Source organism: Mycolicibacterium doricum, from assembly GCF_010728155.1.
GTDB classification, from domain to species: Bacteria; Actinomycetota; Actinomycetes; order Mycobacteriales; family Mycobacteriaceae; genus Mycobacterium; species Mycobacterium doricum.
This window is the reverse complement of the sequence record NZ_AP022605.1, coordinates 3,254,076-3,310,466: the sequence shown is the minus strand read 5'-3', so window position 1 is coordinate 3,310,466 and position 56,391 is coordinate 3,254,076. Positions and strand designations below refer to the sequence as shown.

52 protein-coding genes, 1 tRNA gene and 8 pseudogenes (2 of these 61 running past the window's edge) are annotated in these 56,391 nt (G+C 68.6%); 33 read left to right on the top strand and 28 right to left on the bottom strand.

The features are described from left to right. Positions 1–355, top strand: the end of a protein-coding gene (locus G6N07_RS16175) for a hypothetical protein (RefSeq protein WP_085188396.1). 416 nt of this gene lie to the left of the window's left edge; the window shows 355 of its 771 coding nt (coding positions 417–771); its start codon lies beyond the left edge, outside the window; its stop codon occupies positions 353–355. A 4-nt stretch (positions 356–359) separates the two neighbouring features. On the opposite strand, the gene disA is transcribed toward G6N07_RS16175, so the two are convergent. The 3 genes from disA to G6N07_RS16160 form a co-directional block, all read right to left on the bottom strand. Beyond that, positions 360–1,475, bottom strand: coding sequence for a DNA integrity scanning diadenylate cyclase DisA (gene disA, locus G6N07_RS16170; protein WP_085188398.1), 1,116 nt, complete (start codon positions 1,473–1,475; stop codon positions 360–362). Further along, a complete protein-coding gene (gene radA, locus G6N07_RS16165; protein WP_085188400.1) occupies positions 1,447–2,898 on the bottom strand; it encodes a DNA repair protein RadA in 1,452 nt (483 codons plus the stop codon). Before radA ends, disA begins: the two co-directional genes overlap by 29 nt. 73 nt (positions 2,899–2,971) lie before the next feature. Beyond that, a complete protein-coding gene (locus G6N07_RS16160; protein WP_085188402.1) occupies positions 2,972–3,547 on the bottom strand; it encodes a copper chaperone PCu(A)C domain-containing protein in 576 nt (191 codons plus the stop codon). Positions 3,548–3,855: 308 nt separating this feature from the next. Between G6N07_RS16160 and carD the strand changes: the two genes are divergently transcribed. From carD to rlmB, 5 genes are read left to right on the top strand one after another with little or no spacing between them, the layout of a single operon-like run. Beyond that, complete coding sequence (carD, locus tag G6N07_RS16155; protein WP_059093232.1) at positions 3,856–4,344, top strand: RNA polymerase-binding transcription factor CarD; 489 nt, start codon at positions 3,856–3,858, stop codon at positions 4,342–4,344. 7 nt (positions 4,345–4,351) lie between these two features. Beyond that, positions 4,352–5,017, top strand: coding sequence for a 2-C-methyl-D-erythritol 4-phosphate cytidylyltransferase (gene ispD, locus G6N07_RS16150; RefSeq protein WP_085188403.1), 666 nt, complete (start codon positions 4,352–4,354; stop codon positions 5,015–5,017). Then, on the top strand, positions 5,014–5,511 hold the full coding sequence (ispF, locus tag G6N07_RS16145; RefSeq protein WP_085188405.1) for a 2-C-methyl-D-erythritol 2,4-cyclodiphosphate synthase: 498 nt from the start codon (positions 5,014–5,016) through the stop codon (positions 5,509–5,511). Before ispD ends, ispF begins: the two co-directional genes overlap by 4 nt. A gap of 19 nt (positions 5,512–5,530) precedes the next feature. Next, a complete protein-coding gene (gene cysS / locus G6N07_RS16140) occupies positions 5,531–6,976 on the top strand; it encodes a cysteine--tRNA ligase (RefSeq protein ID WP_085188407.1) in 1,446 nt (481 codons plus the stop codon). 2 nt (positions 6,977–6,978) lie between these two features. Further along, complete coding sequence (rlmB, locus tag G6N07_RS16135; RefSeq protein ID WP_085188408.1) at positions 6,979–7,923, top strand: 23S rRNA (guanosine(2251)-2'-O)-methyltransferase RlmB; 945 nt, start codon at positions 6,979–6,981, stop codon at positions 7,921–7,923. On the opposite strand, the pseudogene G6N07_RS16130 reads toward rlmB, so the two are convergent. Further along, positions 7,924–9,336, bottom strand: a pseudogene (locus G6N07_RS16130) (purple acid phosphatase family protein); the annotation flags it as partial. A gap of 84 nt (positions 9,337–9,420) precedes the next feature. Next, positions 9,421–10,185: an SGNH/GDSL hydrolase family protein gene (locus G6N07_RS16125; RefSeq protein ID WP_179959995.1), complete on the bottom strand. Its 765-nt coding sequence runs from the start codon at positions 10,183–10,185 to the stop codon at positions 9,421–9,423. A gap of 214 nt (positions 10,186–10,399) precedes the next feature. Between G6N07_RS16125 and G6N07_RS16120 the strand changes: the two genes are divergently transcribed. Further along, positions 10,400–11,422 carry a glycerophosphodiester phosphodiesterase gene (locus G6N07_RS16120; protein WP_085188588.1) on the top strand — a complete coding sequence of 341 codons (1,023 nt, stop codon included), beginning with the start codon at positions 10,400–10,402 and terminating at the stop codon, positions 11,420–11,422. Positions 11,423–11,601: 179 nt separating this feature from the next. Here the strand turns inward: G6N07_RS16120 and G6N07_RS16115 are convergent. Next, a pseudogene (locus G6N07_RS16115) lies at positions 11,602–12,811 on the bottom strand (MFS transporter). A gap of 92 nt (positions 12,812–12,903) precedes the next feature. Between G6N07_RS16115 and G6N07_RS16110 the strand changes: the two are divergent. Next, positions 12,904–13,227, top strand: coding sequence for an ArsR/SmtB family transcription factor (locus G6N07_RS16110; protein ID WP_085188411.1), 324 nt, complete (start codon positions 12,904–12,906; stop codon positions 13,225–13,227). Here the strand turns inward: G6N07_RS16110 and G6N07_RS16105 are convergent. Next, positions 13,220–13,978 carry a LamB/YcsF family protein gene (locus tag G6N07_RS16105; protein WP_085188413.1) on the bottom strand — a complete coding sequence of 253 codons (759 nt, stop codon included), beginning with the start codon at positions 13,976–13,978 and terminating at the stop codon, positions 13,220–13,222. The genes G6N07_RS16110 and G6N07_RS16105 overlap by 8 nt on opposite strands. A gap of 294 nt (positions 13,979–14,272) precedes the next feature. Here G6N07_RS16105 and G6N07_RS16100 point away from each other — a divergent pair. Beyond that, positions 14,273–14,679: pseudogene (locus G6N07_RS16100) on the top strand (metal ABC transporter permease). On the opposite strand, the gene G6N07_RS16095 reads toward G6N07_RS16100, so the two are convergent. Further along, entirely contained in the window at positions 14,659–15,345 is a 687-nt protein-coding gene (locus tag G6N07_RS16095) for a GAF and ANTAR domain-containing protein (protein ID WP_163784232.1), read from the bottom strand. The pseudogene G6N07_RS16100 and the gene G6N07_RS16095 overlap by 21 nt on opposite strands. A 489-nt stretch (positions 15,346–15,834) precedes the next feature. Here G6N07_RS16095 and G6N07_RS16090 point away from each other — a divergent pair, with 489 nt between their 5' ends. Together G6N07_RS16090 and G6N07_RS16085 are read left to right on the top strand one after the other, a co-directional pair. Further along, complete coding sequence (locus tag G6N07_RS16090; RefSeq protein ID WP_244949073.1) at positions 15,835–18,285, top strand: cation-translocating P-type ATPase; 2,451 nt, start codon at positions 15,835–15,837, stop codon at positions 18,283–18,285. Positions 18,286–18,318: 33 nt separating this feature from the next. Continuing rightward, positions 18,319–18,642, top strand: a complete 324-nt coding sequence (locus G6N07_RS16085; RefSeq protein ID WP_235849563.1) for a hypothetical protein — start codon at positions 18,319–18,321, stop codon at positions 18,640–18,642. Here the strand turns inward: G6N07_RS16085 and G6N07_RS20525 are convergent. Together G6N07_RS20525 and bluB are read right to left on the bottom strand one after the other, a co-directional pair. Next, positions 18,639–18,896, bottom strand: a pseudogene (locus G6N07_RS20525) (pyridoxamine 5'-phosphate oxidase family protein); the annotation flags it as partial. The gene G6N07_RS16085 and the pseudogene G6N07_RS20525 sit on opposite strands and share 4 nt — an antisense overlap. Before the next feature lie 239 nt (positions 18,897–19,135). Continuing rightward, positions 19,136–19,780, bottom strand: coding sequence for a 5,6-dimethylbenzimidazole synthase (bluB, locus tag G6N07_RS16075; protein WP_179959994.1), 645 nt, complete (start codon positions 19,778–19,780; stop codon positions 19,136–19,138). A 31-nt stretch (positions 19,781–19,811) separates the two neighbouring features. Here bluB and G6N07_RS16070 point away from each other — a divergent pair. The 5 genes and pseudogenes from G6N07_RS16070 to G6N07_RS16050 form a co-directional block, all read left to right on the top strand. Beyond that, a pseudogene (locus G6N07_RS16070) lies at positions 19,812–20,308 on the top strand (sulfurtransferase); the annotation flags it as partial. 122 nt (positions 20,309–20,430) lie between these two features. Beyond that, positions 20,431–21,378, top strand: coding sequence for a metal ABC transporter solute-binding protein, Zn/Mn family (locus G6N07_RS16065; RefSeq protein WP_085188590.1), 948 nt, complete (start codon positions 20,431–20,433; stop codon positions 21,376–21,378). Next, entirely contained in the window at positions 21,365–22,138 is a 774-nt protein-coding gene (locus G6N07_RS16060; protein ID WP_085188421.1) for a metal ABC transporter ATP-binding protein, read from the top strand. Before G6N07_RS16065 ends, G6N07_RS16060 begins: the two co-directional genes overlap by 14 nt. Beyond that, positions 22,135–23,001, top strand: a complete 867-nt coding sequence (locus G6N07_RS16055) for a metal ABC transporter permease (RefSeq protein ID WP_085188423.1) — start codon at positions 22,135–22,137, stop codon at positions 22,999–23,001. Before G6N07_RS16060 ends, G6N07_RS16055 begins: the two co-directional genes overlap by 4 nt. A 30-nt stretch (positions 23,002–23,031) precedes the next feature. Further along, positions 23,032–24,132 (top strand): Rv3575c family transcriptional regulator, encoded by a 1,101-nt coding sequence (locus G6N07_RS16050; protein ID WP_085188425.1) that lies wholly within the window; start codon positions 23,032–23,034, stop codon positions 24,130–24,132. On the opposite strand, the gene otsB is transcribed toward G6N07_RS16050, so the two are convergent. The 3 genes and pseudogenes from otsB to G6N07_RS20520 form a co-directional block, all read right to left on the bottom strand. Then, the gene (otsB, locus tag G6N07_RS16045) at positions 24,133–24,915 is read right to left on the bottom strand and encodes a trehalose-phosphatase (RefSeq protein ID WP_085188427.1); all 783 of its coding nucleotides are present in this window, start codon (positions 24,913–24,915) and stop codon (positions 24,133–24,135) included. A gap of 4 nt (positions 24,916–24,919) precedes the next feature. After that, on the bottom strand, positions 24,920–25,612 hold the full coding sequence (gene kstR / locus G6N07_RS16040) for a cholesterol catabolism transcriptional regulator KstR (RefSeq protein ID WP_099050143.1): 693 nt from the start codon (positions 25,610–25,612) through the stop codon (positions 24,920–24,922). A gap of 85 nt (positions 25,613–25,697) precedes the next feature. Then, a pseudogene (locus G6N07_RS20520) lies at positions 25,698–26,254 on the bottom strand (hypothetical protein). A gap of 375 nt (positions 26,255–26,629) precedes the next feature. Here G6N07_RS20520 and G6N07_RS16035 point away from each other — a divergent pair. The 3 genes from G6N07_RS16035 to G6N07_RS16025 are packed head-to-tail and all read left to right on the top strand — an operon-like array spanning position 26,630 to position 30,707. Then, positions 26,630–28,015 (top strand): MFS transporter, encoded by a 1,386-nt coding sequence (locus tag G6N07_RS16035; protein WP_085188592.1) that lies wholly within the window; start codon positions 26,630–26,632, stop codon positions 28,013–28,015. Beyond that, positions 28,012–28,758 (top strand): SDR family oxidoreductase, encoded by a 747-nt coding sequence (locus G6N07_RS16030; protein WP_085188431.1) that lies wholly within the window; start codon positions 28,012–28,014, stop codon positions 28,756–28,758. Before G6N07_RS16035 ends, G6N07_RS16030 begins: the two co-directional genes overlap by 4 nt. Further along, positions 28,755–30,707 (top strand): acetoacetate--CoA ligase, encoded by a 1,953-nt coding sequence (locus tag G6N07_RS16025; protein ID WP_085188594.1) that lies wholly within the window; start codon positions 28,755–28,757, stop codon positions 30,705–30,707. Before G6N07_RS16030 ends, G6N07_RS16025 begins: the two co-directional genes overlap by 4 nt. On the opposite strand, the gene G6N07_RS16020 is transcribed toward G6N07_RS16025, so the two are convergent. From G6N07_RS16020 to G6N07_RS16005, 4 genes are all read right to left on the bottom strand, one after another. Then, positions 30,688–30,924 (bottom strand): hypothetical protein, encoded by a 237-nt coding sequence (locus G6N07_RS16020; RefSeq protein WP_085188433.1) that lies wholly within the window; start codon positions 30,922–30,924, stop codon positions 30,688–30,690. The two genes, G6N07_RS16025 and G6N07_RS16020, sit on opposite strands and share 20 nt — an antisense overlap. 15 nt (positions 30,925–30,939) lie before the next feature. Further along, positions 30,940–32,127 (bottom strand): pyridoxal phosphate-dependent aminotransferase, encoded by a 1,188-nt coding sequence (locus G6N07_RS16015; RefSeq protein WP_085188596.1) that lies wholly within the window; start codon positions 32,125–32,127, stop codon positions 30,940–30,942. Positions 32,128–32,272: 145 nt separating this feature from the next. Next, positions 32,273–33,022 carry a hypothetical protein gene (locus tag G6N07_RS16010; RefSeq protein ID WP_085188435.1) on the bottom strand — a complete coding sequence of 250 codons (750 nt, stop codon included), beginning with the start codon at positions 33,020–33,022 and terminating at the stop codon, positions 32,273–32,275. Then, positions 33,019–33,651 (bottom strand): SatD family protein, encoded by a 633-nt coding sequence (locus G6N07_RS16005; RefSeq protein ID WP_085188437.1) that lies wholly within the window; start codon positions 33,649–33,651, stop codon positions 33,019–33,021. The genes G6N07_RS16010 and G6N07_RS16005 overlap by 4 nt, the downstream gene beginning before the upstream one ends. 170 nt (positions 33,652–33,821) lie before the next feature. On the opposite strand from G6N07_RS16005, the gene G6N07_RS16000 reads away from it, so the two are divergent. The 4 genes from G6N07_RS16000 (at position 33,822) to G6N07_RS15985 (ending at position 38,276) form a co-directional block, all read left to right on the top strand. Next, positions 33,822–34,967 carry a hypothetical protein gene (locus G6N07_RS16000; RefSeq protein WP_085188597.1) on the top strand — a complete coding sequence of 382 codons (1,146 nt, stop codon included), beginning with the start codon at positions 33,822–33,824 and terminating at the stop codon, positions 34,965–34,967. Between the two features lie 27 nt (positions 34,968–34,994). After that, the gene (locus G6N07_RS15995; protein ID WP_085188439.1) at positions 34,995–35,690 is read left to right on the top strand and encodes a hypothetical protein; all 696 of its coding nucleotides are present in this window, start codon (positions 34,995–34,997) and stop codon (positions 35,688–35,690) included. Positions 35,691–35,879: 189 nt separating this feature from the next. After that, entirely contained in the window at positions 35,880–36,173 is a 294-nt protein-coding gene (locus tag G6N07_RS15990) for a hemolysin III family protein (RefSeq protein WP_109749297.1), read from the top strand. A gap of 27 nt (positions 36,174–36,200) precedes the next feature. Beyond that, on the top strand, positions 36,201–38,276 hold the full coding sequence (locus G6N07_RS15985) for a RecQ family ATP-dependent DNA helicase (RefSeq protein ID WP_085188441.1): 2,076 nt from the start codon (positions 36,201–36,203) through the stop codon (positions 38,274–38,276). Positions 38,277–38,404: 128 nt separating this feature from the next. Here G6N07_RS15985 and G6N07_RS15980 read toward each other — a convergent pair whose 3' ends face one another. Continuing rightward, a complete protein-coding gene (locus G6N07_RS15980; protein WP_085188443.1) occupies positions 38,405–39,868 on the bottom strand; it encodes an alpha,alpha-trehalose-phosphate synthase (UDP-forming) in 1,464 nt (487 codons plus the stop codon). Next, a complete protein-coding gene (locus G6N07_RS19750; protein ID WP_099050132.1) occupies positions 39,869–40,033 on the bottom strand; it encodes a hypothetical protein in 165 nt (54 codons plus the stop codon). A gap of 58 nt (positions 40,034–40,091) precedes the next feature. On the opposite strand from G6N07_RS19750, the pseudogene G6N07_RS15975 reads away from it, so the two are divergent. Then, positions 40,092–40,515: pseudogene (locus tag G6N07_RS15975) on the top strand (hypothetical protein). A 99-nt stretch (positions 40,516–40,614) separates the two neighbouring features. On the opposite strand, the gene G6N07_RS15970 reads toward G6N07_RS15975, so the two are convergent. The 6 genes from G6N07_RS15970 to G6N07_RS15945 form a co-directional block, all read right to left on the bottom strand. Then, complete coding sequence (locus tag G6N07_RS15970) at positions 40,615–41,031, bottom strand: YkvA family protein (protein ID WP_085188445.1); 417 nt, start codon at positions 41,029–41,031, stop codon at positions 40,615–40,617. A 4-nt stretch (positions 41,032–41,035) separates the two neighbouring features. After that, positions 41,036–42,715, bottom strand: coding sequence for an alpha-amylase family glycosyl hydrolase (locus G6N07_RS15965; protein WP_085188447.1), 1,680 nt, complete (start codon positions 42,713–42,715; stop codon positions 41,036–41,038). Continuing rightward, positions 42,712–43,695, bottom strand: a complete 984-nt coding sequence (locus G6N07_RS15960) for a TIGR03885 family FMN-dependent LLM class oxidoreductase (protein WP_085188449.1) — start codon at positions 43,693–43,695, stop codon at positions 42,712–42,714. Before G6N07_RS15960 ends, G6N07_RS15965 begins: the two co-directional genes overlap by 4 nt. A 123-nt stretch (positions 43,696–43,818) precedes the next feature. Beyond that, a tRNA-Thr gene (locus tag G6N07_RS15955) sits at positions 43,819–43,890 on the bottom strand. A 21-nt stretch (positions 43,891–43,911) separates the two neighbouring features. Next, positions 43,912–44,685 (bottom strand): hypothetical protein, encoded by a 774-nt coding sequence (locus G6N07_RS15950; protein WP_085188451.1) that lies wholly within the window; start codon positions 44,683–44,685, stop codon positions 43,912–43,914. A 124-nt stretch (positions 44,686–44,809) separates the two neighbouring features. Then, positions 44,810–45,214, bottom strand: coding sequence for an HIT family protein (locus tag G6N07_RS15945; protein WP_085188453.1), 405 nt, complete (start codon positions 45,212–45,214; stop codon positions 44,810–44,812). A gap of 73 nt (positions 45,215–45,287) precedes the next feature. Between G6N07_RS15945 and purD the strand changes: the two genes are divergently transcribed. Beyond that, complete coding sequence (gene purD, locus G6N07_RS15940; protein WP_085188455.1) at positions 45,288–46,562, top strand: phosphoribosylamine--glycine ligase; 1,275 nt, start codon at positions 45,288–45,290, stop codon at positions 46,560–46,562. Here the strand turns inward: purD and G6N07_RS15935 are convergent. Then, positions 46,552–47,385: an alpha/beta hydrolase gene (locus G6N07_RS15935; RefSeq protein ID WP_085188457.1), complete on the bottom strand. Its 834-nt coding sequence runs from the start codon at positions 47,383–47,385 to the stop codon at positions 46,552–46,554. The genes purD and G6N07_RS15935 overlap by 11 nt on opposite strands. A gap of 100 nt (positions 47,386–47,485) precedes the next feature. Between G6N07_RS15935 and G6N07_RS15930 the strand changes: the two genes are divergently transcribed. The 4 genes and pseudogenes from G6N07_RS15930 to G6N07_RS20515 all read left to right on the top strand — a co-directional run. Beyond that, entirely contained in the window at positions 47,486–48,124 is a 639-nt protein-coding gene (locus G6N07_RS15930; protein WP_085188459.1) for a TetR/AcrR family transcriptional regulator, read from the top strand. 61 nt (positions 48,125–48,185) lie between these two features. Next, entirely contained in the window at positions 48,186–49,610 is a 1,425-nt protein-coding gene (locus G6N07_RS15925; RefSeq protein ID WP_085188599.1) for an APC family permease, read from the top strand. 100 nt (positions 49,611–49,710) lie between these two features. Continuing rightward, positions 49,711–51,129 (top strand): adenylosuccinate lyase, encoded by a 1,419-nt coding sequence (purB, locus tag G6N07_RS15920; protein ID WP_085188461.1) that lies wholly within the window; start codon positions 49,711–49,713, stop codon positions 51,127–51,129. Between the two features lie 18 nt (positions 51,130–51,147). Next, positions 51,148–51,273 (top strand): annotated as a pseudogene (locus tag G6N07_RS20515) (cytochrome P450); the annotation flags it as partial. A gap of 36 nt (positions 51,274–51,309) precedes the next feature. Here G6N07_RS20515 and G6N07_RS15915 read toward each other — a convergent pair. Beyond that, entirely contained in the window at positions 51,310–51,927 is a 618-nt protein-coding gene (locus G6N07_RS15915) for a hypothetical protein (RefSeq protein ID WP_085188462.1), read from the bottom strand. 30 nt (positions 51,928–51,957) lie between these two features. Between G6N07_RS15915 and G6N07_RS15910 the strand changes: the two genes are divergently transcribed. Genes G6N07_RS15910 through G6N07_RS15895 form a run of 4 tightly spaced genes read left to right on the top strand, consistent with a single transcriptional unit; the run spans position 51,958 to position 56,249 of the window. Next, positions 51,958–52,863 carry a phosphoribosylaminoimidazolesuccinocarboxamide synthase gene (locus G6N07_RS15910; protein WP_085188465.1) on the top strand — a complete coding sequence of 302 codons (906 nt, stop codon included), beginning with the start codon at positions 51,958–51,960 and terminating at the stop codon, positions 52,861–52,863. Further along, a complete protein-coding gene (locus G6N07_RS15905; RefSeq protein ID WP_085188466.1) occupies positions 52,860–54,995 on the top strand; it encodes a S9 family peptidase in 2,136 nt (711 codons plus the stop codon). The genes G6N07_RS15910 and G6N07_RS15905 overlap by 4 nt, the downstream gene beginning before the upstream one ends. Continuing rightward, the gene (locus G6N07_RS15900) at positions 54,988–55,485 is read left to right on the top strand and encodes a glutathione peroxidase (RefSeq protein WP_085188468.1); all 498 of its coding nucleotides are present in this window, start codon (positions 54,988–54,990) and stop codon (positions 55,483–55,485) included. Before G6N07_RS15905 ends, G6N07_RS15900 begins: the two co-directional genes overlap by 8 nt. A gap of 59 nt (positions 55,486–55,544) precedes the next feature. Next, complete coding sequence (locus tag G6N07_RS15895) at positions 55,545–56,249, top strand: DUF2334 domain-containing protein (RefSeq protein ID WP_085188470.1); 705 nt, start codon at positions 55,545–55,547, stop codon at positions 56,247–56,249. An 11-nt stretch (positions 56,250–56,260) separates the two neighbouring features. Here G6N07_RS15895 and G6N07_RS15890 read toward each other — a convergent pair whose 3' ends face one another. Then, positions 56,261–56,391, bottom strand: partial view of an MBL fold metallo-hydrolase gene (locus G6N07_RS15890; protein WP_085188601.1) — the 3' portion only. It continues 523 nt past the right edge of the window; the window shows 131 of its 654 coding nt (coding positions 524–654); the start codon falls outside the window, past its right edge; the stop codon is at positions 56,261–56,263.

Genomic DNA, 56,391 nt, shown 5'->3' with positions numbered 1-56,391 from the left:
GGTCGCCTGCAAGCGTGACGTGGGTGCGGCCGTGCTTGCGGCGTACGTGTACTCGCTCGACAACACCCGCCTGTGGTCCAACCTCGACTGCGCCCCGTCGAACGAGACCCTGGTCAAGACCTTCGCTCCGGGTGAGCAGGTCACAACGGAGGTCACGTGGACGGGGATGGATTCGGCACCGCAGTGCCCCCTGCCCCGTCAGCCGATCGGCGCCGGCACGTACAACCTGATCGTGCAGCTGGGCAACCTCCGGTCCTCGCCGGTGCCGTTCATCCTGGCTCCCGCCACGCCGCCGGGTCAGGCGCCGGCACCCGGCGCCCCGGGTGCCCAGCCTCCCGCTGCCGGAGTGGGCTGAGCCGTCAGGCCAGCCGGTCCGCGATCGTCGACTCGGCGAGCAGCGACAGACCCTCTCTGATGTGGCGCGCCCACATCGAACCGATGCCCTCCACCGACTGCAGATCGTCGGCGCTGGCCGCCAACAGGCCCTGCAGTGAGCCGAACGAACGCACCAGCAGGTCGACGTGGGCGAACTGCAGGCGCGGAATGCCGGCCATCGCGCGATAACCGCGGGAGCTCATCGCCGAATCCTGCGCCTCCAGGGTGGAGGGGTACCCCAAAACCCTTGCCAGCGTCGTGAAGTCGAGCAGTTCGTTGTCCGACAGCGAGTCCAGGTCCTCGAGCGTCGCGCTGACCTGTGCGGGCGTCGGCGGGTCGGGGTTGGCGTGGTAGTCGCGCACGATCAGCTCACGGGCGGTGTCGTTGTCACCGACGAGCTCCTCGAGCTGCAGTTTGAGCTGACGGCCGTCGGTGCCGAGTTCGACCACGTCCGCGTCGATCTCGAGGCTGATCCGACGCACCATCTCCAGCCGCTGCACGACGGTCATCACGTCGCGCAGCGTCACGAAGTCCTCGATCTCGGCGGTCGACAGCTGCCGGCTGACCTCGTCGAGGCGGGACTTGTAGCGCTCGAGGGTGGCGATGGTCTGATTGGCCCGAGACAGGATCGTCGGGGTGTCGGGAACCACGTGCCGCTCCCCGGCCACGTATACGGTCACGATGCTCATCGAGTGGCTGACCGAGATGACCGGATAGCCGGTCTGGACCGCGGTGCGCTCGGCGGAGCGGTGGCGGGTCCCGGATTCGTCGGTCGGGATCGATGGGTCGGGCACCAGTTGAACGTTGGCCCGCAGGATCCTGGTGCCGTCGCTGGACAGTACGACAGCGCCGTCCATCTTCGACAGCTCGCGCAACTTGGTCGGCGCGTAGCGCACGTCGAGTTCGAATCCGCCGTCGCAGATCGCCTCGACGCTGTCGTCGTAGCCCAGCACGATCAGAGCACCGGTGCGGCCACGCAGGATGCGCTCGAGACCGTCGCGCAGGGGCGTCCCGGGGGCCAGGCGGCCGAGCGTCTCCCGCAGCGTCGGACGGGCCAGCTGGACGACGTTGCTACTCGTCCTGGCGGTCTTCACGGCCATCATGCCTCCTGGGTCGGCCGCCATTGTCCGCGATGCGGTCCAGCACCCGCAACGCCGCCGAGATGTTTTCGGCGCACAGCAGCCGCAGTCCGGGCGGCACCCCTGTGGTGCCGGGCGGGACTACCGCGGTGGTGAACCCCAGCCGGGCCGCCTCGGCAAGCCGGCGGTCCATGCCGGTCACCCGGCGCAGATCACCTGCGAGGCCGAGTTCGCCGATCACCACAGAATTGGCGGGCATCGCGCGCTCCTTGCACGCCGAGGCCATCGCGATCCCGACGGCGAGATCCGACGACGGGTCGGTCAGCCGCATGCCGCCGACCGTCGACAGATAGATGTCGCAGGGTCCCACCTGCAGCCTGGCGTGTTTGTCGAGGACCGCGGCGATCATCGCGGCGCGGGCCGAGTCGATACCGCTGACCGCGCGCCGGGGATGAGGGCCGGTCGGCGGCCCGACGAGTGCCTGGACCTCGCCGATGAGTGGCCGCTTGCCGTCGAGTGTCACCGTCACCGCGGTTCCGGCCACCGGGGTGTCCCGCTGGTCCCGGAAGAGCCCGGACGGATCGGCCACGCATTCGATGCCGTTGTCGTGCAACTGGAAACAGCCGACCTCGTCGGCGGCGCCGAACCGGTTCTTCACCCCGCGGACCATCCGCAGCGTCGAGTTGCGGTCGCCTTCGAAGTGCAGTACCACGTCGACGAGGTGTTCCAGCGACCGCGGCCCGGCGATCGCCCCGTCCTTGGTGACGTGGCCGACCAGCACCATGGCGATGCCACTTGCCGCCCACAAGGTGGACTCGGGCCCCGCCGCACCCTTGGCGTACTGGGTGAGCGTGGTGGTGACTGCCCGCACCTGGGTGACTCCGCCGGTGACGCCGTCGTTCTCACTGGTGGACATGGTCTGCACGGAGTCGACGACCACGAGGCTGGGCTGAACGGCGTCGATGTGGCCGAGCGCGGTGGGCAGATCGGATTCAGCGGCGAGGTACAGCTCGTCGTGGGCGCAGCCGGTGCGTTCGGCCCGCAAGCGCACCTGCCCGGCGGACTCCTCACCGGTCAGGTACAGCGCCCGCCGTCCGGAGGCGGCCCAGCGGTGCGCGACCTGGAGGAGCAGTGTCGACTTGCCGACGCCCGGATCACCGGCGAGCAGGGTCACCGAACCGGGCACCAGTCCGCCGCCGAGGACCCGGTCGAGTTCGCTGATCCCTGTCGCGTCGTGTCTGGTTCGGCCCGGATCGATGCTGCTGATGGGGACGGCGGGGCAGGTGGGTGCTATTGCGCGCCGAGCGGGCGCACCGGCGACGGCGGCCAGGACCGCGACTTCCTCGACGGTTCCCCAGGTGCCGCAGTCCGGACAGCGGCCGACCCACTTGGCGGTGACATGCCGGCACTCCGAACAGCGGTATTGGGAACGTGCCTTGGCCACGGGACGACGGTATCGGTCGGGGCCGACAAATCCCGACCGGCGCCGGTCACTGCCTGCGCGTGTCGCGCTGGGGTCAGTGTCCGCCGGAGTGGTCGGACTCCCCGCCGCTGTCGTCACGCCGGGGCGCCTCGCCTGCCGAGATCGGCACCGAGACGGTCACCTCGCCGCTGCGTTGGAACGTGAACGTGAACGGATAGGTCAGCCCGTTGGTGATCGGCTCGGTGAGCTTGACGACGGCGGTCAGCGGTTCGGCCGGCTCGACGCTCTCCAGCGCGGCGGTCTGACCGTCGGGCTCCCCGGCGACCAGCACGCCGGTCGGCGCGATCGCCGTGTCGCCACGGAGCGACACCGACCCGATGTCGGAGCGGATGGACACAAGTTTGTCGGGCTGGTCGGGTGAGTCGTTGGTGGCGACGAAGAGCAACTCGACCTGGCTGCCCGGACGGACGTAGTCCGAGTTCTGCGGGGCGCGCAGGTGGACGTTGCGCAGTGAGACGTCACCGGTTTCGGCGTTGACGCCGTTGACGGCGGCCGCCTGGGTGGCGGTCTGGGAGACCTGACCGGCTCCGCAGGCCGTGAGCCCGAGTGCCAGCGCGCACGCCGCCACCCCGGCGGTGACGGCAGAAGCGCGCGGATGGATGCGGTTCACTCAAGCCTCCTGCAGGGGGGTCGCCCAGAGTCGTTCACAGTTCGACTATGCAGAGTAGTAGGTGGCGGTCGGCGGTGACCACGGTGGGCCGTGGAGCGCAGCCGGCACACAGTCCAACGGTGTTGCGCGGCACGTGCACCGGTGCCGGCCGAGAGTCGGCAATGGCTCTCCCGATCGTCGCCCCGTTGCACGAAAACACCCCCCTGTCAACCCCTGATCTTCACCCGTTGTGCCCCTGACCTGCACCGTTGTTCCACACGTGTCGGGGGCCCGTGTTAACATGGGCACGTGAAAGGGGCTCGAAACTGATGATTTTCAAGGTCGGAGACACCGTTGTTTATCCACACCACGGTGCTGCGTTGATCGAAGCGATCGAAACCCGAACCATCAAGGGCGAGCAGAAGGAGTACCTCGTCCTCAAGGTCGCCCAGGGCGATCTCACCGTTCGAGTACCCGCCGACAACGCCGAATACGTCGGGGTGCGTGACGTTGTCGGGCAGGAGGGTCTGGACAAGGTCTTCCAGGTGCTGCGTGCGCCGCACACCGAGGAGCCGACGAACTGGTCACGCCGCTACAAGGCGAACCTGGAGAAGCTGGCGTCCGGTGACGTGAACAAGGTCGCCGAGGTCGTGCGCGACCTGTGGCGTCGGGATCAGGAGCGCGGCCTTTCCGCGGGTGAGAAGCGCATGCTGGCCAAGGCCCGGCAGATCCTGGTGGGTGAGCTGGCGCTGGCCGAGAACACCGACGACGAGAAGGCCACGATCATTCTCGACGAGGCGCTGGCTGCCGCCTCCTGACGCACGGATGACCACAGTGGCCGTCGTCCCGGCCGCGGGATCCGGTCAACGGCTCGCGGCCGGCGCGCCCAAAGCGTTCGTGAATCTCGCGGGCCGGCCGATGCTCGAACGAGCCATCGCCGGTCTGCGCGATTCCGGCGTCGTCGACGGCATCGTGGTCGCCGTTCCGCCGAGTCGCACCGACGAAGCGAAGCTGCTCTTCGGGGGTGAGGCTGTCATCGTCGCGGGCGGGGCCGACCGCACCGAATCGGTGAGCCTCGCGCTCGCCGCCGTGGGCGATGCCGACTACGTGCTCGTCCACGACGCCGCACGCGCTCTCACACCACCGTCGCTGGTGACCCGGGTCGTCCGCGCGCTCCAGGCGGGCCACAGCGCGGTGGTGCCCGCACTTCCGGTGGCCGACACCATCAAGGCCGTCGACGCCAACGGGGCCGTGCTCGGCACCCCCGAGCGGGCCGGCCTGCGTGCGGTGCAGACCCCGCAGGGATTCCACATCGACGTGCTGCGCCGTGTCTATGCGCGGGCCGGCGATGGCGGTTTCACCGACGACGCGTCGATGGTCGAACAGGCGGGCGGGCAGGTGCAGGTGGTCGACGGCGACCCGCTGGCGTTCAAGATCACCACTCCTCTCGATCTCGTGTTGGCCGAGGCGATCCTGGCAGGCGAGCGGTGAGCCTGCCCCGCGTCGGCGTGGGTACCGATGTGCACCCGACCCAGGTGGGCCGCCCCTGCTGGCTGCTGGGTCTGCGGTTCGAGGGCGCCGACGGGTGCGCCGGACATTCCGACGGTGACGTCGCCGCCCATGCGCTCTGCGACGCTCTGCTGTCTGCGGCCGGGTTGGGGGATCTCGGCGATGTCTTCGGTACCGGGCAGCCCGAGTGGGAGGGCGTCAGCGGCGCCGACATGCTGCGCCACGTCAGAGAACTCTTGCGGGAAACCGGTCTGCGGGTGGGCAATGCGGCCGTCCAGGTGATCGGGAACCGGCCGAAGGTGGGGCCGCGGCGCGCCGAAGCCCAGGAGCTGCTGTCCGAGCTGATCGGCGCACCGGTATCGGTTTCGGCGACCACGACCGACGGGCTGGGGTTGACGGGCCGCGGCGAGGGTTTGGCCGCGATCGCCACGGCGCTGGTCGTCCCCGACTGGTCGCGGTCGGATAACCCCACGTAGACCGGTAAGCTGGCGCGTCGTGACCGATCGCGCAGAAGCCGGCCGGTCGGCGACATCGCCGACGGGTCTAGCCCTCTACGACACCATGGCGGGTGCTGTGCGCGATTTTGTGCCGCTGCGCGCCGGACATGTCTCCATCTACCTCTGCGGGGCGACCGTGCAGGGGCTGCCACACATCGGCCATGTTCGCAGCGGCGTGGCATTCGACGTCCTGCGTCGCTGGCTGACCGCCAAAGGCCTCGACGTGGCGTTCATCCGCAACGTCACCGACATCGACGACAAGATCCTCAACAAGGCCGCCGACGCCGGCCGGCCGTGGTGGGAGTGGGCGGCCACCTACGAGCGGGCGTTCACCGCCGCCTATGACGCGCTGGGGGTGCTGCCGCCGTCGGCCGAGCCTCGGGCGACCGGGCACATCACCCAGATGGTCGAGTTGATCGATCGGTTGATCGAGCGCGGGCATGCCTACACCGGTGACGGGGACGTCTACTTCGACGTCGCGACGCTGCCCGACTACGGCAAGCTCTCCGGGCACCGCATCGACGACGTCCACCAGGGCGAGGGCGTCGCGACCGGTAAACGCGACCAGCGCGACTTCACGCTGTGGAAGGGCGCCAAGCCGGGGGAACCGTCATGGCCCACCCCGTGGGGTCGCGGCCGGCCCGGCTGGCACACCGAATGCGTCGCGATGTGCGAGGCGTACCTGGGCGCAGAATTCGACATCCACGCCGGCGGAATGGATTTGGTGTTCCCGCACCACGAGAACGAGATCGCCCAGGCCGAAGCGGCCGGCGACGGCTTCGCCCGCTTCTGGCTGCACAACGGGTGGGTGACCATGGGTGGCGAGAAGATGAGCAAGTCGCTCGGCAACGTGCTCTCGATTCCCGCTGTGCTGCAACGAGTCCGGGCAGCCGAGCTGCGCTACTACCTGGGCAGTGCGCACTACCGGTCGATGCTCGAGTTCTCCGAGACCGCGCTGCAGGACGCGGTCAAGGCCTACACCGGGATCGAGGACTTCCTGCACCGCGTCCGCACGCGGGTGGGCACCGTGGTGCCCGGCGAGTGGACCGAGAAGTTCGCCGCCGCACTCGACGACGATCTGTCGGTGCCGATTGCCCTGGCCGAGGTGCACGCCGCGCGTGCGGTGGGCAACCGGGCGCTCGACTCCGGCGACCATGAGACGGCGATGACGCAGGCCCGCTCGATCCGCGCCATGATGGGCATCCTCGGCTGCGACCCGCTCGACCAACGGTGGGAGTCGCGCGACGAGACGTCGGCGGCACTGGCCGCGATCGACGTGCTGGTCCGGTGGGCCCTCGACAGCCGTACCGAGGCCCGCAACCGCAAGGACTGGGCGACGGCCGATCAGATCCGTGACCGGCTCAAGGAGGCCGGCATCGAGGTCACCGACACCGCCGACGGCCCGCAATGGTCGTTGCTCGACGGCGACAGCAAGGATGCCTGACGATGGCGGGTAATTCGAAACGCCGTGGCGCAGTTCGCAAAGCGGGCACAAAGAAGGGCCCGACCGTCGGCTCGGGCGGCGTGCGGCGGCGCGGTCTCGAAGGCCGCGGCGCGACACCGCCCGCGCATGAGCGGCCCCACCACCCGGCGGCCAAACGGGCCGCCAGGGTGCAGAAGCAACAGCAGCGGCGGCCGGCTCGCAAGACCGACGAGACCGAACTGGTGCTGGGCCGCAACCCGGTGGTGGAATGCCTGCGCGCCGAGGTGCCGGCCAGTGCGCTGTACGTGGCGCTGGGCACCGAGGCCGACGAGCGGGTCACCGAGGCCGTTCAGATCGCCGCCGACACCGGGATCCCGATCCTCGAAGTGCCGCGTTCGGACCTCGACCGCATGAGCAACAACGCCCTGCACCAGGGCCTGGGGCTGCAGGTGCCGCCGTACGACTACGCCCATCCCGACGACCTGCTCGCAACGGCGAAGGCGGACGGCGCTCCGGCGTTGCTGGTCGCGCTCGACAACATCTCCGATCCCCGCAACCTCGGTGCGATCGTGCGGTCGGTGGCGGCGTTCGGCGGCCACGGGGTGCTGATCCCGCAGCGCCGCTCCGCGTCGGTGACCGCGGTCGCTTGGCGTACGAGTGCCGGTGCGGCAGCCCGGCTTCCGGTCGCCCGGGCCACCAACCTCAACCGCACGCTCAAGAGTTGGGCCGACGGCGGCCTTCAGGTGGTCGGCCTGGACGCCGACGGTGACACAATTCTCGACGAACTCGACGCCACCGGTCCGGTGGTGGTGGTCGTTGGCTCGGAGGGCAAGGGGCTGTCGCGCCTCGTCCGTGAACACTGCGATGCGGTGGTCTCGATCCCGATGGCCGGCCCGACCGAATCATTGAACGCCTCGGTGGCCGCGGGCGTGGTGCTGGCCGAGATTGCCCGCCAGCGCCGCAGCTGATCAACCCCGACGCGGCCGCGTCAGCACGAACTGGTCGACCACCCGGGTGTCCCCGAAGGGCCCCTCGACGGCGAGGTACGTCGCGGTGATCGTAGTCGGCCCGTCCGGTGCTCCCGGGTCGACATCGAACATCATGAAGCCGCAGGCATTCTCGGTGTCCCGGAAGGCGAGCCAGGGTGCCGGCTCCTCCACGTAGCGAGGCACCCGGTGACCGGAGGTGATGTCCATCTCGCCGACGCCGACCAGCACGCGGCATCGTGCGTCGGCGAAGAATCTGCGATTCGACGGGATCGACGTTCCTCCCGCGCCGATCACCAGGTGCACCGTCCCTCTGCTGGTGTCGACGTGGTCGACGTCGGAGTCGACAGGTCTGGGCGTCAGCGTCTCCGTCGGCAGGGCACCCCGGACCGGGTGGCTCCGCTCGTAGTGGTGTTCGTGTCCGCACACCACCAGGTCGACCCCGTAGCGGTCGAACAGCGGCAACCACTCCTCACGGATTCCGAGATCGGCGCCATTGGTGTCCGCGCCGGTCGACACGGCGGTCTGGTGCATGCACACCACGATCCAGTCGACGGCGCTGTCACGGCTGGTGCGCTCGAGCTCTCCTGCCAGCCAACGTTTCTGCGCTCCGCCCGAATACCCGCGGATGTACGAGTTGCCGGCGTCCTGATAGCAGACGTCGTCGTTGTTCAGGGTGATGACGCGCACCGATCCGGCGGTGAAGGCGTACCACAGTCCACCCATGTCGTTTCGCGCCCCGGAGTCCGGCACCGCGAAGTACGACTGATACGCCGTATATCCGACGGGTCCGTTGCCGATCTCGTTCTCGTGGTTGCCCGCCGCGGGCATCCACGGCCGGTGCCGCGCTGAGCGGGAGTTGTTCTCGAACCAGTCCGACCAGGTCCTGATCGGGTCGCAGGACAGGTTCGCGTAGCTCAGGTCACCGTTGATCAGGTGGAAGAGCGGACGGGTGCGCTCGATGGCGGTGGTGATGTCCCCGGCCGCCGGCGAGCCGTTGCTGTCGCTGAAGTATCGGCCGAGCAGGGTGTTCAACATCGGTGTCGATTGGTCCCCGAAACTGGTGAAGCGCAACGGAGCCCGGCCGCGCGGTGCGGTTCGGACGGTACCCAGTTCGGGTTGAGCGCCGTCGTGCAGGGCGGCGTAGACGTAATCGGTGTCGGGCGCCAAGCCGGTGAGGCGTGCGTGGTGAACGTCGATCCCGGTACCGCTGGCGGCATCGGTGTAGGAGACTGTGTCCGCGGCCACGATGCTGTCCAGGCCGCCGGTCAGCGTCCCGTACATGACGTGCGGCTCGTCGACCGGCGCGGGGGTGTGCCAGGACGCGACGATCTCCGTCGACGCGTCGGCCCCGAACTGCAGGTGCAGGCCCGCCACCCGCGGTGGGCTGCCCGAGGATGTGAGTCGGTGTGGTGGCACATGTTCGGTGCTACGCGATTGAATCGAACGATTCGACAATGGCGGGTGAACGGGTTTCGGTCACAGCACTTTGGTGAGCGTGCTGGACTTCGGCGCCACGCCGGCTCCGGGGGTGATGCGCCGCAGCCGCCGGACCGCCCACGGCGCCGCGAACGAGGCCGCCCAGCGCAGGTTCTCCGTCACCGTGGCCGGCCTCGTGGGCGTGGCGAGGTATCTCGCCGACGGCACGGTCCGCCCGTCCGCCGTCGACAGGGTGTCGAAGACGCGCGCCGCCATCACCTCGTGGCCCAGCGTCGACAGGTGCACGCGATCGTGGTCCCAGAGCCGCGAATCGCGGAACTCGTCGAACCGCCAGAAGTCGATCAGCCCGATCCCGAGGTCGTCGGTGATAGTGCGCAGCAGCTCGTTGTAGATCGCGGCCCGTCCGCGCAATCCGCGGAACAATGGCTTGGGGCCGAGATCGGGGGCGGTGAAGGCCAGTATGACGGCGCCGGTCTGCTGCAACGACTTCAACCCTTCCGCATAGGTCGCCATCATCGCGTCGACGTCGAGGCTCAGCGCCATCAGGTCGTTCATGCCCGCGTAGATCGAGACCAGATCCGGCTCCATCAGGGCGGCGGCCGGCACCTGGTCGGTCATGATGTCCGCCATGACGCGGCCGCGCACGGCCAGGTTGGCGTACCTGAAGTCGGCATTGTCCGCTGCGAGCCGGGCGGCGAGTACGTCGGCCCACCCACGCACCCCATTCGGACTGCCCGGGTGTGGGTCGCCGATGCCCTCGGTGAAGGAATCCCCCAGCGCGACGAATCTGCTGAACGGCACCACAGTGTGATTGTCCTGAGGATCGACTCGGCGCGCTCGCTGCAGCGTCGGAGCAGTGGGTGAATACAGCGGATCAGAAGGTGAACAGTTGTCGAACAGCCCGCAGCCCGAACACCGATGCAGCTTCCTTTCCGACAGCCGAACATTCGATGACGAATCGATCCGCGGCGCCGCGCACCCGTGCCGGTGGCTGACTCGCTCGCTAACCTCGACGATCATGCGCCGCGCCGCCTCCCTGCTCATGCTGGCCACCGTGCTGGGATCGCTGCACACCGCGCCGCCCGTCGCTGCCGACCCCGTGGCGTTCGACCTGCAGTCGCACCGCGGCGGGCGCGGCGAGACCACCGAGGAGTCGCTCCGCGCCTTCGCCAAGTCCCTCGAACTCGGCGTCAGCACACTCGAACTCGACGTTGTGATCACCGCGGACCGTCAGCCCCTGGTCTGGCACGACCCCCGCATCGAGCCGACGAAGTGCAGCGACACCGGGCCGGTGTTTCCGGACGATCCCCGCTACCCCTACGTCGGCGAGCTGGTGCACGGCCTCACGCTGGCCCAGATCCGCACCCTCGACTGCGGCAAGCGGCTCGCCGACTACCCCGCCGCCGAGGTGGTGGCGGGAAACAGGATCGCCGTGCTGCCGGAAGTGTTCGACCTCGTCAGTGCGTACGGCGCCGATTCCGTCCGGTTCAACATCGAGACCAAGGTCGAAGCCGACAAACCGGAGCAGTCCGCGAGCCCGCAGGAGTTCGTCGACGTCATCCTGGCCGCCGTGCGGCAGGCCGGCATGCTGGACCGCGTCGAGATCCAGAGCTTCGACTGGCGGACCCTGCCGCTGGTGCGGCAGTCGGCACCGTCGGTGCCGCTCGTGGCGCTGTGGGACGACAGCACCTGGGTACCCGGCTCGCCCTGGCTGGCGGGGGTGGACCCGGCCGTGGTGGGCGACCCGATCGAAGGCGCCGTATCGGTCGGTGCGGCCATCCTGTCCCCGGGTTACTCGGTGCCCTATGGCCAGACGCCGTCCGCCCCGGGATTCCGGCTGGTCGCCGACCGCGCTTTCGTCGACCGTGCCCATGCGCGGGGCCTGCGGGTGATTCCGTGGACGATCAACGATGCCGACGCCATGCGCGCCCAGATCGCGGCCGGCGCGGACGGCATCATCACCGACTACCCGACACGGCTGCGCACGGTCATGGCCCAGCTCGGGATGCCGTTGCCGCAGGCGTACACGCGGCTGCGCTGAGTCGTCAGCGCCACGGATCGGCGCGCTGCCAGAGCGGCGGCGGACGTGATGTCTGCGCTGCAACGGCTTCCACGCGACTCGGGTCCGGTGCGGGTGCGCACCAGCGGCAGGTGGCCGTGGCGACCCGCAATGTCAGGGAGATGGCGTTGCTGCCGTTCATCGACATGCGGTAGCGGTCATTAGGCGTCTCTCGTAGCGCGTCCGGCACTGCGGATGCCAGCGACCGCTGCGCCGAGACAGGCCGTGGCGACCACGACGGCGAACCACGGAAACACCACCACGAGTTCCCATGTCGTCGCGGCCCAGCCGGCCAGCAGCGTGGGCACCGCCATCGCCGTGTACGCGGAGAGGTAGAAGGCCGACATGGTCTCGCCCCGCCTGCCCGCCGGGACGACGTCCGACAGGTGGCGCAACGAACCGCCGAATCCGAGCCCGAACGTCGCGCCGAGGAGGGCGGCCGCCACGAAGACCAACGGCCACTGATGGCTCAGCAGCACCGGGATGGTGAGCAATAGTGAAACGGCCATGCCGATGTCACCGACGATCGCGGCCCGGCGGGGGGGGCACGCGCGTGGCTGCGAGTTGGGCGAGTGCCGCGGCCAACGCCGTGGTTCCGACGACCGCGCCGCCGAAGACGAGGTTGTCGATGTGGGTCTGGCGCGCCGCCAGCGAGGGGTACAGCGACAGCAGCACGCCCAGGACCGACCAAGATGCCATGGCGCCCAGCGCGGAGAACCAGAAGTCACTGCTGATCTGTGGGGGCACTGCCGGTCTGGCGATGCGGATACGCCCCCGCGTGCGTACGGTATGCGGTTCACGAAGCGCAAGCAGCCCGGCGCCGACGAGGACGCATACAACCGCGACGACTGCATACGGTGTGCGCAGCGGATGTGGGGCGTACTGGGCCAGCAGCGCCGACCCGAGGATCGCGACCGTCATCCCGATGTTGAAGCTCACGCCGCTGAGCTGCCCGGAGCGCACGCCGTGGTGGGGGCGCAGATCCAACAGTGCGGCGGCGCCCGCGACGACGATCGAGCCGACCGCGGCGCCGTGGATGGCCCGCGCGAGCAGCAGCAGGGCCATGTTGTCGGCGACGAGGAACACGCCGAGCCCGACCACCAGGGCCGCCAGCGCGACGACGAGCACCGGCTTGCGACCGACGACGTCGGAGATCCTGCCGGACACCAGCACCGCGCCGAGTGCAGCGACCGCGTACACCGCGAAGATGATCGTGGTGGCCAGCGGGGAGAGGTGCCAGTTTGCCTCGTAGATGCCGTAGAGCGGTGCGGGTAGCCCCGACACCCCGAGCGCGACGCCGCTCAGCACGAGCAGCAGAGGGTAGGCCCAGCGCTGCGTATCGTCGTCGATCGGACGGTCGAACGCCACCATCGCGGTCACCTTCCGGTTTGACGGACATCGAACCCGGTCGAGAGTACGCTCGGTTCGAGAATCATCAAACTTGCGTGGTGAAGGACACTCCCATGGTGGACGGCACGGCGACCGCCGGTCCGGTCGGATCGGTTCAGCGGGTGCTGGGTGCGCTCCACGACCCGGTGCGTCTCGAGGTCGTCAGGCGGCTGCACAACGCGGGCACGCCCCTGCAGTGCGGTGCGCTTTACGACGGCATCAACAAATCGACGGCCACCCACCATTTCAAGATTCTGCGTGAGGCCGGAGTGACGGAGCGGCTGGTGCTTGACGGCCTGACCTACCAGCGTCTGCGCCGCGATGAACTCGAGGCCGCCATCCCCGGATTACTCGACAGCGTCGTACGGGGCGCGAACAAGCAGGCCGGCGTCAGCTGAACGGTGCGAGGGTGACACCCTCGGCCGTCAACCGGTCGCGCACGGCGGTGGCGATCTGTACCGCTCCGGGCGAATCTCCGTGCACACACACCGAATCCACGGAAACGTCGACCGTCGATCCGTCGATCGCGGTGACGCGGCCGGCGGTCACCATCGAGATGACGCGCTCGGCGATTTCGTCGACGTCGTGCAGCACGGCACCGGTTTCGCCCCGAGACACCAGTTGGCCGTCCGGCCGGTACGCCCGGTCGGCGAAGGCCTCGGCCACGGTCTGCAGGCCCATGTCTCGCGCTTCGGCGAAGAACGCCGAACCGGGCAGCCCCAACACCGGCAGGCGGGAGTCGACCGCGTGGACCGCGGCGGCCACCGCGCGGCCCTGACTGCGGTTCGTGACGATCGTGTTGTACAGCGCCCCGTGGGATTTGACATACGAAACCGCCGATCCCGCGGCGGTGGCCAGCGCCGACAGCGCACCGATCTGGTACATCACATCGGCGGCCAGATCCTCGGGGGTGACGTCGATGAACCGCCTGCCGAAGCCGGCGAGGTCGCGGTAGCTGACTTGGGCGCCGATCCGCACACCGCGGTCGGCGGCCGCTCTGCACACCCGGGCGAGTCCCGCCGGGTCGCCGGCGTGGAAGCCGCAGGCGACGTTGGCCGAGGTGACGATCTCGAGCATCGCGTCGTCGTCGCCGAGAGTCCACACGCCGAAACCCTCGCCGAGATCCGCGTTGAGGTCGACGGACAGCACGCGACCAGCCTAGTGCGGCGCTGCGCCGCCCAGCGTAATTCGATGGTCCGCCGCGAGCGGTCACCGGCCTTCGGTCGCCGTAGCAGGCCGAGCCGGCGCCCCCGGCCGATCATGACGGCTTCGGCGGCGGTGATCGGGAATGTGTCGGTCACCTGGTGCGCTGCACCGCGAACGCGATGTCGTCCACGCGCACGTCAGCCCGACTGGAGCCGCAGCGCCCACAAGCACACCGAGCAGGGTTGACTTGCCCGAACCGTTCGCGCCGACCAGTGCCGTCACCGCGCGCCCGGTGTGATGGACAGCGTCACGCCGTCGAACACCGGTGTCGAGGCGGACGCGGTCCTGCGGGCCTTGGTGGCCGGTGTGATCGCCGCATGCCTGTGCGCGATGGTGGGATCCTGGGTGCTGCTGCGCGGCAGCGTCTTCCTGGGTGAGGCGATGACGCATGGGATGCTGCCGGAGGGGCGCTGGCGGCGCTGCTCGGCGTCAGCCTGATGGCCGGCGGGCTGGTCGCCGCGCTGGTGATGGCAATCGGCGTGGCGGTGATCGGGCGTTCGTCCAAGCTCACGTCGGACACCAGTATGGGACTGCTGTTGATGGGCATGCTGGCGCTCGGCGCGATCATCGTGTCACGCTCGCAGAGCTTCGCGGTCGACCTCACCGCGTTCGACGTGCACGCCCTAGCGAACCTTGGTCGCTAGTTCGGTGGCGATCTCGACAAGTCGTCTGTTGGATTCCTGGGACAACTTCTTGAGCAGTTCGAAGGCTTGTAGCGAGTCGACGTCAAACCGTTCCATGATCATGCCTTTGGCTTGTCCAATGATGTCCCTGCTGGCCAGCGCGGAGCGGAAGTGCAGTTCCTTGTCCTCCACAATTAGGGCGATCGCGGCCTGCGTGGCCAGCATGGCTCCTAGTGTTTCGGCTTCGGCGGTGAACACATCGCGTTTGCGGCCGAAGAGATTTAACGCGCCCCTCCGGGCATCGTGGGTGTAAAGCCGGAATGACAGGATGCTGTGCACGCCGGCGGTGACCGCTGATTTGGCGAATCGGGGCCAGCGTTGATCCTCGCTGAGGTCGTTGCTGATGCTGACCACATCGTCGATAGCCGCATCTAGGCATGGGCCTTCGCGGAAGCGTTGTTGGGCAGCATCGAGTTGGATAGCGATCTGGTCGGTGGCTGCAATCGACCTAAAGTTGTCGGGTCCAGAGATCAGTAGGATGTCCGCGCAATCCACGCCCCCGATCAGGTCGACCGCGGCGCTGGTCACCCGGTGAAGGATGGCGGCGATATTGGGGGACCCGGAGAATTCCGCGGTCAGTTCAGACATCGCGACGCGCAGTGTGTCGGCGTATTGGTGGTCATCCAAAGCGAATTCCCTCTGCTCGGCGGGCGAAGCCAAACGAGTCGCTGGCCACCCGCGGAGTGGGTGTTGGACTGTCCGGACCACAGCGTGCATCGCACGGCATGATGCCGTTTCAGGGTCGATGGTAACGGGTCGATGGTAACGGCCAGGGGTCGCTCGGCGCTCTCATCGTGGTGGGCGGTAGCGGCATCCCGTCGGCGAAACGGTCAAGATGAGAATCGCCGCGAGGCTTAGGGATCTACCCCGGGGATCTCGGCCTTCAGTTCGTACTTGTCATCCTGTCATCTTGTCATCATGTTGTTGCACATCGACATTGCGCATGATCGCTCCCAGCGAGTTCGGTAACTGCGACATCCATATCCGACCACCACCGGAGCGGCGCCCGATAGGGACTGAAGTCCTCCCGATGGGGGCCGTTCGTCCGGCGATGTGCACCGCATCGCCTGCTTAGGTGAGATTTGCCGACCGAGGCGAGGTCGGGCGGCGCAACTCGTGCATTTCTTCGCGTTGCTGTTTTGGTCGGCCAGCGGGCTGGCGTTCGTGGCTGGGCTCCCGCAGCTGGGTGTCGCGATCCTGATCGTGGTGGTACTCAATGGACTTTTCGCCTTCGCTCAAGAAGAGCGGGCGCAGCACGCCGCCGAGGGGCTGCGCGACATGCTTCCGCGGCAGGTGACCGTGGTGAGGGATGGGCTGAGGCGGCCCGTCACGGCGGACGATCTGGTGGTCGGCGACGTCGTGGTGCTCGCCGAAGGCGACAGGATATCGGCCGATGCCACCGTCCTCGACGCTGTGGCGCTGGCGGTGGACACCTCGGCGTTGACGGGGGAGAGTGTGCCCGAGCATCCCCGCCCCGGTGATCAGCTGCACGCCGGCTGCTTCGTCGTGGAGGGGGAGGCGCGCGCCGTCGTCACCCGCACCGGGGGTCGCACCAGGTTGGCCCAGCTCGCCGACCTCACCTCCGAGCACGGGCGCATGCCGACACCTCTGCGTCGGGAACTCTCCCGCGTCTCCCGTGTCATCGCGCTGGTCGCCATGGCGGTCGGGGCCGCGTTCTTCGCCGTTGCCCTGTTCGTCGGCATGCCTCCCTCGGCAGGATTCCTGTTCGCCGTCGGGGTGACCGTCGCAGTGGTCCCGGAGGGCCTGCTTCCCACGGTCACGTTGTCTTTGGCCATGGGGGCGCAGCGGATGGCGCGACGACATGCGCTGGTTCGCCACCTCGAGGCGGTGCAGACGTTGGGTTCGACCACCGTCATCTGCACCGACAAGACGGGGACGTTGACCAGGAACGAGATGTCGGTCGTCGAGGCGTGGACGCCCGTCGGCTCGGCCACCGTCGTCGGTGAAGGTTATCAACCGAACGGCACCGTGGATTGTGCGCCCGGGACCCTTGCGGCGCTTGGGGAAATGGCGTCGGTGGCGCGCCGGTGCTCTTCGGGGCGCATCGAGCTCTGCGACGGTGTCTGGCTGCCCCGCGGCGACCCCATGGAGGCGGCTCTGGACGCCTTCGCCCGGCGGGTCGGCGCCGTCGGGTCACCGGTCGACACCGACCATGAACAGTGCCGGTTCCCGTTCGACGCGCGACGGCGGCGGATGTCGGTCGTCGTCGGCCGGCGGGTGCTGGTCAAAGGGGCGCCCGACGCGGTTCTTGCGCTGTGCCGCAACACCGCTGGTGCCGACGACGCGCTGCAGCGCCTGACCGGGCGCGGACTGCGGGTGCTGGCGGTGGCGATGCGCGACCTCCGCGCAGACGAACCCCTTCCCGCTTCTGCGGAGGCCGCGGAGCAGGGTCTCGATTTGGTCGGCATGGTGGCGCTCCACGATCCGCCGCGTCCTGGTGTCGAGTCGGTGATAGCGACTTGCCGGCGCGCCGGCATCCGCGTCGCGATGATCACCGGTGACCACCCGGGAACCGCGGAGGCGATCGCCCGGGAGATCGGGCTGATCGGTGACGGGCCGGTGCTTCTCGGCGCTGAGCTGCCGCACGGCCTCGACGAGCTTGGTCGCCTGCTCGACCGGGACGGGGTCGTGGTGGCGCGGGTGGACCCCGAGACCAAATTGGACATCGCGCGGGCCCTGCAACGCCGAGGTCACATCGTCGCGATGACGGGCGACGGTGTCAACGACGCACCGGCGTTGCGCGAGGCCGCGATCGGGGTCGCGATGGGCAGGTCCGGTACCGATGTCGCGCGGGAAGCCGCTGACGTCGTGCTGCTCGACGACAACTTCGAGACGATCGTCGCGGCTATCGAACAGGGTCGGTCGACATTCACCAACATTCGCCGGTTCCTGACCTACCACCTCGCGGACAACGTCGCCGAACTCGCGCCGTTCATCGTGTGGGCGTTGAGCGCCGGTCACTTCCCCCTGGCGATCGGTGTGCTGCAGGTGCTCGCCCTCGACATCGGCACCGACGTGTTCCCCGCCCTGGCGCTGGGCGCCGAGCCACCCGACAGGCGGACCCTGGACAAACCTGCGGTGCGGGGCCACCTACTGGACCGTTCCGTGGTGATTCGTGCCTTCGGTGTCCTGGGGCCCGTCGAGGCCGCCGTCGCGCTCCTCGCCTTCCTCGCGACCTTCGTCGCGGACGGATGGCGCCCGGGTGATCAGTTCCCCGGTGGACAACCCCTTGTGACCGCGTCGGGCGCGGCGTTCGCCGCAATCGTGCTCGGTCAGGTGGCGAATGCGTTCGCGTGCCGCAGCGCCACCCGACCGGCGTGGGCGGTGTCGGTGCGGACGAACCGGCTGCTGGTGGCGGCGATCGCCGCCGAGTTGGCCGTCCTGGTGATCCTGCTCTACGTTCCCCCGGTCGCACGCCTGCTCGGGCAGGCCGGTCCGTCGGTCGCCGGCTTCACCGTCGCGCTCTGCGCCATACCGGCGGTCGTCGTCGTGGATGCGGCGTACAAACGGCTACGGCGGCAACGGCAAAGGAACTACCGGCCCTAGTCGCGCTTGGTGTGACCGGGCAGGCTGGAACGCATGTTGGAGCACGGTATCGAGATGCGGGTCGCCGAACTCGTGGAGGGAAAGACCGTCGTGCTGTTCGCCGAACCGCCGGGAGTGCCCTGGACTGCGGTGTGGTCGTTCCATCTGATGCCCCGCGGGGCCGACCGCTGCCAGTTCCTGATCAGATCCCGGCTCGGACTGCGGCACCCCGGCGAGGTCATGCTCGCCGAACTGTTCGGGCCGCCGAGGGCAATGCTCACCCGCGGCATACTGCTCGGCATCAAGCGCCGTGGGGAGAGCCCCCGCCAGGCGGAGGCGGCCGCGGCGGCGAGTGCAGAGGTGCACCACGTCGGTTAGCGCACTATCCCGGCGCCGAAGACGAACCGTCGTCCGGTGACGCCCAGCGGGCGAATCCGGACATAGTGCTGCTTGACCGTCGAGGTCCACGGAAGCAATTGCGCGCGTTCGGCTTCGGCCAGTTCGTCGGCATCGTGCAGGATCCGGGCCACACCCTTGACCACGACGCTCCAGCCTTCGGCGACGTTGTGGTCATCGGGCTCGAAAAGCACATTGTGGTTGATCGCCGTACTCACCAGCTTGGTGCCTTCTGCCCACGAGCTGCTGGCCGAGCCCGGCCAGCTCGACGCTGGCTGCTCGGCCGTGACGGCGTCGAACGGCTGTGGTGGCGCCGCGATGGCCCTCGCGGCATAGCGGACCCGCCGGGCCTGTTCGGCCGCACGCAGGTCGGCCCGCACCCGGCGTCGAAGACCTCGATCTTGTGCGTCCACCCCGCTCGAGCAGACACCCAACGAGCTCAGCGGAGCCGTCGGACACCACCACTGAGCGACGCTCATTCCCAACGGTTTTCCGTGACGAATTCGGCCACCGGGCGTCCGAACGCCCACTGGTCGAGTTCGAGCACAGGGCGGTCGGGGAATTGGGGCACCGGTCCCAGGCAGATCACCGCCACGGGGTCTGCGCCGTCCGGCATCTCGAGCAGGCCCGCGAGTCTGCGTGGGTCGAAGATGGACACCCAGCCCATGCCGATGCCTTCGGTCCGCGCAGCCAGCCACATGTTCTGAATGGCGCAAGCCACTGAGGCGAGATCCATTTGCGGCAGTGTGCGCCTGCCGAACACATGGACACTTCGTCCGTCGCGCAGGGCCACCACGAACAGCTCAGCGCAGTCCAGGATGCCCTCCACTTTGAGCGCGAGGAAATCGTCACCGCGGTCACCCAGCGCCGCGGCGGTGTGCTGGCGCTCCTCGTCGACCAGGCCATGGATGTCGCGGCGCAACTGCGTGTCGGTGATGCGGATGAACCGCCACGGCTGCATCAGGCCGACACTGGGTGCGGCATGCGCGGCGGCCAGAATTCGCGACAGCACATCCTCGGGTACCTGCTCATCAGGCACGAACCGCCGCATATCGCGACGCTCGGTGATCGCCCGGTAGACGGCGCGGCGCTCGTCGCCGCTGAACGCGTGGTCGGTCACACCGGTCAGCCTAAGATGCGACGATCGAGGCGTGACACGTGGCGACATCCTGATCACCTCAGCGGAACTCGAGCGACGCCTCGGCGAAGGCCAGCGAACCACCGTGCTCGACGTGCGATGGCAGCTCACCCGGCCCGACGGCCGCGCTACCTATGGAGAGGGGCACCTGCCCGGCGCCGTCTACGTCTCGCTCGAAGACGAGCTGTCCGACCACACGGTGCCTGGGCCGGGACGCCGCCCGCTGCCCACGGGCGCCGCGGTGCAAGCCGCCGCGCGCCGGTGGGGAATCAGCGAGGGTGTACTCACGGTGGTGTAGGAGGACTGGAACCGAGCCGGATCGGCGCGCGCATGGTGGGTGCTCACGGCTGCCGGCCTCGCGGACGTGCGCATCCTCGACGGTGGGCTGGCGGCCTGGAAGGCGAGCGGGTACGCGCTCAAGACGGCAACGCCACCTCGCCGTACGGTGACGTCAACATCCGCCATGACGGCCTCTACCGGGGCGTGTTGCCCACCCTGACCGCGGACGAGGCACGGTGAGTGTCGCTAGAAGCAATGCAAACGGTTATCATTATCGGATGATGATCAACGCCCGGCGCGGCACCGGTTCCTACCTCCTGGCCGCCGGCTTTGCGGTGCTCATCCCTCTGGCCATGACCGCCTGCTCTGGAGGCGACGATGCGGCGGCGCCGAGCACACAGGCACCCGGCGACTGCCCGACGGAGCCGGTGTCGGTGGTGGTGAGCGTCGACCAGTGGGGTGGCATCGTCTCCCAACTCGGGGGAGACTGCGCTGAGGTCACCACCGTTCTGGCCAGCTCCGCGGTCGACCCGCATGACTTCGAACCCGCACCCAAGGACGCGGCGCTCTTCGAGAGCGCTCAACTGGTCGTGGTCAACGGCGGTCACTACGACGAATGGGCCACCAAACTCGCGGCGAGTTCGGCGGCGGCCGCTCCGGTCGTGAACGCGCTCGAGGTCAGCGCCTCCGACGACCATGCACATGAAGGTGAAGATCCTGCGCCCGGGGGCGAGGAGCCCGCCGGCGAGGGCGACGACCATGCCGGCGAGGCGAACCCGCACGCCTGGTACAACCCCGCCGCGGTGACGGCCGTCGCTGACGCGGTCACCGCCGAACTCCGAATACTCGCGCCGGAGGCCGCCGGCTACTTCGACGGACGCGGGACCCAATTCGGAGACGCTCTCGCGCCCTACCACCGGGTCATCGAATCCATCAAGGCCACTGCCGCAGGCAAGACCTACGCCGCGACCGAGAGCGTGTTCGACGACATGGCTGCCGCCGTCGGGCTGGTGAACCGTACCCCGGAGGGCTATCAGGTCACCTCCGCGAACGAGACCGATCCCTCACCCGCTGACCTCGACGCCTTCCTACGGCTGCTGAATGGCCGAGGGGTCGACGTCCTCATCTATAACGTCCAGACAGAAGGTTCTGTGCCGCAACGGATCCGCGCCGCTGCCGAACAGGCTGGGGTACCGGTCGTCGAGGTGACCGAATCCGTGCCGCCCGGCGCTTCCTCGTTCCAGTCCTGGCAGGTGGACCAACTGTCCACGCTGGCCGAGGCGCTCGGTGTCGGCGGGTGATCCGGCGCTGACGTTCCGTGACGTCAGCGTGGTCCGGGGGCGTCGCACCGTCTGGTCGGAGGCCGACTTCGACGTCCCCGCGGGCGGTGTCGTCGCAGTCATCGGCAACAACGGGGCAGGCAAGACCACCCTGCTGCAGGTGGTGCTCGGCCTGCTACCGCCGTCGGCCGGTCGTGTCGAGGTGTTCGGCAGACCGCCCGGGGCGCTCAACGGTCAGATCGGTTATGTCCCGCAGAACTACGGATCGAACGCCGGGGAGGCCGTCCGCGCCCGGGATGCCGTCATGCTCGGCCTCAACGGGCACCGGTGGGGGCTGGGCCGGGCGTCGCGGCAGGACCGCGAGCGCGTCGCTACAGTGCTGGCCGCAGTCGACGCGACGGAGATCGCCGACCGGCGGCTCTCCCAACTGTCGGGCGGGCAGCGTCAGCGAATCGCACTCGCCGAGGCACTGGTCGGCCGCCCCAAGATGCTCATCCTCGACGAACCGCTGGCTGCGCTCGATATGCGCAGCCAGCACGAACTCGTCGCGCTGGTGAAGAGGGTCAACGAAGACTTCGGCGTCACCGTGCTGGTCGTCGCGCACGATCTGAACCCGCTGCTGCCCATCCTGACCGGAGCGATCTACCTGCTCGACGGACATCCGCACTACGACGCTCTCGACGGGGTGGTCGACGAGAAACTGCTCACCCACCTTTACGGTGCGGCCGTCGAAGTGGTGCGCACCCCGAAGGGCGACCTCTATGTGCGGAGGAGCTCATGACCACGACCGCGTTGGCGCTGAGTTACCAGGAGAACTGGTGGCAGATCCTGACGTCGGCGTTCATGCGAAACGCACTTCTCGGCGGCACCATCGTCGCGTTGGCCGCCGGGCTGATCGGCTACTTCGTCGTCGTGCGCAACACCGCGTTCGCCGCGCACGCGCTCGCCCACATCGGCCTGCCCGGCGCGACGGGCGCGGTGCTTCTCGGGCTCCCGGTCGCTCTGGGCCTCGGGGCGTTCTGCATCGGCGGTGCCCTGGTGATCGGCGCGCTGGGCCGGCGGGCGGCCGACCGAGAGGTCGCGACCGGAACGGTATTGGCGATGGCGACCGGCCTCGGATTGCTGTTCAACTCTCTGGCGACGCGCAACTCCAGCACGATGACCAACGTGCTGTTCGGAAACCTACTGGCCATCACCGGAGAGCAGATCGTGTCGTTCGCGGTGCTGCTCGGTGTGCTGTCGGCGGGTATCGGCGTGATCTACCGGCCGCTGTTGTTCGCCTCCGTGAACGCTCAGGTGGCCGATGCCAAGGGCGTACCGGTGCGCGGCCTTTCGGTGGTGTTCATGGTGCTGCTCGGCCTCACGGTGACAATGGCCGTGCAGGCGGTCGGGACACTGCTGCTGTTCGCGTTGGTCGTGACGCCCGCGGCGGCGGCGATCATGTTGACTGCCAGGCCGGCGGCGGCGATCGCGCTGTCGACGGCGATCAACCTGGTCGCGGTGTGGGTGGGTCTTGCGTTGTCGGCCATGTTCAACGCTCCGCCGAGTTTCGTCATCGTCACGATCGCGTGCGGCGTCTGGGCCGCGGTGTGGACTGTCGAACGCGTATTGCGGTCGTCGGCCGACCGCGTGCTGGTGACCTGACGACGGGCGCATCGGCTAACGTGCCAATCCATGCCCAGGAGTCCGGAGCCGCGGCGGCACGCGACCCTGGCCTCGCTCGCCGCGGAGCTGAAGGTCAGCCGCACCACGATCTCCAATGCGTACAACCGGCCCGACCAGCTGTCGGCCGAACTGCGCGAGCGGATCTTCACCGCCGCCAAGCGACTTGGCTACCCCGGACCCGATCCGGTGGCCAGGTCGCTGCGCACCCGCAGGGCCGGTGCCGTCGGACTGATGATCACCGAACCGCTGAACTATTCCTTCAGCGATCCCGCTGCGTTGGACTTCGTTGCCGGCCTTGCCGAATCCTGTGAGGAGGCCGGCCAGGGGCTGCTCCTGGTCGCCGTCGGGCCGAACCGCACCCTGGAGGACGGTTCGGCGGCTGTCCTGGCCGCAGGCGTCGACGGTTTCGTCATCTACTCCGCCAGTGACGACGACCCGTATCTGCCCGTCGTGCAGCAACGGCACCTGCCGGTCGTCGTGGTGGACCAGCCCAGAGACGTTCCCGGCACCTCCCGGGTCGGCATCGACGACCGGGCGGCGATGCGTGGGCTCACCGAATATGTCCTGTCTCTTGGCCATCGGGAGATCGGGTTGCTCACGATGCGCCTCGGACTCGAGCGGCCCGACGGTAGCCGGCAACCCGCTGTCGCCGACCCCGAGGCGCTACGGACACCGCGATTTCACGTCCAGCGTGAGCGCATCGGAGGCGTGTACGACGCGATAGCAGCGGCCGGCCTTGACCGGCGTGCGGTGACGGTCGTCGAGAGCTACGAGCACCTGCCCACCTCAGGTGGTGCCGCCGCCGAGGTGGCACTGGCCACCAATCCGCGGCTGACCGCACTGATGTGCACGGCTGACGTACTGGCCCTGTCGGCGATGGACCATCTGCGTTCGCGCGGTATCTACGTCCCCGGTCAGATGACGGTCACGGGGTTCGACGGGATTCCCGACGCGGTGCGCCGCGGCCTGACCACGGTAGTGCAACCCAGCATGGAGAAGGGGCGTCGCGCCGGCCGGCTACTACACCAGCCGCCTCGCAACGGTCTGGCCGTCGTCGACATCCTCGACACCCGCATGGTGCGCGGCCGCACCGCCGGTCCGCCGGCCTGACTACCCGGTGCTCCTGGCTTGAGCGCACCGCCGGACCGCCAGCAGGTACTCGAGCACCTCGGCCACGTCCCGTGGATCGTCCACCCGGTAAGCCGCCGCGGTGTCCCCGGGGCCGACCTTGACCCCGATGTCGCCCTGGCGCATCCGGCGGAACGCCTTCTCGTCGGTCACGTCGTCGCCGAGGAACACCACCGCCGAGGCGTCGTGCTCATCGCGCAGGATGTCGACCGCCTGCCCCTTGTCGGTGTGGATGACAGCGAACTCCTTGACCGCCTTGCCATCGGTCACCTGCGCATCCCAGCTCGCGGCCGCTAGGTCGGCCCGGCGCATCGCCGCGTCACCGTCGTCGTCGGAGGTATTGCGTACGTGCAACGCGACGCTGGCCGGCTTCAGTTCGATTGTCACGCCGGGATAGTCGGCCGCGATGGCGTCGAGGGCCTGCTTGATCTCGACCAGCAGCGCCTCGGCGTGCGCGTCCATCGGCGAGACGAAGCCGGTGTCGAACTCCGACCCGTGGCTGCCGACGAGATGCACGCGCTCGGAGACTCCCGAGAGGGATTTGAGCACGGCCAGCGCGCGGCCGGAGATCAGCGAGACCGTGGTGGCGGGCAGCCCGGCCAGCGCCTCCAGGGCCGCCGCCGAAGCAGGCAGCGGGCGGGCGTCGGCGGGATCGGACACGATCGGCGCTAGCGTGCCGTCGTAGTCGCAGGCGACCAGCAGTCGGGGTAGTCGCGCGGCGCTGTCGAGCGCCTGCCGGAGGTCTGTCGGTACGCCGTTGGCCACGCTCTCAGATCTTAGGGTGGTCGCCGTCGCCGATGAGCAACCGCACGGCCAGATCGAGCCGTTTGCTGACGTCGGTCGCCGAGGCGCGACGAGTGAGCCACGCGAGCAGGTTCGCCAGCCAGACGTCGGAGAGGAGGCGAGCGACGTGGTACTGGTCCTCGGTCGGCTCACCGTCGCTCATCGCACGGGCGAACATCGAGTCGATCAGCTTTCCGACATGATCGACCTCACCGGCGGCCGACGCGTCGGCGAACACGAACGCGCGCGTCATGGCCTCGGTCAGCAGTGGGTTGCGCTGCATCGCCCGGTTGAGCCTGCCGACCATGAAGTTGAGCCGCTGGTACGGCGTGCCACCGGCGAGCGGAGCACGGTCGACCTTGGTGTCGATCTGCTCGAACTCGCGGCCCAAAGCCGACACCAGTAGGTGCACCTTCGACGGGAAGTAGCGGTAGAGGGTGCCGACGGCGACGTCTGCGCGCTCGGCCACCGCGCGCATCTGCACGGCCTCGTATCCGCCCTTGGAGGCGATCGCCAGGGTGGCGTCGAGGATCCGCCTGCGCCGCTCCCGCTGCGCCTGCGAGCCGAGTTCGGATTCCGCGAGCACCGCCACGTTCGTCACCTCACGCGGCCGAGAGCCGGAGCCCGTCCCGCGTGATCGCGATCCCGAACCCGACGACGGGTCGGTGTGTGCTGACATCGAGACCTCGGACATGCCTAATGACACCCTTCGTTCCGCGTGTCCCCCCGGAAACGATACGCAGCCCGATCTCCGCTTTCTCGCCTCAGCTCTGGTTCGACACCGACGTGTCCTGCTGTGATGCCGGTCGACGTGACCGTCGAACACTGTCACGATTAGAACCCGTTCTAGTCGCGAACGCCCAGCCGGACGGCGTGCGCTGTCTCACCGGAGGTCGGCAATCTCCCGTCGGATGACGGTCGATGTCAAACAACACGCGATATTCGTCGGGCTGAGCGACCACTGACCACCCGATGACCGTCCGGCGCAGCTGTTCTTCCCTTGGTTCGGCCGCGGCATCGACGGGCCCGCCACCCTCGGGGTAATGGTGCAGGAACCGGCCGTACACAGCCGTGCAGAAGGCGGTGTATCGGATGGTGCACAGGATGAAGCCGTGCCATGCTTCGTCGACTTGCGCGAAGGCATTCCGATGACTTGGCTGTCCCGGCGTGCGGGCCCACAGCAACGTAGCCACTGGCGCAGACCTGATTCGATGTGCTCCTGCGGCTGCCACGGACAGGTCTTGAAAACGGCCGGAGGCAGTTCGAGAGCCGCCACCGCCGCGCTTACCTGATCGGGCGGATGCCTGTTGCGCCGCCGCACTTTCTCACTGTATGCGGCGACGCCGGACGGGCGTACGCTCTGGCCATGAGCCACAGAAATAGTGGTGTGGACCCTCGGAGTGATGACAGGTCTGGTCATCACGTCCTTGCTCGTCGGCCGCTACCGGCGTTCCACGATGACCCGCCCGACAGTGGCAGTGGTCCGTGGACAGGCGGTCCGGAGGGGCGGTGGTGGCTGTAGTGCCGGTGGTGGCGGGGGCGGCTGCGGTGGCGGCGGCAGTTGATTTTCAACCCGCGCCGAGCAGCACCTCGTGCTGATCGCCCACCGGCTCGCGGATGGCCTCGACGACGACGCGGCAGCATCCGGATCAGATCGGCGTGCCGGTACCAGGGGATAACGGCGAAGGAGTCAGTGATGAGCACGCAGAATCCCTCGCGACCGGATACTAGCCAGCCGGACTCGATCACCACCGGCCTCAAACGTGTGGTCGTCGCCTCGATGGCGGGCACCGTCGTCGAGTGGTACGAGTTCTTTCTCTACGGCACCGCCGCCACGCTGGTGTTCAACAAGATCTTCTTCTCGGAGACCACCAGCGAACTCAACGCGATCTTCCTCGCGTTCGCGACGTATGCGGTCGGCTTCGTCGCGCGCCCGCTCGGGGGCGTGGTCTTCGGGCACTTCGGCGACAAATACGGCCGTAAGAAGCTCCTCCAGTTCAGCCTCCTGCTAGTCGGCGTCGCGACCTTCGCGATGGGTTGCCTCCCGACATATGGACAGGTCGGGTACTGGGCGCCGGCACTGCTGGTCGCGCTGCGGTTCATCCAGGGCTTCGCCGTCGGCGGCGAGTGGGGCGGCGCGGTGCTCCTGGTCGCCGAGCACAGCCCGAACCGGGAACGTGGCTTCTGGGCCAGCTGGCCACAGGCCGGCGTGCCCGTCGGGAACCTGCTCGCCACCGTGGTGCTGCTGATCCTGACCAGTACGCTGCCCGAGTCGTCGTTCCTGTCGTGGGGGTGGCGCGTGGCCTTCTGGTTGTCGGCCGTGGTCGTGCTGATCGGGTACTACATCCGCACCAAGGTCACCGATGCGCCGATCTTCGTCGCCGCACAGCAGGAGGTGGAGCGGGCCAAGGCCACCTCCTACGGTGTGGTCGAGGTGCTCAAGCGCTACCCGCGCGGCGTCTTCTCCGCGATGGGCCTGCGATTCGGCGAGAACATCATGTACTACCTCGTGGTCACCTTCTCGATCACCTACCTGAAGGTCCAGGTCGGTGCCGACACCAGCGACATTCTCTGGTACCTGCTGGTGGCGCACCTGATCCACTTCGCGGTCGTACCGCTGGTCGGTTGGCTGTCCGACCGTTTCGGCCGCCGCCCGGTGTACACGGTTGGCGCGGTCCTCGGCGCGACGTGGGGCTTTTTCGCGTTCCCGATGATGAACAGCGGCAGCTACGTCGTCGTGACGGCCGCGGTGAGCATCGGTCTGATGATCCATGCGCTGATGTACGCGCCGCAGCCGGCCATCATGGCCGAGATGTTCCCGACCCGGATGAGGTATTCCGGTGTGTCCCTGGGCTATCAGGTCACCTCGATCGTGGCGGGCTCGCTGGCGCCGCTCATCGCGGTGAAGCTGCTCGACATCTACGGCTCGTCGGTGCCGATCGCGATCTATCTCGCCGTCGCGTGTTCGATCACGTTGGTCGCGGTGTTCTTCACCCGTGAGACCAACGGCATCGACCTGCATGACCTGGACCGGGCCGACCGCGAGGACCTCGCCCGCGAGGCCGCCAGGATCGGCGCATGACCGATCTGGCCGGGCGGACCGCTCTGGTGACCGGCGGTGCGAGCGGTATCGGCGAGGCGTGTGCGCGTGAACTCGCCGCCTGCGGTGCCACCGTCACCGTCGCCGACCGTGACGAATCCGCCGCTGCCGCATTGGCCGACGAGATCGGCGGCAAGGCCTGGGTGGTGGACCTCCTCGACGTGTCCGGGCTCGAAGGCCTGGCGCTGGACGCCGACATCCTGGTCAACAACGCCGGTGTGCAACGCATCGACCCGATCGTCGACTTCCTCCCGGAGAACTTCCGGATGCTGATGACGCTGATGGTCGAGGCGCCCTTCCTGCTCATCCGCGCGGCGCTGCCCTACATGTACGCGCAGAAATTCGGCCGGGTCATCAACATCTCGTCGGTGCACGGATTGCGCGCCTCGGAGTACAAGGTCGGCTACGTCACCGCCAAGCACGCCCTCGAGGGGCTGTCGAAAGTGACCGCCCTGGAGGGCGGACCCCATCAGGTGACCAGCAACTGCGTCAACCCCGGTTACGTGCGAACCCCGTTGGTCACCAAACAGATAGCCGACCAGGCCAAGGTTCACGGCATCGGTGAAGATGACGTGGTGACCCAGATCCTGCTCAAGGAGAGCTCCATCAAGCGACTCGTCGAACCGTCCGAAGTGGCATCGCTGGTTGGCTGGCTGGCCTCGTCGCAGTCCGGCATGGTGACCGGTGCGGCCTACACCATGGACGGTGGGTGGAGCGCCCGGTGAGCGAACCCCAGTGGGTGCCGAGCGACGACGACGTCGCCCGCGCCAGGGTTACCGACTTCGCCCGCTTCGTTCAGCGCCGCACGGGCGCCGACGTGTCGGACTACCACGCCCTGTGGCAGTGGTCGGTCGACGACCTCGCCGGGTTCTGGGGTGCGCTGTGGGAGTACTTCGAACTCGGTGAAGCGCCCGCCGAAGTACTCGCCGACGACGCGATGCCCGGCGCGCGCTGGTTCCCGGGAACGCGACTGAACTACGCCGACCAGGTCGTCCGGCACGCCCGCGCCGACCGGCCTGCCATCCTCTACGTCACCGAGGGTGGCTCAGTCTGCGCTGGCGAGGTCACCGAGGTCTCATGGGGCGAGACACTCAGGCAAGCCGCGGGTTTGGCCCGCACGCTGCAGTCGCTCGGCGTCGGCCCGGGTGATCGCGTGGCGGGTTACCTGCCCAACGTGCCCGAGGCGGTCATTTCTTTCCTCGCCACCGCGAGCATCGGGGCGATCTGGAGCGCGTGCGGACAGGACTACACCGCCAAGGCCGCGTTGGACCGGCTCGGGCAGCTCGAACCGGTGGTGCTGATCGCGGCCGACGGATACCGCTTCGGCGGGAAAACCCATGACAAGACGCCCGATGTCGCCGCGCTGCGCGCCGGGCTGCCGACGTTGCAGGCCGGGGTCCTGGTGTCGCGGATCGGGTCCGATGTGCCCGACGCGGACTGGCTGGACTGGGCTTCGGTGACCGCCGAGGGCGGTGCGTTGCAACCGGTCGCCGTCGACTTCGACCATCCGCTTTGGGTGCTGTACTCGTCGGGCACGACGGGTCTGCCGAAGGGCATCGTGCACGGTCACGGCGGGGTTGTGGTCGAACACCTCAAAGCCGTAGCCCTGCAGTCGGATCTCGGCGCCGAGGACACCTTCTTCTGGTTCACCAGCCCGAGCTGGATGATGTGGAACTTCCAGGTGGCCGGTCTGCTGGTCGGGGCGACCATCGTGTGTTACGACGGAAGCCCGACGTATCCAGCCGCCGACACCCTCTGGGATATCGCCGCCCGGGTGCGGGCGACGGTGCTGGGCACCAGCCCCGGTTACGTGCTGGCATGTGACAAGGCGGGCGCGGTACCGGGTCAGGAGCACGATCTGTCCGCGCTGCGGACCGTCGGAATCACCGGTTCGTCGCTGCCCCCGGCCTCGGCACTGTGGTTGCGCGACAACGTGGGCGAGCATGTGCAGGTGGCTTCCATCAGCGGCGGCACCGACGTGGTGTCGGCGTTCATGGGCGGTGTGCGCACTGTTCCGGTCTGGCCGGGGGAGCTCTCGGCGCCGTACCTCGGCGCCGCCGTCGAGGCGTGGGACACCTCGGGCCAGCCTGTCCGTGGTGAGGTCGGCGAACTCGTCATCACCAAACCACTGCCGTCGATGCCGGTGAAGTTCTGGAACGACCCCGACGGAAGTCGCTACCGGGAGGCATATTTCGCGATGTATCCGGGAGTGTGGCGGCACGGCGACTGGATCACGATCACCGACCACGGCAGCGTCGTCGTGCACGGCCGGTCGGATTCGACGCTCAACCGCCACGGCATCCGGATGGGCAGCGCCGACATCTACCAGGCCGTGGAACGGATGACGGAGGTCGCCGAGGCGCTGGTGATCGGCGCCGAGCAACCCGACGGCGGCTACTGGATGCCGCTTTTCGTCACACTCACCGACGATGCCGAACTCACCGACGACCTCAAGGACCGGATCTGCGCGACGATCCGGACCGAGGTGTCACCGCGCCACGTGCCTGACGACATCCTGCTGGCCCCCGGCATCCCGCACACCCGCACCGGTAAGAAGCTCGAGGTGCCGATCAAGAAGCTCCTCCAGGGCGGTGACCCGGCCCGTGTCGTCGAGCCGACCGCGGTCGACAATCCAGCTCTGCTGGATTGGTACGTCACGCAGCGTCGAACTTGACGATGTCGATACTGAGTCCGCTCTCGACACTGAGCCCGCCCTCGACACTGAGTCCGCTCTCGACACTGAGTCCGCCCTCGATGACACTGGTCCTGCGGGCGGCTGGGCGCGGCCCGCATTCCTCGCACCAGCCCGGCGGTCGGATCGTGACGCAGCGGTCCTCGGGATCGACGTCGAGCATGCTTTCGAGCAGGACCCCGACTGTAGCGGCGCACACCGACAAGTCGATACGTCAGCGCAGCCAGGCTCCGATCCGGCTCAGCGCCTCGGTGATGTCGGCGGTCGGTCCGGCGAACGACAGCCGGACGAACGAGCCGCCGTGCACGGTGTCGAAATCGATCCCGGGCGCGATCGCGACCCCGGTGTCGGCCAGCAGCTTCGCGCAGAACGACAACGACGCGTCGGTCAAATGCGAGACGTCGGCGTAGACGTAGAACGCGCCGTCGGTCGGAGCCACCCGGTCGATGCCGATGGCGCGCAGCCCGTCGAGCAGCAGGCGACGGTTGTCGGCGTAGCGGGCCAGCAGACCGTCGGCCTCGGCCGTCGACTCGGGGGTGAACGCCGCCACCGCGGCTTGCTGTGCCAGCGCGGGCGGGCAGATGGTGAGGTTCCCGGTCAGGCGCTCGACGGCGCGGCGCAGTTTGGTGGGTACCAGCAGCCAGCCCAGCCGCCACCCGGTCATCGCGTAGTACTTCGAAAAGCTATTGACGACCAACCCTTTTCGTGACGTCTGCCAGGCGCAGCCGATCTGGGGGGCGCCCTCGTAGACCAGCCCGTGGTACACCTCGTCACTGATCAGCGCAACGCCGGTTTCCTCGCACCACGTGGCGATCGTGGCCAGTTCCTCGGGTGCGATCACCGTGCCGGTGGGGTTCGCCGGGCTGGCGACGATCACGCCCTGCACCGGCGGGTCTATTTCGGCGAGCATGGCGGCGGTGGGCTGAAATCGCGTCTCCGCGCCGCACGGCAGCTCGACGACCTCGCAGCCCAGCGCCGACAGGATGTTGCGGTAGCAGGGGTAGCCGGGGCTGGCGATCGCCACGCGGTCGCCGACGTCGAAGCAGGCCAGGAACGCCAACAGGAAACCGCCGGAGGATCCGGTGGTGACGATGACGTCTTCGGGTTCGACGGTGACCCCATAGCGGCCGGTATAGCTGCCGGCGATGGCCTCCCGCAGTTCCGGGATGCCGAGCGCGACGGTGTAACCGAGCTGGTTGCGGTGCAGTGCGGCGATGGCGGCTTCCCGCACGGCGGTCGGGGCACCTGCGCTGGGTTGGCCCGCCGACAGGTTGACCAGGTCGCCGTGGCTGCGCTGACGTTCGGCGGCGGCCAGCCACACGTCCATCACGTAGAACGGTGGGATGCCGGCGCGCAGCGACACCTCCCGGTGCTCTGGACTCTTCGCGTGCGCCCCACTCATCACGTCGAGGCTAAAGCACATGTGACTCGAGTCCGGACCGGCGCCGATGCCTCGGCCAGACCATCGAGCGCCTCGGCGTCCAGTCGCCGCCGTACTTCCACAGAATCGTCGCGTCGCAATTGGGGTAATTGCGCCTTATTGCGCCTTATTGCGCCAGCGCCAACCCGCCGAGCGCGATGATCCAGCTGGCGAAGCTGCCGACCAGGAAGTATTCGGTCACCCCGTGGATGCCGATTCCCAAGTCACCGTTACCATTGCCCCTCGCGTTCGCAGCGTTGATCTCCGGGAACCGGATGATGCTCTTGGCGGCGACGACGGCGGTGGCGGCGGCCAACTGCCCGGCCAGCCCGAGGCCGAGGATCAGCAGCCGCTCCATCGGCCCGAGCAGCCGGCCGCCCCTGAGCCGGTCCGACGGCTGCGGCTCTCCGGCGGGCTTCACTGCCCCGACCGACGCCAGTACCAGCCGCACCAGCGCGTTTCCCGTGGCCAACTGCAGCAGGATGACCGCCACGACCATCAGCAGCCGGTCCGCGTTGACCGCGCTGACCGCGCTGAACTGTGTCCAGTCCGACCATCGGCCGACCAACCCGGCTACGTGGGACGCCCACCCGGAGAGCACGATCAGCGTGGCAGCGGCCGTGGCCAGCACGACCAGCGGTGCCCATGGCCGTCGACCGGTGCGCTCCGCCCGCGCCCCGAGTACCTCCCACGCGATCCCCGTGGCAGCGGCGATCAGGAGCAACGGGATGTCGCCGCGGTGCCACAGGCCGGCCAGCAGGGCGCAGGCCACGACCGCGGCGGGCACGATCACGACGGGCCACCGGGTGCGGGGTGTGATCCGCCGGAGTGTGTCGGCGAGGCCGATCGCGATCAGCAGGACGGCCAGCGCGCTCATCGGACACCGCGCAGGTAGGTCGAGGTCAACACGAGCAGGTCGAGCCCGTCGCGGCCGGCGCGCTGGGATACCGCCGAGGCGCTGACGTGCTCGGCGGCGGCGATGTCCTTTTTGGTGTGGTTGGTCAACAGGCCCTTCAGAATCCTCAGTGATCGGTCGTCGAGTGATCCAAGCAGGTGGTCCCGACACAACAGGGCGGCGTTGACGGCGTCGACATCCGGACCCGGGGTCGCCAGGGCCCGGCGATAAGACGTGCGCACCGCCGCGAGGCCCGGCTGTCGCTGCGCCGAAGCGGTCCATTCGATCGCTTCCCGCGCGGCCCACCAGCCGGGGCCGTCCTGGATCCCCGTTTCGGCGTCGAGCATCGTGACCAGCCCCCAGCCGATGCCGAAGCGGATGTCGATGGCGGGGGCGACCGCGAGCCGCACGGTCAGTGCCGCGTCGATTGCGGCGCCGACGCTCGGATGGGTCCCCTGGAACTCGTCACCGACCGTGAAGGCGAACCCGGCGTCGCCGAGCGCGGCGTCGAGGTGGCGGTGCAGTGCGGCCCGGTCGGGGGCGCGGCGGGAGGCGACTACGTCGCCGATCACCGCGGCCGTCGATGAAGGAATTTGCTTAACTCCCGCCATATGAAGACATTAGCTTAATTTTAGGAAAATTCAGCGACGCTTCATCGGTGGGTTCGCTCCGCCACTGCCGGGGTTGGGCCTGCGTTGAATTCCCGCCGGTACACCCGCCAGCTACGCGGTAAAGTTTGCTGACGAATGTCGTCACCGCGGAGAACAGGGGGCCCGTGCTCGTGGGGATCATGCCCGACGCCAGCTCGTACGGTGCTCAGACCGTGACGGGCCCCGGATGGCCGAACGTCGACGAGGAGACACTGGCGGCCGCCGCGGCGTCCTACGAGCAGCTCGCGGCGAAACTCAGCGGATCCGTCGTACCGGAGCAGCAGGGCCAGTTGATGAAGCTCTCCGACGCTTGGGAGGGCGGCGGAGCGGTCGCCGCGGCCGGTGAGGCCAGCACGATCATCGGTGGCCACGAGGCCAATGCCGCCCACGCCGCCGCGATCGCGGCCAAGCTGCGGCAGATGGAAGTCGCCGTCGTGCGGACCAAGACGCTGGTGAACGCCATGGCGCAGGAGACGCAGCACGAGTGCGAGGCGATCCAGGCGCTGCCGTTCAGCAACACCCAGGAACTCGTCCAGGCCCGCATCAAGATGGGGCTGTCGCAGAACATCACGCAGGTCACCGCCAGCTCCACTGAACTGGCCAGCAGCTTCGGGGCGCCGCCGAGCATCCCCACTGCCGGTGTCCCGCCGACCGTGCCCGGTCAGCAGGCCGCCCGAGACGCCGCGAAGGAAGCGGGCAAGGCGGGTGGACAAGGGTCCCAGCAGGGCATGCAGATGATGAGCCAGCTGACGTCGATCGCCGGTCAACTGCCGCAACAGCTCGGGCAGATGGTCACGCAGGTACCTCAGCAGATGATGCAGCCGCTGCAGCAACTGTCCCAACCGCTACAGCAGTTGACGTCGATGTTCGGGCAGGGCGGCAAGTCCGATTCGCTCGGCGCGGCGGGCTTGCCGTTCTCGTCGTTCTCCAACCACCCGCTCGCCGGTGGGTCGGGAGCCAGCGGCGGCAGCGGGATGATGCGTGCCGCATCGTTGCCCGGTTCCGGCGGCGTCGCGGCGCAGACCCCCTTGCTGGCCGGTCTGGTCGGGACGAACGCGGTTTCGGTCGCGCCCGCACCCGAAGTGGCCATGGCGGGCGCTGCCGCCGTGGGCGGCGCCGCACCGGTGGCCGCCGGCGGCATTGGTGGCGGTATGGGCGCGCCGATGGGCATGGTGGGCAACCGCGGTTCGGGCGGCGGTGGCGGCACGAGGGCCGGGCTGGCCGCGCCGGAGCCACTGGAGTACGACCTCGACGAGGACGTCGACGATGAGTGGTGACACGTTCGTGGGAGGAGCCGGCCGCTGATGGATCCGCTGAAGAAACCCGAGGGCATCTCGTGGGATACGGCGACGGTGCAGCTGCCGGAGATGCCGATGGTGCCGCCCGGCGAGGACGCGATGAGCGCGACCATCGCCGCGGTGCTTCCTACATTGGCCGCGCCGTTGACGGCTAATGTCGCTGCGCTGCGAGCGAAAGAGGGCATGTTCTCCGGCAAGCTAGTCTCCGCGCAGTCGGCCTATCAGAACGCCGACGAGTCCGGTGGCCAGGCGGTCGGTCAGCTGACCAGCATGCTCGGGCAACTCGGTCAGATGGGCGGCCAGGCGGCGAGTTCGGCCGGGCAGGTCGGCGGTGGGGGCCAGGGCGGCGGCATGTTCGGTTCGCTCATGCAGCAGGCGATGCAGGGCGCCCAGCAGTTCGGCGGCCAGGGTGGCGGTGCGCAGACCGCCGGGGGAGGTGCACCGCCCCCGGCGGCCGCCGGTGCGCCAGGAGCACCCCCGCAGCCAGCGCAGGCGCCTCAGCCGCCGCAGGCACTCCCCGTCCGTGAGGGCGAGCCGAAATCCACCGACGAGCAGAAGCGCGACGAGGAGCGGCGGACGCCGCTCCTGCACGCCGGGGGTGCGGGGCCAAGCGAGGATTCGAGCCCGGGCGCGGTGCCGGTACCGCCGCATACCCCGGCGACGGACGACGAGATCGAGGACCTCGCGCGCCGGATGCTGTAGGGCTTGACCCTCCCCCTTCGACAGGCCCCACGGTGGGGTCACGAGAATCGACGAAGCCGTCGGGACCCGCACGAGCGGAGACGAAGTCCCATCCGTCATCACGACCTACCGATCGCGCATACCGTGTCTCGACCACTCGGTGATCCTCCTGTTTATCGCCGCCACGTACACACCTTCGCGGTGCTGGCGATGCCTTCGAATGTCGGGACGAAGGTGCTGGTCATCGTGTGGACCGGGGTACCGCTCTATCTGATGCTCGGCTATGTCGCTGTCCCGTTCGTCGAGACGCTGCTGATCGGCGCCGGGTTCGTCGTCGCCCTGCTCGTCGCCGGCGCGGTCCTGTACAACATCAGTGCGGTCTTCTACGGCGTGCGCTGGCCGAATCTGTGGCCGAACACCTTCACCCACCACGAGTTCTTCCACGGCTTCACCGCCGCCGCGGCCAGCTGTCACTTCGCCGCCGTCTGGCTCGTCGTCACGTAGTCGCACCCACCCGGCACGATGGGACCCATGCCCACCCGTGACGACGCCCAGGCGCTGCTCGAACAACTCGCCGGACCGCAGGCCACGCTGCGCGACGACCAGTGGACCGCGATCGAGGCGCTGGTGATCCAGCGCCGTCAGGCCCTCGTCGTGCAGCGCACCGGGTGGGGCAAGTCGGCGGTGTACTTCATCTCCGCCAAGCTGCTGCGGTCCGCCGGCCGCGGACCCACCGTCATCGTCTCCCCGCTGTTGGCGCTGATGCGCAACCAGGTCGCCGCCGCCGAGCGCGCGGGCGTGCGGGCCGCCACGATCAACTCCGGCAACGTCGCCGAATGGGACGACATCCATGCGCGGGTGCGGGGCGGCGACGTCGACGTCCTGCTGGTCAGTCCCGAACGGCTCAACAACCCCGACTTCCGCGACAACGTGCTGCCCGCGCTGGCGGCCGATGCCGGGCTGGTGGTGGTGGACGAGGCGCACTGCGTGTCGGACTGGGGTCACGACTTCCGGCCCGACTACCGGCGCATCCGCACGCTCGTCGGTGAGCTCGGTGACGACATCCCGGTGCTGGCCACCACCGCCACCGCCAACGACCGAGTGGTCGACGACGTGGCCGCGCAATTGGGGGTGGGCGGGCGGGACACCCTCGTGCTGCGCGGCGGCCTGGACCGCGAATCGCTGCGGCTGTCCGTCGTCGAGGCGGGCAACCCGGCCCAGCGCGCCGCCTGGATCGTCGCCCACCTCGGCGACCTACCGGGGTCGGGCATCGTCTACACGCTGACCGTCGCCCAGGCCCACGACATCGCCGCGCTACTGCGCGAACACGGCCACCCTGTCGCCGCCTACACCGGTTCCACCGATCCCACCGAGCGCGAACAGCTCGAAGCCGACCTACTGGCCAACCGGGCCAAGGCACTGATCGCGACGTCGGCGCTCGGCATGGGATTCGACAAACCCGCCCTCGGATTCGTCGTTCACCTGGGGGCGCCGTCCTCGCCGATCGCCTACTACCAGCAGGTGGGCCGCGCCGGCCGTGCCACCTCGAGCGCCGAGGTAATCTTGCTCCCCGGCCGTGAGGACCAGGAGGTGTGGCGGTACTTCGCGTCGGTCGCCTTCCCCTCGGAAGCCATGGTGCGCAAGGTGATCGAGGCGCTTGAGACGGACCGGCCGCAGAGCACCCCGGCGCTCGAACCGCTCGTCGACCTCAACCGCAGCCGTTTGGAGATGGTGCTCAAGGTCCTCGACGTCGACGGTGCCGTGCGGCGCGTGAAGGGCGGGTGGGTCAGCACCGGTCTGCCGTGGACTTACGACGAACCGCGCTACCGCAAGCTCGATGAGGCGCGCCGGCGCGAACAGCAGGCGATGCTCGACTATCAACGCACCGATGGTTGCCGCATGACGTTCCTGCGCCGCCAACTCGACGACCCTGAACTCAGGGAAGGTGATCGATGCGGCCGATGCGACAACTGCACCGGCAACCGCTGGTCTGCCGACGTCGACGCGACCGCGGCCGAGGGCACTCAGCAGCGGCTGATGCGCCCGGGTGTCGAGCTCAGCCCGCGCAAACAGTGGCCGTCCGGGCTGGCGAAGCTGGGTCTCGACCTGAGCGGACGCATCCACGATGGACCGGCGACCGGGCGGGTGATCGGAAGGCTCACCGACCTGGGTTGGGGCGCCCGGCTGCGTAAGGTGCTCGACGAACCCGACGCCGAAGTCTCCGACGACGTGGTCCGCGCCGCGGTCGACGTGCTGGCCGCGTGGGAGTGGCGCCGGCGTCCGGTCGCCGTGCTCGCGATGGATTCCGACAGCCGTCCCATGCTGATCGGCTCGCTGGCGCGCCGGCTCGCCGAACTCGGGCGGCTCACCGACCTGGGCACCGTGCGGTACCGGCCGGGGCGGCGGCCGGTGACGGCGGCGAACTCTGCGTATCGCGTTGCCGCGCTGGATAATTCGTGGGAGACGCCGACGCTGGACGTCGATGGTCCCGTGCTGCTCGTCGACGACCTCACCGACACGGGGTGGACGCTGACCATGGCGGCCCGGGTGGTCCGGGCGGGTGGCGCACCGGAGGTGCTGCCGTTCGCGCTGGCCGCGGTCAGCTGATCCGCAGCAGGCAGCCGCCCCGCGGGTCTTGCGCGTTGTCTAGAGATCGACCGGATGACGGGCTCGGTCTCACAACGCGGCGATTCAGATGTCGACGTCGGTCACCTCGGCCGCAAACGATAGCGGTCTCAGACCCGTTCGGCGTCGGCGTGGGTGTCGGCGAGCGCGTCGAGGAACGCCCTGGCCCACCGGTCGACGTCGTGGGCGAGGACCTGCCTACGCAACGCGCGCATCCGTCGGCGGCCCTCTTCGGGTTCCTGCGTCAGTGCCGCCTCGATGGCATCCTTGACGCCTTCGAGGTGGTGTGGGTTGGCCAGGTAGGCCTGGCGGAGTTCGGCCGCGGCGCCGGTGAATTCGCTCAGCACCAGCGCACCCCCCAGATCACTGCGGCACGCCACGTACTCCTTTGCGACCAGGTTCATGCCGTCGCGCAGCGGGGTGACGAGCATGACGTCGGCGGCAACGTAGAATGCGATCAGCTCGTCGCGGGGGAGCGGCCGGTGCAGATAGTGCACGATCGGGTGGCCGACGTCGCCGAACTCACCGTTGATGTGGCCGACCTGGCGTTCGATGTCCTCGCGCATGGCGATGTAGCTCTCGACGCGCTCCCGGCTGGGCGTCGCCAGCTGGATGAGCACGGTGTCGTCCTTGTCGACGCGGCCGTCCTCGAGCAGCTCCGAGAACGCCTCGAGGCGCACGTCGATGCCCTTGGTGTAGTCGAGGCGGTCCACCCCGAGCAGGATCTTGCGGGGGTTCCCCAGTTCCTCTCGGATCTGGCGGGCGCGCTGTCGGATGGTGCGGTTGCGGGCCTTGGCGTCGAGTTCGGCCGAGTCGATCGAGATCGGGAACGCGCCGACCTTCGCCGTGCGGAACCCCACGTGGACCTCACCGAAGCGCGACCGCACCCCGACGCTCGCGCGTGAGGTGTTCGCGCCGGTCAGCCGGCGGGACAGGTAGAGGAAGTTCTGCGCGCCACCAGGGAGATGGAAACCCACGAGGTCGGCGCCGAGGAGGCCCTCGATGATCTCGGTACGCCACGGCATCTGCATGAACAGCTCGACCGGCGGGAAGGGGATGTGCAGGAAGAATCCGATCGTGAGGTCGGGCCGCAGCATGCGCAGCATCTTCGGCACCAACTGCAGCTGATAGTCCTGGACCCATACGGTGGCGCCTTGGGCGGCCGCGCGGGCGGTCGCTTCGGCGAATCGCCGGTTCACCTCGACATAGCGGTCCCACCACGTGCGGTGGTAGATCGGCTTGACGATCAGGTCGTGGTACAGCGGCCAGAGGGTGGCGTTGGAGAAACCCTCGTAGTACTCGGCGACGTCCTCGGCGGACAGGGCGACGGGGTAGAGCTGCAGCCCGTCTTCTTCGATCGGGTCCTCGGGGCTGTCCGGGATGCCGGCCCACCCGATCCACGCGCCGCGTCGTTTGCGCAAGAGTGGTTCGAGCGCGGTGACCAGACCGCCGGGACTCCGCTTGATGGACGTGCTGCCGTCGGGCAGCCGCTCCATGTCGATCGGCAGCCGGTTGGCCACCACGACGAAGTCGGAGTCTCCGGAGTCAACGCCTGGGTCGCCCTCCGGAGACACTTACGCCTCGAGTTTCGACGGTCCGATGCCGAGCATGGACAAGAAGACCCGGCATTCGTCGGCGTCGACCGCGTAGGCGGCGACGACCTTGCGGGCTTGACGCGCTGTGCTGTCGGCCAGCGGCTCGACGTCACCGATATCGGCTGGATCAGACTGTGCAGGCATGTTCCAACTCTAGGCGACCCGCGAACGGGCCTGCGACACGCCCACGTATGGTGCTGCTGTGGCAGACGCCGAGCAGGTGACCTGCGAAACCCTCGACGACGGTCGCATCGCGCGGATCTGGCTCGACCGGCCGCATACCCAAACGCTCGGATCCGAGGAGGCCATCGCCGAACGCGGTCCGGGTCCCGCGCAGCATCTGAGCTTCCGCATCAACGGCGCAACCAGGCCCGCCGTTGCCGAGAGGGTGTACCTGCAGGAGTGGCACTACTTCTTCGAGACCACCCGGCTTCTTCGAGACCACCCGGCTTCTTCGAGACCACCCGGCGCTGGCGTGATCTACGCAAGACCACCATCGCGCATCCATGAACTCGGACATGCGCACTGGGCCGCGCACAACGAGAACCGCTCCCGGTCGGGATGCCTCCCTACCGGACTGGCGCGAACTCGGCGCACCGAAGTTGGCCCGGAGCGACGAGCCCTGACATACGACTAGACGGGGTTCAGTTCCAGGCCGTTCCGGCCTCACGACGAAGGGGTTGCGGCGGACGCGTCGATCCCGTGAGGTTGGCACAAAACGGCGGTCAGCGCCCGGTCGTGCTGCTCCAACCGGTCAGACGTGCCAGCGCCGCGAATCCGTCGTCGCTGCCGGGCCAGTGTGCGCGCACCGCGTCCTGGCCGGCGCGCCGAACGACACCGCGCAGCACGAACGTCACCACGATCGCGTCGTCGGCATAGCCGAGGAGCGGGATGAAATCAGGGATCAGATCGAAGGGCATGGCCAGGTAGGCCAGCAGCAGGCCAAGACGCACCCGGACGCCGGTGGGCAGCGACGTGTCGGCGGCCAGGCGGCGGATAAGGCGTAAGAGGTCGGGCAGGATCCGCAAGGCCGCTGGCAGTAGTCCGCCGCGAGGCCGCACGGCAACCAGCACGACGACTAGCGCCAGCCAGGTTGCTGCCGGCGCGACGGCGGCGCCGATCAGGAGCTCCCACACGGCCACTCCTTCAGATGATCGGGTCGTCGCCAGGCCTCAGCAGCCGCAACCAGCGGTACCCGTAACCGTCGAGGTCGATTTCGAGCCGTCCCTTCTGGTCCAACTCGTGGACCGACAATCCGTCGAGCAGGTCGACAAGCGTCGACCCCTCCGGGGCGTCTTCAAGCTGGACCGGCACCATGGCGCGGTCGGCGCCGAAGTTGTGCAGCGCCACCAACATCCACCCGGTCTTCTCCCGACAGCAGTGAGCGAGCACCGCCGGGTGGGGCTGGTCGAGCACTTCGGCCGCCGACCACCCGATCTGGGGCTGCTGCCTGTAGGTGTAGATGAGATCGCGGATGAACCACCAGAACGACTGGTGGTCGTGGCGCTGGTCGGCGACGTTGACCTGCTCCGGACCGTACAGGCCGTCGGTGACCGGCCGGGGAAGCCGCCGCCGCGCGGTCCTGGAGAAGCCGCCGTTGTCGTCGCTGGTCCATTGCATGGGGACCCGTACGGCGAACCGCCCGGGGATGTCGAGGTTCTCGGCCATCCCGATCTCCTCGCCATAGAACAGCACTGGCGTGCCGGGAAGCGAGAACGCCAGCGAGTACACCATGCGCATGCGTCGCTCGTCGCCGCCGAGCATCGACGGCAGTCGCCGCCGCAGCCCACGGCCGTAGAGCTGCATCCCCGGGTCCGGGCCGAATGCGTCGAAGATCTCCTGGCGCTCTGATTCGCCCAGTTTGTCCAGTGTGAGCTCGTCATGGTTGCGCACGAAGTTGGCCCACTGGCTCGTCTCGTCGAGCGGCGGCCGTTCCCGCAGCGCCGCGGCGATCGGTCCGGCATCACCCCGGGCCAGCGAGAGATACATATTCTGCATGCCGATGAAGTCGAACTGCATGTTGAGTCCGTCGCCGTCGGGCCCGCCGAAGAACGCCTTCTGATCGTCGTAGGGTACGTTCACTTCCCCGAGCAGCACCGCATCCCCGACCCGCCGGGTGACGAAATTGCGGACGTCACCGAGGTACTCGTAGGGATCGAAGGCGCCGGGGTCGCCCGGGGCCCCGTCACGGGCGAACAGGAACGGGACGGCGTCCACTCGGAACCCCGAGACGCCGAGTTGCAGCCAGAAGCCCAAGGTGCGTGATATCTCCTCCTGGACTTTAGGGTTGGCGATGTTGAGGTCGGGTTGGTGCTTGTAGAAGTGATGCAGGTACCACTCCCCGGTATTGGGTTCCTGCTCCCAGAGGCTGTCCTCCTGGTCGGGGAACACGACGTCGGCCGGACTCGACTTCGGCTCGGTCTCACTCCACACGTAGTAGTCGCGGTATGGGTCGTCCTTGCTGCGCCGGGCGGACTTGAACCACGGGTGCGCGTCTGAGGTGTGGTTCATGACGAAGTCGATGATCACGCGGATGCCCCTGGACCTCGCGGTGCGCACCAGCTCCACGAAGTCGCCGAGGTTGCCGAGGCGCTGGTCCACCCCGAAGAAATCGACGATGTCGTAGCCGTCGTCCTTGCGGGCGGTCGGATAGAACGGCATCAGCCACAGGCAGGTGACGCCGAGGTCGAAGAGGTACTCGATGCGCTCCGTCATGCCGCGGATGTCACCGGTGCCGTCGCCGTTCCAGTCGTAGAACGTCTCGATGTCGGCGCAGTAGAAGACGGCGTTCTTCCACCAGAGGTCACCCGTTTCGATCGTCCTCATGCGATCGCCGCGTTCGGCGCCGTGGGGGAGAGCTGCGGCAGCACGTGTTCGCCGAAGGCGTCGATGAAACCTGCCTGATCCTTGCCGACGAAGTGCAGGTAGAGCTCATCCCACCCCTGCTCGACATACTCGACGAGCCATTCGGCGTGGCGTCCGAGATCCGCCGAGACGCGCACCGCGCCGCCGACCTTCTCCCTCGACACGGCGCCGCCGATGATGTCGAACGCCTCCACCGTCTCGGTGTCCCAGGACACCGGCGGGTCGAACACGTTGTTGCGCCACTGGTCGTGCGCGATCGCCATCGCCTCGTCGTCGGTGTGGGCCCAGCTCAGGTGAATCTGCAGCCGTGCCGGCCCGCGCCCGCCGCCGTCGCGGTACCCGTCGAGAACCGCCTTGAGCTTGTCCGGCGGCTGGTTGACGGTGATCAGCCCGTCGGCCCACCCGGCGTGGCGGGCCGCCGTCTGTGGGGTGACCGCCGGTCCGACGAGATCGGGAACCACCTCGGGCAGCGTCCAGAGCCGCGCCCGGTTGACCTGCACCAGGCCGTCGTGGTTCACCTCCTCGCCGCGCAGCAGGCGTCTGATGACGTCGACACACTCGACAAGACGCGCGTCACGAACCTCTTTGCGGGGCCATGCCTGCCCGGTGATCCGCTCGTTGGACGCCTCACCGGAGCCGAGCGCGGCCCAGAACCGACCAGGGAACATCTGCGCCAGCGTGGCGATCGCCTGCGCAATGATCGCCGGGTGATAGCGCTGCCCCGGGGCGCTGACCACTCCGAACGGCAAGCCGGTGGTGGCGAGAGCGGAGCCGAGAAACGCCCAGGCGAAACCGGATTCTCCCTGCCGCTCGCTCCACGGGCTGAAGTGGTCAGAGGACATCGCCGCGGTGAAACCAGCCTGTTGCGCGTGCTGGACGTCGTGGAGTAGCTGGGCGGGGTCGATCTGCTCGTGTGAGCAGTGAAAGCCGATGACGGTCATGCTCCGGGGTACCCGGAAGTGGATGAGGTCAACGTCAGCGGGCAGGCCTCGTCGCTGCCGCCGCAGGCGACGGCCAGCGGGGTGAGCCAGCCCGGGGGAATCAAACCCGGGACGAAACGTCGGAGCCCCCTGTCAGGATTGAACTGACGACCTACGCATTACAAGTGCGTTGCTCTACCACTGAGCTAAGGAGGCAAGGGCTCCGAGTTTATCGGGTCACTCGTCGACGCCGAGCACCCGTTGCGACCGCACCGCCGTCGTGGGTGTGGTCGGGGTGCGCCGGCCGATCCTGCGGCCGGGCAGCGGGATCCGGTCGGCGATGTTGCTCAGCGGGTTCACCACCTGACTCAGCAAGATCACCGCCTCACGCAGCGCCTCCACCGTCGGCGCCAGCGCTTCGAGGCCCGGCGTCAACCGGTTCAGGGTGTCGGCGACGTCGGCGAGCTGTTCGAGGGGGCCGTTGCGGGCGGTCAGCTTGTCGACGAGTCCACCTTCGGCCAGTAGCCGGTCGACGATGCCGTCCTCGGCGATGAGCCGCTCGACGAGCGCGTCCTCGCCGATGAGCCGCTCGATGAGCCCTTCCTCGCCGAGTAGTTGGTCGACCAGCCCGCCGGGTTCGATGGCGCGCATCAGCCCGCCGTCGTCTCGGGTCAGCCGGTCAAGCACGCCGCCCGGGGCGGTCAGTCGGTCGACGACGCCACCCGGCTTGAGCAGGCGGTCGACGGCTCCGTCCGGGGCCAGGGCGCGGCCGAGCGGCTGGTCCTCGTCCATCAGCCTGGCCAGCCGGTTGGCCCGCTCCACGGCGTCGTTGATGCCCAGCACGTGTGCGAAGGCGCCCTGGTTAGCCCCGAACGGCGGATCGCCCTCCCCGAGGGTGGCTTTTGCCACCCCGATCGCCGACGTGGCGATCCCCAGACTGGTCTCCGCGGCGGCGAGCCCGATGCGCGCCGGCGCGGTCGCGAGCTGCATCAGGTTCTTGCCAAAGTCCATGCCGCCAGTGTATGGACACTGCAAGCGTGAACTCACGGATTTCTCGCAGCCGACCCGCAGCTTTCCTGCCGCGGTTCAACGACGTTGCGGCCGAAACCCGCTGACACTAAGGGCGCGCTGACTCTCAGGGGAGTTCGGCGAGCGCGGCCTTGATCTTGGTCTGTGCCTCGTCGAGGGATTCCGGCGACGGGTTGTTGTCGACATTGGCGAATCCGAAGTCGGTGAGGTTGTAGGCGGGGAAGACGTGCACGTGCAGGTGCGGCACTTCGAGGCCGGCGATGATCATGCCCGCACGCTCGGCGCTGAAGGCCTTGACGACCGCCTTGCCGATCAGCTGCGACACCTCCATGACACCGGCGAACACGCCGGGTTCGACGTCCTGCCACTGGTCGATCTCCGCGCGCGGCACCACCAGCGTGTGTCCCTGGGTCATCGGCGCGATGGTGAGGAACGCGACTATCTCATCGTCCTCGTAGACGAATCGGCCCGGCAGTTCTCCGTTTATGATCTTGGTGAAGACGGTCGCCATTGTTCTGAGCATAGTGAGCGGTGCCGTCTTGCGGAGCTGCGACTGTATGCCGCGATGGGTCTAGGGTGCACATGTGCGCGTCCTGGTGATCGGATCCGGTGCTCGTGAACATGCCCTCCTTCTGGCGTTGCGCCGAGACCCCGAAGTCGAGGCGCTGGCGGTCGCACCCGGCAACCCCGGCATGGCCGCGATCGCCGACCAGCACGACGTCGACATCACCTCCGCTGAGGCCGTCACCGAACTCGCCCGCCGGGTCGGCGCGGACCTCGTCGTCATCGGGCCCGAGGTGCCCTTGGTGCTGGGGGTGGCCGACGCCGTCCGTGCCGCCGGGATCGCGTGCTTCGGCCCCAGCAGGGACGCCGCCCGGATCGAGGGGTCGAAGGCCTTCGCGAAAGAAGTGATGAACGCCGCCGGTGTGCCCACCGCGGCCAGCGAGATCGTCGACAATCCGGCACACCTCGACGCCGCCCTCGACCGCTTCGGCCCGCCGGCCGGAGAGGCCGCGTGGGTGGTCAAGGACGACGGACTGGCCGCGGGCAAGGGCGTGGTGGTGACCGCCGACCGCGATGCGGCGCGCGCCCACGCCGCGGGCCTGCTCGACTGCGGCCATCCGGTTCTGCTCGAGTCCTTTCTCGACGGTCCCGAGGTGTCGCTGTTCTGCGTCGTCGACGGCGAAACCGTGGTGCCTCTGCTCGCCGCACAGGACTTCAAACGTGTCGCTGACGGCGACACCGGGCCCAACACCGGCGGTATGGGCGCCTACGCGCCGCTGCCGTGGCTGCCCGCCGACGTCTACGCCCGAATCGTCGACGAGATAGTCAAGCCCGTTGCAGCGGAGATGGTTCGGCGTGGCAGCGCGTTCTCGGGCCTGCTGTACGCGGGCTTGGCGATCACGTCACGCGGACCGGCCGTCGTCGAGTTCAACTGCCGCTTCGGTGACCCGGAGACCCAATCGGTGCTCCCACTACTCGATTCCCCGCTGGGTCAGCTACTGCACGCCGCAGCGACCGGGCGGCTCGCGCAGTTCCCGGAGCTGCGGTGGCGCGACGGCGCCGCGGTGACGGTGGTGGTGGCCGCCGAGAACTACCCCGGACGGCCCCGTGTCGGCGACGTGATCGCCGGGGCCGAGGCCGACGGCGTGTTGCATGCCGGCACCGCCCGCCGCGCCGACGGCGCCATTGTGTCGTCCGGCGGCCGGGTGCTGTCCGTGGTGGGTACCGGCGCCGACCTCGATGCCGCCAGGGCCGCCGCGTACTCGATCCTTTCTTCGATCCGCTTGCCGGGCAGCCACTTCCGCCACGACATCGGACAGACGGCAGCCGAAGGCAAGATCGTCGTCAAGCGCTGACGAGCGGTGCCATCCAGGTGACCTCCGCGGGCAGCTGCGAGCTCCAGAACCTGCCGTCGTGCCCGCCGGGGGAAAACCCGCCGGCCGGTGGATTCGGCAGCTGCGCGACGAATTGCCGGGTCGCCGAGTAGAAGGGATCCGACGTGCCGCAGTCGATCCGGATGGGGATCGACGAGAATTCCGGACGGCCCCACACGCTGTTGGCGGCGTAGTCGTCGGCGCCGTCGAACGCCCCCGGTGCGCTCGCGCCCGCCGACGTCCACAGCGCCGGGCTGACCGCGCAGATCGCCGCAGTGCGTTGCCGGCCCAGCCGAGCGCCCAGCAGGAGGGCTCCGTAGCCGCCCATCGACCAGCCGAGGAATCCGACGCGCGACGTGTCGAGACCCATCGTGCCTAGCATCGGGAGTAGCTCGTCGAGCACCATGGCCCCGGAATCCTCACCGGAAGCACGCTTGTGCCAATAACCTCCGCCACCGTCGACCGCCACGACCGCGAACGGGGGGAGGCCGGCGGCGACCGCTTCCGCCAGACCGTGCTCGACTCCGCCGGCCATCACCTGGGCCCCGTCGGCACCCTTGCCGTGCAGTGCGATCACCGGACGCAGCGCACCCGTCTGCCCCGGTGCCCGCGCGATCGCCCAGTTGGTCTCGATCCCGCCGCGGGCGGCCGACACGAACGAACCCGTGAGGTAGGTGGGCGCCGGCGGGGCCGCTGCGGCCGGGATGGCGACGGCAAGCGCGTGCGCACCCGCCGCGCCTGCGGCCGCACCTGCGGCAAGGCGCAGGGCGGCGCGGCGACTCAGGCGCGAGGACATGGCGGCCATCTTGCCACCGGAGCACCGCCGTCCCGTCCGCGGCCGACCTGCCTGAAGAAAGCGTGGGGTTTGCGCGAAACGACGATGCCCGACCTGGGTGGCTGGCAGCATGCTAACCGTGACGGCAGCAGTCACTCCCAAGGGGGAACGCAGGCGGTATGCGCTGGTCAGTGCGGCGGCTGATCTCCTGTGTGAAGGAGGATTCGACGCCGTCCGGCACCGCGCGGTGGCCAGCCGCGCCGGCCTGCCGCTGGCGTCGACGACCTACTATTTCTCGTCGCTGGACGACCTGATCGTCAAGGCCGTCGAATACGAGGGAATCCGGGAGGCCGAGCGCCTGCGGCAACGGGTGGCGGCGTTGTCACGGCGCCGACGCGGCGCGGAATCGACCGCGGACGTGTTGGTGGACCTGCTACTCGGCGCGCCCGACGCCCGCGGCAGCGAGGAGTTGATCTCCCGCTACGAACGCTACATCGCGTGTGCCCGGCAGCCGGCGCTGCGCGACGTCCAGCGCCGCATCCTGCGCCAGCGCACCGACGCCGTCGTCGCGGTGATGGAGCGCTCGGGCCGGATGGTGCGTGCGGAGTTCCTCACCGCACTGGTCTGCGCCCTCGACGGTGCGGTGGTCGCCGCCCTGGTCGGCGACGGGGACAGTCCGCGCGCCACCGCACGGGCCACGCTGATCGACGTCATCGACGTCCTGGCACCGGCGGGCGGAGCGCAGGTCCGGCAACGATTGCGGCAATGACGCTGCGTTGACGTCGTCGCGGCCCGATGATGATGACCGGGCAACAGTGACGGAGGAACGCATGAGCCAACCAGACACGGTCAGGCAGCAGCCCGAGTTGCGGCGGGTGATGGGTCCCGGCCTGTTGCTGCTGTTCGTCGTCGGCGACATCCTCGGCACCGGCGTCTACGCGCTGACCGGTGACGTGGCCGCCGAAGTCGGTGGGGCAGCGTGGCTACCATTCCTGGTGGCCTTCCTCATCGCCACCATCACCGCGTTCAGCTACCTGGAACTGGTCACCAAGTACCCGCAGGCGGCGGGGGCTGCGCTCTACGCCCACAAGGCTTTCGGACTGCAGTTCGTCACGTTCCTGGTGGCTTTCGTGGTGATGTGCTCGGGCATCACGTCGGCCTCGACGGCGTCGCGGTTCTTCGGTGCGAACCTCGTCGAGGGTTTCGGCCTGGACTGGGGCACAGGTGGGGTGGCCGCCGTAGCGCTGGGCTTCATGGCCGTCCTGGCGGCGGTGAACTATCGGGGCGTCGGCGAGAGCATCAAACTCAACGTGGTCTTGACCATCATCGAGGCCACCGGCCTGATGCTGGTGCTGTTCGTGGGCCTGTGGGCCTTCACCCGCGGTGGCGACGTGGACTTCAGCCGCGTCGTGGCCTTCGACACCGACGGCGACAAGAACGCGTTCATGGCCGTCACGGCGGCGACGTCGCTGGCGTTCTTCGCGATGGTCGGATTTGAGGATTCGGTGAACATGGCCGAGGAGACCAGGGATCCGGTCAAGACCTTCCCCAAGGTTCTGCTCTCCGGGCTGACCATCGCCGGCATCGTCTACATGCTCGTCGCCGTGGTGGCGGTGGCGCTGGTGCCTGTCGGCGAACTCGCCGACAGCGACACCCCGTTGGTGGAGGTCGTCAAGGCCGGGGCGCCCAGCCTGCCGATCGACGACCTCTTCCCGTTCATCTCGATGTTCGCGGTCTCCAACACCGCGCTGATCAACATGCTGATGGCCAGCCGGCTGATCTACGGGATGGCCCGCCAACACGTGTTGCCGCCGGTGCTCGGCGCCGTTCACCCCCGACGGCTGACGCCCTGGGTGGCGATCCTGTTCACCACGCTGCTCGCGTTCGGCTTGATCTTCTACGTCAGTGTGTTCGCCAGCAGCAGTGCGATCGCGGTGCTCGGGGGTACGACGTCGTTGCTGCTGCTGGCGGTGTTCGCCGTCGTCAACGTCGCGGTGCTGCGGCTGCGGCGTGACCTGCAGGCCGACGGCCGGCACTTCACGACGCCGACGGTGCTGCCGGTGATCGGCTTCGTCGCGTCGCTGTATCTGGTGCTGCCGTTCTCCGGCCGCCCGGCCCAGCAGTACTACGTCGCGCTGATCCTCGTCGCGATCGGGATCGTGCTGTTCTTCATCAACCGGCTGATCAACCGCCGCCTCGGCCTCCGTGACGCCGGGATCACCGGCCCCACCCACCCCGCGAAGCGGTCCGACTGAGCGTCGGCGTCACGATGCCGCCGGTGGTGTCCTCGCCGTAGGTGGTGGCGTCCTCGGCAGTCAGCGGCCCTGCCCGATCCGCGCCGTAAGCTGTGTGTCTGTGACGATCCCGAACGTGCTGGCCAACCGCTACGCCAGCGAGGAGATGGTGGCGATCTGGTCGCCGGAAGCGAAGATCGTCGCCGAGCGCCGACTGTGGCTGGCGGTGCTGCGGGCGCAGGCGGAACTCGGTGTCGAGGTGCCCGACGGGGTGGTGGACGACTACGAACGCGTCCTCGAGCACGTCGACCTGGCGTCGATCGCGGCGCGCGAACGGGTCACCCGCCACGACGTCAAGGCGCGCATCGAGGAGTTCAACGCGCTGGCCGGTCACGAGCACGTGCACAAGGGTATGACGAGCCGCGACCTCACCGAGAACGTCGAACAAGTGCAGATCCGCCGCTCACTGGAGCTTGTGCACGCCCACGGGGTCGCCGTCGTGGCGCGGCTCGCCGAGCGCGCCGTCAGCTACCGCGACCTGGTGATGGCCGGCCGCAGCCACAACGTCGCGGCCCAGGCCACCACCCTCGGCAAGCGGTTCGCCTCCGCCGCCGAGGAGACGCTGATCGCGCTGCAGCGGGTCGAAGAGCTGACCGCGCGTTATCCCCTGCGCGGCATCAAGGGCCCGATGGGCACCGCCCAGGACATGCAAGACCTGCTCGGCGGCGACACCGCCAAACTGGCCGGCCTCGAGCGGCGCGTCGCCGAATTCCTCGGTTTCCGAGACGTCTTCACCAGCGTGGGCCAGGTGTACCCGCGCTCGCTCGACCATGACGTCGTCTCCGCCCTGGTGCAGCTGGGCGCGGGTCCGTCCTCGCTGGCGCACACCATCCGGCTGATGGCCGGCCACGAACTGGTGACCGAGGGCTTCGCACCGGGCCAGGTCGGTTCGTCGGCCATGCCGCACAAGATGAACACGCGGTCGTGTGAACGGGTCAACGGCCTGCAGGTGGTGCTGCGCGGCTACGCCTCGATGGCCGCCGAACTGGCCGGTGCCCAGTGGAACGAAGGCGACGTGTCCTGCTCGGTGGTGCGCCGGGTGGCGCTGCCCGACGCGTTCTTCGCGATCGACGGGCAGACCGAGACGTTTTTGACCGTGCTTGACGAGTTCGGCGCCTATCCGGCCGTCATCCAGCGCGAACTCGACCGCTACCTGCCGTTTCTGGCCACTACCCGCATCCTGATCGCCGCCGTGCGGGCCGGCGTCGGCCGGGAGACCGCGCACGAGGTCATCAAGGAGCACGCGGTGGCCGTCGCGCTGGCCATGCGCGAGAAGGGGAGGGAACCCGACCTGCTGGACCGGCTGGCCGCCGACCCGCGACTGCCGCTCGACCATGTGGCCCTCGAGCAGGCGCTGGCCGACAGGCAGGCGTTCAGCGGGGCCGCCGGTGACCAGGTCGACCGCGTCGCCGAGGCCGTCGACGAGTTGGTCAGCCGCTATCCGGAGGCCGCCAAGTACACCTCGGGCGCCATCCTGTGACCCGTGCGGCGGGGCAGCGAGGATCTGCCGATCGCCGGTCAGGTGCTCGACATGATGGACGATCCGCGGCACTCGCCGCTCCGCCGGTTGGTGAGCTCGGGTTCGACCCAGCGGATATTTCGGCGCCGAGCACGAGCGTCACGAGCGGGGGGTGCCGGCGGATCGTGCACCAGTCGCAGCTCACAAGTGGCGGGCGATGCCTGCGGCCCGCAGTTCCAGCGCCGCCAGCCCGCGGATGGCGGCGACGTCCTGGGTCCGCCACGCTTCGACCGGGTCGCTGTCGACGCTGACCAGCTTGGCCAGCGGCCGGTTCGCCAGCGCTCGCAGCGCCAGCAACTGCTGACCCGCGGGGGTGGCGGCCAGCGTGGTCGCGGTCCACTTACGGCGAACGAACCGCACCCGCAGGTACACCCACGGCATCGCCACTGCCAGGATCGGCGGCGACGCGACTGCCAGCGCCAGCACCCAGGCCAGCCAAGAGGCGGTGGTGTCGAGGTCGTGGCCGGCGTTGGCGATGTCGAGCGCGGCCTCGCCTGCGGCGTTGAGCGGGCCGCGCAGTGCGCCACCGAGCAGTGGTACGTCGTTGGTCCGGTCGCCCGCGGACTCGAGGTTGTCGGCGATACCGTTCGCCCCCTCCTCCACCTGCCGGCCGACCTGCGCGATGGTCGCCACCGCAGTGTGCACTGCCATCCCGACGAACAGCCAGATCAAGACCCACACCGCGATGACGATGTCGCTGATCAGCTGGACGAGCAGACGGCCGGGGGTGGTGGCGTAGGGCACAAACCGCGAAGTCATGGGTGTGATGCTGCCCGATAGGCTGGCCCGATGCGCCCCGCCCTGTCCGACTACCGGCATCTGGCCAGCGGCAAGGTTCGCGAGCTGTACCGCATCGACGACGAGCACTTGCTGTTCGTAGCGACCGACCGCATCTCGGCCTACGACCACATCCTGCCCTCACAGATCCCGGACAAGGGCCGCATCCTCACCGCGATGAGCGTGTTCTTCTTCGACCTCATCCGGGAACGAACAGGCGCCCCCAACCACCTCGCGGGCCCACCCGACGACGCGCGGATTCCCGAGGAGCTGCTCGGCCGCGCGCTGGTGGTGCGCCGGCTGGAGATGCTGCCCGTCGAATGTGTTGCGCGCGGATACCTCACCGGGTCCGGGCTGGTCGACTACCGCAAGACCGGCACCCTTTGCGGCCTGACGCTGCCGCCCGGACTCACCGAGGCCAGCAAGTTCACCGAACCGCTCTACACGCCGGCGTCCAAGGCCGAACTCGGCCAGCACGACGAAAACATCGACTATGCCGCCACCGTTCGCCTGGTCGGGGAGACGCGCGCCGAACAGTTGCGTGAGCGCACACTGCAGATCTACACCCAGGGCGCCGGACACGCGCTGACGAAGGGAGTCATCATCGCGGACACCAAGTTCGAATTCGGGGTCGATCAGTCGGGTGAGCTGGTGCTCGGTGACGAGGTTTTCACGCCGGATTCGTCGCGGTACTGGTACGCCGACGCCTACCGCGAGGGCGAGGTGCAACCCAGCTACGACAAGCAGTTCGTCCGCAACTGGCTCACCGGTGCCGAGTCCGGCTGGGACCGCGCCGGAGACCATCCGCCGCCTCCACTGCCCCCCGAGATCGTCGATGCGACGAGGTCGCGCTACATCGAGGCCTATGAACGTATCTCGGGGCTGAGCTTCGCCGCGTGGATCGGAGCCGGCGCATGACTGCGCCGCCGCAGGCCAAGCGGGCCGCACACCGCCGCGAACACCACGGCGACGTCTTCATCGACCCCTACGAGTGGCTGCGCGACAAGTCCGACCCCGAGGTGATCGCCTACCTTGAGGCCGAGAATACCTACACCGAAGAGCAAACGGAGCATCTGGCGCCTTTGCGGCGGAAGATTTTCGACGAGATCAAAGCCCGCACCAAGGAGACCGACCTGTCGGTGCCGACCCGGCGCGGCGACTGGTGGTACTACGGCCGCAGCTTCGAGGGCAAGCAGTATGGCGTGCACTGCCGTTGTCCTGCAGCCGGTGCCGGCGACTGGACACCTCCGCTGCTCGACGAAAACACCACGATCCCGGGTGAGCAGGTACTGCTCGACGAGAACGTCGAGGCCCAGGGCCACGAGTACTTCGCGCTGGGAGCGGCCACCGTAAGCATCGACGGCAATATCCTGGCCTACTCCGTCGACACCGTCGGCGACGAGCGGTACACGCTGCGGTTCAGAGACCTTCGCACCGGTGAGCAGTACGACGACACGATCGTCGGTATCGGAGCGGGCGCGACCTGGGCCGCCGACAACCGCACCCTGTACTACACCACCGTCGACGACGCGTGGCGGCCGGACACCGTGTGGCGACACCGGCTGGGCGGGGGCTCGCCCGCCGAGCGGGTGTACCACGAACCGGACGACAAGTACTGGCTGGGCGTCGGTCGCACCCGCAGCGAAAAATACCTCATCATCGCCGCAGGCAGCGCCGTCACCTCGGAGGTGCGCTACGCCGACGCAGCCGATCCGGACGCGCAGTTCGCCGTGGTGTGGCAGCGCCGCGACGGCGTCGAGTACTCCGTCGAACACGCGGTTGTCGGCGGTGAGGACCGGTTTCTCATCATGCACAACGACGGCGCGGAGAACTTCGCGCTCGTCGAGGCGCCGGTGGCCGATCCGACCGCGTTCCGCACGCTCGTCGAACATCGCGAGGATGTGCGGCTCGACGCGGTAGACGCGTTCGCCGGACACCTCGTGCTGAGCTACCGCGCCGAGGCGCTGCCCAAGATCCAGTTGTGGCCGCTGGCCGCCGACGGAACCTACGGGCGCGCCGAGGACATCACCTTCGACACCGAATTGACCTCGGCGGGTCTGGGCGGCAACCCGAACTGGGATGCACCGAAACTCCGCATCGGAGCGACGTCTTTCGTTATCCCGGTGCGGATTTACGACGTCGACCTCGCAACGGGGGAGCGGACGCTGCTGCGCGAGCAGCCGGTGCTCGGCGGGTACCGGCCCGAGGACTACGTCGAACGGCGGGAGTGGGCGATCGCCCCGGACGGCGCGCGGGTGCCGATCTCGATCGTTCACCGTGCGGGCCTGCAGTTCCCGGCACCGACCCTGCTGTACGGCTACGGCGCCTACGAGTCCTGCGAGGACCCGCGGTTCTCGATCGCCCGGCTCTCGCTGCTGGACCGCGGCATGGTCTACGCCGTCGCCCACGTCCGCGGCGGCGGCGAACTGGGCCGCCCGTGGTACGAGCACGGCAAGCTGCTGGAGAAGGGCAACACCTTCACCGATTTTATCGCGGTGGCAAGGCATCTCATCGCCACCGGCACCACCCGACCGCAGAACCTGGTGGCGCTCGGCGGAAGCGCGGGCGGTTTGCTGATCGGCGCGGTTGCCAACCTGGCGCCCGAACTGTTCGCGGGCTTCCTCGCGCAGGTGCCGTTCGTGGATCCGTTGACCACCATCCTCGACCCGTCGCTGCCGCTGACGGTCACCGAATGGGACGAGTGGGGAAACCCCCTCGAGGACGAGGACGTTTACCACTACATGAAGTCCTACTCGCCCTACGAGAATGTCCTCGCCAAGGACTATCCGCCGATCCTGGCGATGACCTCACTCAACGACACCCGCGTCTACTACGTCGAACCGGCGAAATGGGTTGCCGCCCTGCGGCACACGAAGACCGACACGAACCCGGTTCTACTCAAGACCGAGATGAGCGCCGGCCATGGCGGCATCAGCGGACGGTACGAACGGTGGAAGGAAGCTGCATTCCAGTACGCCTGGGTGCTTGCGACGGCCGATCCGGACGGTGACTGCGGTTGGCGGCGTGCGGTAGCGTCCGGGCATGACTGAGTCCTACCTGCTCGACATCGAGCTCAACACACTCGACGGCACCTCGACGTCTCTCAGGGAGCTCGCCGACGGTGCCGTGCTCGTGGTCAACGTTGCGTCGAAGTGCGGACTCACTCCGCAGTACAGTGCGCTGGAGAAGTTGGCCCAGGACTACGGAGACCGCGGGCTCACGGTGATCGGTGTGCCGTGCAACCAGTTCATGGGCCAGGAACCCGGTACGGCCGAAGAGATCCAGACTTTCTGTTCGACCACCTACGGCGTGACGTTCCCGCTCCTGGCCAAGACCGACGTCAACGGCGCGGACCGTCACCCCCTCTACGCCGAACTGACGCAGACGCCCGACGGCAGCGGCGAGGCCGGTGAGGTGCAGTGGAACTTCGAGAAGTTCCTGCTCGCGCCCGGCGGCCAGGTGGTCAACCGATTCCGCCCGCGTACCGAACCGGACGCCCCCGAGGTCATCTCAGCCATCGAGGCCGTGCTGCCGAAATAGACAGCTGCCGTCGACGTCACGGCAACCGTCGAGACACCTGCGATTGTCATGCTGCACGCGTGGCTGGACAACTGATCGTCTCGATCTCCCACGTCAGTGCCCGTACCCTCACCGATGTCGCCGGGTTCCGCGCCGAACTCGACGCCCGCGGTGTGCCGGTGTCGTTCCTGGTCGCGCCGCGTCTCAAGGGCGGCTACCGACTCGACCGCGACGCTCCCACCGTCGAATGGCTGCGCGAGCGGCGCACATCCGGCGACGCGATCGTGCTGCACGGTTTCGACGAGGCCGCCACCAAGAAACGGCGTAGCGAGTTTGCCTCGCTCGCCGCGCACGAGGCCAACCTGCGACTGATGGGCGCCGACAGGGTGCTCGAGCATCTAGGGCTGCGCACCCGGCTGTTCGCCGCGCCGGGGTGGACGGTGTCGCAGGGGACCGTGACCGCCTTGCCCGGCAACGGCTTTCGGATCCTCGCCGGGCTCGGTGGCGTGACCGACCTGGTCCGCGGTACGACGGAGCGGGCGCGCGTGGTGGGCGTCGGCGCCGGGTTCCTGAGCGAACCCTGGTGGTGCCGCTCGGTGGTGCTCTCGGCCGAACGGACCGCCCGTCGCGCGGGCATGGTGCGCCTCAACGTCTCCGCCAAGCAACTCGGCGGGATCGGGCCACGGCGGGCCGTGCTCGACGCGGTCGACCTCGCGTTGATGCACGAGTGTGCGCCGCTGGTGTACCGGTGGGAGGCGCGTGCGGCGTTGCGAGACGCCGCCTAGACCGGCGCGGTTCAGAACTGTGTGCCGTTCTCCTCGTCGAGGACCTGGAAGTCGGTGTCGGTCATCTCCGTCAAACGGCCGTAGAAGATCCCGCGGGCACTCGGGTCGATGATGCCCTGGTGGATCGGCACCGCGCGGGCCG

Coding starts and splice junctions, on each gene's coding strand:
- G6N07_RS15935 (WP_085188457.1), bottom strand. CDS start 47,385: ATGGCCGCCATGTCCTCGCGCCTGAGTCGCCGCGCCGCCCTGCGCCTT.
- G6N07_RS16035 (WP_085188592.1), top strand. CDS start 26,630: ATGAGCACGCAGAATCCCTCGCGACCGGATACTAGCCAGCCGGACTCG.
- G6N07_RS15950 (WP_085188451.1), bottom strand. CDS start 44,685: ATGGACTTTGGCAAGAACCTGATGCAGCTCGCGACCGCGCCGGCGCGC.
- G6N07_RS15900 (WP_085188468.1), top strand. CDS start 54,988: ATGACTGAGTCCTACCTGCTCGACATCGAGCTCAACACACTCGACGGC.
- carD (WP_059093232.1), top strand. CDS start 3,856: ATGATTTTCAAGGTCGGAGACACCGTTGTTTATCCACACCACGGTGCT.
- kstR (WP_099050143.1), bottom strand. CDS start 25,612: ATGTCAGCACACACCGACCCGTCGTCGGGTTCGGGATCGCGATCACGC.
- G6N07_RS16120 (WP_085188588.1), top strand. CDS start 10,400: ATGCGCCGCGCCGCCTCCCTGCTCATGCTGGCCACCGTGCTGGGATCG.
- G6N07_RS15990 (WP_109749297.1), top strand. CDS start 35,880: ATGCCTTCGAATGTCGGGACGAAGGTGCTGGTCATCGTGTGGACCGGG.
- G6N07_RS15915 (WP_085188462.1), bottom strand. CDS start 51,927: ATGACTTCGCGGTTTGTGCCCTACGCCACCACCCCCGGCCGTCTGCTC.
- G6N07_RS16015 (WP_085188596.1), bottom strand. CDS start 32,127: ATGAGTGGGGCGCACGCGAAGAGTCCAGAGCACCGGGAGGTGTCGCTG.
- G6N07_RS16005 (WP_085188437.1), bottom strand. CDS start 33,651: ATGGCGGGAGTTAAGCAAATTCCTTCATCGACGGCCGCGGTGATCGGC.
- G6N07_RS15910 (WP_085188465.1), top strand. CDS start 51,958: ATGCGCCCCGCCCTGTCCGACTACCGGCATCTGGCCAGCGGCAAGGTT.
- G6N07_RS16065 (WP_085188590.1), top strand. CDS start 20,431: ATGACCGCCTGCTCTGGAGGCGACGATGCGGCGGCGCCGAGCACACAG.
- G6N07_RS16085 (WP_235849563.1), top strand. CDS start 18,319: ATGTTGGAGCACGGTATCGAGATGCGGGTCGCCGAACTCGTGGAGGGA.
- G6N07_RS16010 (WP_085188435.1), bottom strand. CDS start 33,022: ATGAGCGCGCTGGCCGTCCTGCTGATCGCGATCGGCCTCGCCGACACA.
- G6N07_RS16055 (WP_085188423.1), top strand. CDS start 22,135: ATGACCACGACCGCGTTGGCGCTGAGTTACCAGGAGAACTGGTGGCAG.
- G6N07_RS15960 (WP_085188449.1), bottom strand. CDS start 43,695: ATGACCGTCATCGGCTTTCACTGCTCACACGAGCAGATCGACCCCGCC.
- disA (WP_085188398.1), bottom strand. CDS start 1,475: ATGGCCGTGAAGACCGCCAGGACGAGTAGCAACGTCGTCCAGCTGGCC.
- rlmB (WP_085188408.1), top strand. CDS start 6,979: ATGGCGGGTAATTCGAAACGCCGTGGCGCAGTTCGCAAAGCGGGCACA.
- G6N07_RS15985 (WP_085188441.1), top strand. CDS start 36,201: ATGCCCACCCGTGACGACGCCCAGGCGCTGCTCGAACAACTCGCCGGA.
- G6N07_RS16110 (WP_085188411.1), top strand. CDS start 12,904: ATGGTGGACGGCACGGCGACCGCCGGTCCGGTCGGATCGGTTCAGCGG.
- G6N07_RS15945 (WP_085188453.1), bottom strand. CDS start 45,214: ATGGCGACCGTCTTCACCAAGATCATAAACGGAGAACTGCCGGGCCGA.
- G6N07_RS15930 (WP_085188459.1), top strand. CDS start 47,486: ATGCTAACCGTGACGGCAGCAGTCACTCCCAAGGGGGAACGCAGGCGG.
- ispD (WP_085188403.1), top strand. CDS start 4,352: ATGACCACAGTGGCCGTCGTCCCGGCCGCGGGATCCGGTCAACGGCTC.
- G6N07_RS15995 (WP_085188439.1), top strand. CDS start 34,995: ATGGATCCGCTGAAGAAACCCGAGGGCATCTCGTGGGATACGGCGACG.
- G6N07_RS16030 (WP_085188431.1), top strand. CDS start 28,012: ATGACCGATCTGGCCGGGCGGACCGCTCTGGTGACCGGCGGTGCGAGC.
- G6N07_RS15925 (WP_085188599.1), top strand. CDS start 48,186: ATGAGCCAACCAGACACGGTCAGGCAGCAGCCCGAGTTGCGGCGGGTG.
- G6N07_RS16050 (WP_085188425.1), top strand. CDS start 23,032: ATGCCCAGGAGTCCGGAGCCGCGGCGGCACGCGACCCTGGCCTCGCTC.
- G6N07_RS15965 (WP_085188447.1), bottom strand. CDS start 42,715: ATGAGGACGATCGAAACGGGTGACCTCTGGTGGAAGAACGCCGTCTTC.
- G6N07_RS15905 (WP_085188466.1), top strand. CDS start 52,860: ATGACTGCGCCGCCGCAGGCCAAGCGGGCCGCACACCGCCGCGAACAC.
- G6N07_RS19750 (WP_099050132.1), bottom strand. CDS start 40,033: ATGCCTGCACAGTCTGATCCAGCCGATATCGGTGACGTCGAGCCGCTG.